The sequence below is a fragment of the Kribbella sp. NPDC031520 genome, from assembly GCF_055580825.1.
Map to the genome: position 1 here is coordinate 698983 of NZ_JBVIKS010000004.1, position 56579 is coordinate 755561.

The window sequence follows — 56579 nt, forward strand, 5'->3', positions numbered from 1 at the left end:
TGGTATCGGCGGGCTGCTCGGCGGCGGTGGGCAGCAGAAGAAGCCGGTCGACCCGAGTACGGTCCGGGTCACATTCGCGGACGTGGCCGGGATCGACGAGGTCGAGGCGGAGATCGAGGAGGTCGTCGACTACCTGAAGGATCCGGACAAGTACCGGCGGCTCGGCGCGCGGGCGCCGAAGGGCGTACTACTGGCCGGCGCACCTGGTACGGGTAAGACGCTGCTGGCGCGGGCGACCGCGGGTGAGGCCGGAGTACCGTTCTTCTCCGCCAGCGCCTCGGAGTTCATCGAGATGATCGTGGGGGTCGGCGCGAGCCGGGTGCGGGAGCTGTTCGGCGAGGCGCGGAAGGTGGCGCCGGCGATCATCTTCATCGACGAGATCGACACCATCGGCCGGCCCGCGGCGGTGCGCGTTCGGTGAGCGGGCACGACGAGGGTGAGCAGACGCTGAACCAGATCCTCACCGAGATGGACGGCTTCTCCGGCACCGAAGGCGTCGTGGTGCTGGCCGCCACGAACCGTGCCGACGTCCTCGATCCGGCCCTGCTCCGCCCGGGACGCTTCGACCGGACGATCACGGTGCACGCGCCCGACCAGCCGGGTCGCGAGGCGATCCTGAAGGTGCACGCCCGTGGAAAGCCGCTGGCACCGGACGCCGACCTGGCCGCGATGTCGCGGTCCACGCCGGGCATGACCGGCGCGGACCTCGCCAACCTGCTGAACGAGGCGGCCCTCGCGGCGGCCCGGCAGGGCGAGTCGCAGATCACCATGCGGGACCTGACCGACGCGCTCGAGAAGGTCCAGCTCGGTACGGCGCGCAACGTCGTGATGCCGCAGGAGGAGCGCCGGCGGACGGCGTACCACGAGGGCGGGCACGCCCTGCTCGGCATGATCCAGAAGGGCGCCGACCCGGTCCGGAAGGTGTCGATCATCCCGCGCGGCCGGGCGCTCGGCGTGACGCTGTCGACACCGGAGACGGACCGGTACGGGTACGACGTGGACTACCTCCGCGGCCGGATCATCGGCGCGCTCGGCGGGATGGCGGCCGAGCAGGAGATCCTCGGCGTCGTCACCACCGGGGCGGAGAGCGACCTGGAGACCGCGACCCGGATCGCCCGCTCGATGGTCGGCCGCTGGGGCATGTCCGAGGCGATCGGCCCGGTGTCGGTCCTTCCCGCCGAGGGCGACGCCCGGATGGCGGGCGTGTCGGACGAGCTGCTGAACACGGTCGACGAGGAGGTACGGCGGCTCATCGAGCAGTGCTACGCCGACGCCCGCCGCCTGCTCCGCGAGAACCGCCCGAAACTCGACTCGATCGCCGAACAACTCCTCGAACACGAAACCCTCGACGAGGCCGACGCCTACTCCGCCGCCGGCATCACCCGCGACGTGGTCAGGTGACCGGGCTCACGCTCGTCCACTGCAGGAGGAACTGGAGGCCGTCGTACGACGGGGTGCCGGGTTCGGCTGTGTAGGCGACCAGCAGTTGTTCCGGGTGGGTGTCAACGGTGAACTGCTGTACGTCGAGGGTCAGCCGGCCGGCGGCCGGGTGGTTGTAGGTCTTCGTCAGTTGCCGTGGGCCACGGACTTGATGGGTGGCCCACCAGTTCCGGAAGTCCGGGTCCTGGACGCTCAGTTCGCCGACCAGCGAGTTGATCCCGGGGTCGTTCGGGGTGCGGCCGGCCTCCATCCGGAGTACGGCGACGCATTCGCGGGCGGCCCGGGCCCAGTCGTCGTACAGCGCCCGTACGTGCTCGTCGAGGAACGTCAGCCGGATCAGGTTGCGGTGTTCGGGAGGTAGCGCGCCGAAGTCCGTGAGGAGGGCGGCGGCGCCGGGGTTCCACGCGAGGACGGCCATGCCGCGGTGCAGGACCATGGCCGGTACGTCGTGCATCCGGTCGAGGAGTTGCTGCAGCTGCGGGGCGACCTCGGGCTGGACCGGACGGCGCGTGGAGGCCGGGGCGACATCGGCGACGGTGAACAGGTACGAGCGTTCGTCGGGCGCGAGCTGCAGCGCGTCCGCCAGGGCGTCGAGGACCGGGCGCGAGACGCGGCGGGTGCGGCCCTGTTCGAGGCGGACGATGTAGTCCACGCTGACGTGTGCGAGCTGCGCGAGCTCCTCCCGGCGCAGCCCCGGCACCCGCCGCATCCGCCCGTCGTCCGGCAGTCCCGCCTGGGCGGGCTCGAGAGCCGCGCGCCGGGACCGGAGGAATTCGCCGAGCTCGTTGTTCATGGTTCCAGTGTGCTGGGTTGGCGCCGGCTGTGCCTGGTACTGGCTTGCATACGCAGGACTCTCCCTGGAACACAGCCTGCCCGGAGGCGAGCTTGGAGACATGCAAACCAACGTGAACTTCGTCAGCGGCGGTCTGAAGATCGCCGGACAGCTCTACCTTCCAGAAGCCGACGGCCCGCGGCCGGGGATCGTGGTCGGTCACCCGGGAACCGGTGTGAAGGAGCAGGCCGCGGGGCTGTATGCGCGGCTCCTGGCCGAGCAGGGATTCGTGGCGCTGGCGTTCGACGCGGCGTACCAGGGGGAGAGTGACGGGCTGCCGCGTGGGCTGGAGGATCCGGCGCAGCGGGTCGAGGACCTGAAGGCGGCGGTCTCCTACCTGACCACCCGTACCGAGATCGTCGACCCGGACCGGATCGGTGCCCTGGGCATCTGTGCGTCCGGCGGGTACGGGCTGGTCGCCACGGCCACCGATCCGCGGATCAAGGCGCTCGCGACGGTCAGCGCGGTCGACATCGCGCGCCAGTTCCGTCTCGGTGCCGATGGGACGCAGGACCCGTCCGTCTTCGCGGGTCTGCTCGCGGCCGCGGCGGCTGCTCGTACGGCGGAGGCGCGCGGGGCCGGCGTACAGGCGTTCGACCTGTTCCCCGCGACCGAGGAAGCGGCGCGGGCCGGTGGGCAGCACGTGTACGAGGGCTGGGAGTACTACTGCACGCCCCGCGGGCAGCACGAGCGCTCGACCAAGTGCCTGCCGTGGGTCAGCGTCGATCGCATCGCCGCCTTCGACGCCTTCCAGGTGGTCGACCGCCCGCTGTTGATGATCGCGGGCCGGGACGCGGTCACCTCCTGGATGAGCGTCGAGGCGTTCCAGCGGGCGAGTGGACCGAAGGAGTTCACCTGGATCGACGGCGCCAGCCACGTCGATCTCTACGACCGGAAGGAATACGTGACGCCTGCGGTCGCCAAGATCAGTGCCTTCTACACCGAATCGCTATCTGATGGTCACGGTTTGCTGTAGATCGTTGTAGCCGGTGGTCGGCTGCCAGGTTCCGTTGTTGGCCAACCTCAGTGCATAAACGGCGTTGTAGGTCTCGGCGGAGCCTGGCAGTTTTGCCTGCGACTGCAGCTTCGGATCGGCGATGTTGAGCAGCACCTTGTAGGTTCCCGGTACTGGGGGAGCTTGCACTGCCCAGTTCAAGGTTGTCAGGGCACCGGCGCTCCAGCGGCGGGGATCGGCGGGGACGTCGTACTTGAAGGTGTGCCTGCTGTTCTGGAAGATCAGCTGCACCTGCCGAGGGTTGTAAGGCGCTGCCCACCCGTCGTTCCGGAGCTGCACGTTGACCTTCACCGTGTCACGTTGTGTCGACACAGTGGATTGTGTGAGCGCGAACCGGTAGCCGAGCTTCTGCTTGGCGATCTCGATGTTCGAACCCCAACTGGCCAGCACATCCGGGTGGTACTCGATGTTCAGGAACGAGAAGTGCAGCCGCGCCATCTCGGCCGATGCCGACGGCCACTCCGACCGCGGCGGGTTCACGCCACACGTCTCGCCACCCTCCGGCACGTAATTGGTGTCCTGGGCAACGAAATCCTTGTCCAGCTCGATCGGGTCGCTCAGGTACGTCCCGTAGTCGTCCGGGCTGGCCAGGAAGCAGTCGTTGTGTTGCCCGATCCGCGCGACGGCCGACCCGTCGTACGCCTGCTCCGCGGTGAGACCACCCGCGGTCCCGGTCGGTACGCCGTACATCCGTTGCTTCATGTACGGCGTCCGTACCTGGACCATCTTGTCCTTCGGCAGCGCCTGGAGCAGCGCGTCGATCACGGCCTTGCGGTCGGCCCAGTTCTGGTCGGAGACCTGGCTCGGGTCGGCCGGGTTCGAGAAGTAGTCGGTGTAGTAGCCCTCACCCCAGAGGCCGACGAACCCGGACTGGACGACCGCGATCATGTCGGCGTTCGCTCGCAGGATCGGCGTGAGCTGCTTGATCTGCTTGACCACCCGGGAGACCGGCGCGTCCCCGTACGGCGTCGGGGGCGGCCAGCCGTCGCCGGGGAGCGCGTAGGCGAACCGGACGATCATCTTCACGCCCGCGGCGCGGGCCGTGTTGAAGTCGGCCTGCATCAGGTCGAGGTAGTGCTTGTCGATCACGTCCTGCTTGGCGAACTTCTCCAGGTAGAACAGCCGGAGGATCTGGGTGATGTGCTCCTGGGTACGGAAGTTCCGCAGGGTGGTGACGTTCAGCGGGACGTAGCCGGAGTTGTCGGCGTAGTAGTGCGTCTCGGCGTGGTGGTAGAAGCCGCGCTCCTGGTTGGCGATCACCTCGTCGTTCGTCGTGTAGGTGACGGTTGTGCCGGGTGCTGCGTCGTGGGCCATGGCTGCTTGAGCCGGTAGCAGCAGAGCGATGGCTGTGAGGGCTGTGACGAGCCGTCTCATGAGGATCTCCTAGCTGACAGCGAGCGGGTGCAGGAGCGATGAGATAATCATGGAGTCCAGGGAAATTATGTCAAGGTCTGAGCCCGTTGGTGATGGTCGCCTGCACCTCGTCCAGCGCCAACCGGACAGCGCCCAGCGCCACTCCTTCGTCCGCCAACGCCGACACCCGGATCTCCGGCGTCCGGAGGCACCACCGATCCAGCTCCCGCCGCAACGGCTCCACCAGCACGTCCGCCGACCGCGAGAACCCACCCCCGATCACCACCAACTGCGGGTCCAGCGTCAGCACCAACGCAGACGTGCCGATCGCAAGGTCCTTCACATACCGCTCCACAGCCGCCGCCGCACTCTCATCACCCGCCCGAGCAGCAACAAACACCTGCTCAAACCCACTGGCTGCCGGTGTGGGTGGGTTGTTGGTCAGCCAGGTGTGGAGGTGGGTGGGGGCATCCTGCCAGCCAACTGCCGGGAGGGCGCCGATTTCGCCGGACCAATTGGCGAAGCCGCGGTGGAGTTTGCCGTCGATGATCAAACCGGCGCCGGTGCGCAGTCCGGCGAGCAGGAAGACGACATCCTTCGCGTAGCGCGCAACTCCGCGCCACGTTTCTGCGAGCGCTGCGAGCTTGCAGTCGTTCTCGACGCGCACCGGCCCCGGCACCAGCCGTCGTACGTGAGCCGTCAGGTCCACCCCGGTCCACTCCGGCACCGAATCCGACAACATCACCTTCCCGGCCCCGTCCACGAGCCCGGTGGTAGCAACCCCCGTCGCCCAGATCTGAGCAGCCCCACCACCCGCCCCCACGGCGGCCCTACCGGTGGTTGCGCGTGGCTGGATGCCGGTGGCGGTGAGGGCTGTGATGACGCACTGGTCGAGGGCTGCCAGGCGTTCGCGGCGGCCGGCGTTGGCGGGTACGTCGACTCGAGCCTGGTGGAGGACCTCGCCGTCCAGGTCGGTGACCAGCGCGAGGATCTTGTGGCCGCCTACGTCGACGCCGAGGAGGCGGCCGGCGCCGGCGTTGAAGCGGTAGCGGCGGGCGGGCCGGCCCACCGAGCCCGACGCCGGTGCCACCTCAGCCAGCCACCCGCGGCCGAGGAGGTCGCGGGCGACGTCTTCGGTGGAAGCGCGCGACAGACCTGTGCGTTTCGACAGCTCCGTCAGCGTCAGTGGCTGATCTCCGCGCAGTTCCCGCAGTACGGAGACCGCGTTCAGCTGGCGCAGCCGCGACAGATCCCCGCCGACCGGCTGTTCGGACATCGCGGCACTCCTCTCCGTAATCCAGGACTCCTGGATAACTATAAGCACTCGGATTGCGCACGGGTCTCAGCGTGTGAACGGCCCGGGAACACCTCTGTTGCGGACTCCTGACAACGTTGTACCGTGATCTGCCGACGGTCGATCAGAAACGTTTCCGCAGGCTCCACTGAGGAGGACCAGCGTGTCCAATCCACTGAAGATCGCGACGCTCAGCTTCTGGCACGTCCATGCCGGCGACTACTCGAAACAGGCCCAGGCACACCCCGGAACGGAGTTGGTGGCCGTCTGGGACGACGACGCCGAGCGCGGCCGCGAAGGCGCCGAACGGTTCGGCGTGGAGTACGTCGACGACCTGGACGCCCTACTGGCGCGCGACGAGCTCGACGGCGTGGTGATCACGACGCCGACCGACGTACATCGTGACGTGATGGTGCAGGCGGCCCGGGCAGGCAAGCACATCTTCACCGAGAAGGTGCTCGCGCCGACGGTCGCCGAGGCCGAGGAGATCGTCGCCGCCACCGACGCGGCCGGGGTGAAGCTGATCGTCTCGCTGCCGCGGCTGTACCACGGTTACACGACCGCGATCCGCGAAGTACTCGACAAAGGCACGCTCGGCACGCTGACCTACGGCCGGGTCCGCCTCTCGCACGACGGCGCGATCGGGCGCGACGGCAAGGAGGGCTGGCTACCGCAGCGGTTCTTCGAGCCGAAGGCCGCGATCGGCGGCGCGCTCACCGACCTCGGCTGCCACCCGGTGTACCTGACCCAGCTCTTCCTCGGCGCACAACCGGAGACCGTGAGTGCGACGTACCGCTCGGTCGCCGGGCGCGGTCTGGAAGACAACGCTGTCGTGGTGGCCGGGTACGGCGACCAGCGAATCGGGGTGATCGAGGCAGGGTTCGCGAGCAACAACCCGTTCACGATCGAGCTGTTCGGGACCGACGGGACGCTGACGTACACGGATGCGGGGAACGTGCTCCTGGTGAACGGCGAGCAGGTCGACGTACCTGAAGACTCGCCGGACGCGTTCGCGCAGTGGGTCGATCACATCAACGACAACACGCGGGCCGACGACAACATCGCGCGTGCAGTCGAGTTGACCCGCCTGGTGGTGGCGGCGAATACGGCGGCCGAATCCAACCGAGTGATTTCCTACAGCTGATCGGGGAGAAGCAGATGATCAAGGTTGGGTTGATCGGGGCGGGTGGGATCGCGTCCGCGCACATCGAGGGCTACAAACAGCATGCCGACCGGATCGGTGTCACCGCGGTCGCGGATGCGGTCGAGGAGACTGCGAAGAAGCGCGGCGAGGAACTGGACGCGGCGGCGTACACCGACTACAACGAGATGCTCGCGAACGAGGAACTGGACGCGGTCGACATCTGTCTGCCGCACTACCTGCACCGCGACGCGATCGTCGCCGCAGCCGAGGCGGGCAAGCACATCCTCTGCGAGAAGCCGCTGTGCCTGTCCGCGGAGGAGGCAGCGGACGTCCGCAAGGCGGTGACCGAGAACGGCGTGACGCTGTTGTGTGCGCACAACCAGCTGTTCATGCCGGCGGTCGCCAAGGCCCGGGAGCTGTTGCAGGCCGGCACGATCGGCACCGTCTACGAAGTACGGACGACCGACAGCTTCTACAACGACTTCGACCCGGGCTCGATGGGCTGGCGGGCGAGCAGCAAGACGAGTGGTGGCGGCGAGCTCATTGACACCGGGTACCACCCCACCTATCTGATGCTGCACCTGGCCGGCGGCATGCCGGTCGAGGCGACCGCGATGCTCTCCACGCACCGGTTGAAGTTCATGGAGGGCGAGGACTCCGCGCAGGTCCTGATCAGGTTCGACAACGGAGTCGTCGGACAGCTTATGACCAGCTGGGCGTACGAGCCGGCCGCGTCCACCGAGCGGTTCTCCGCCGTCGGCGAGCTGGGCTCACTGACCAGCGACGGTACGACGCTCTCGTACCACCTGCGCTCCGGCGAGACCGAGACCTTCGAGTTCGAGCCGGTCGACACGTTCGTCGCCGAGATCGGGCACTTCGCCGACTCGCTCGACGGTCAGCAGCGGCCGCTGCACACCGAGGAGGAGGGGATCGCCGTTCTCGGCATCCTGCTCGCGGCGTACGAGGGCTCGAGGTCGAAGACGATCGCGCCGGTCCTGAAGGTCTAGACCTCCTTGAAGTAAAAGCCTTCCGCGAGGTCGGCGAGCAGGTCCGGGTGGGTGGGCTGCCAGTCGAGCAGCTCACTCGTCCGGACCGCGGACGTCGGGATGTCCATCGTCACGAACCGGCTGAGGAATCCGAGGTACTGCGGTGCCTCCTCCGCACTGACCGAACGGACCGGCAGGCCGGTGCCGCGACCGATCGCCTCGGCGATGACGCGGAGCTCGATACCCACGTCCTGAATGGCGTGCAGCCGGCTCCCCGCGGGCGCGGACTCCAACGCGAGCCGGTAGAGCCGGGCCGCGTCGAGCGTGTGCACCGCCGACCAGCGGTTCGTCCCGCCGTCGACGTACGCCGAGAAGCCGTTCGTACGGGCGAACGAGATCAGCGCGGGCGCGAAGCCGTGATGGTCGAGACGGCTGTGGGTGATCGGCGGCAGCCGGAGTACCGACGAGCGGACGCCCTTGCCGGCCAGGTCGACGACGAAGTTCTCGGCGTCGATGCGGTAGCCGCCGTTCGGGTCGAAGTCTTCCTCGGTCGCGACCCGGTCGTGGACGACGCCGGCGAGCATGCCGGTGCCCGACGTACTGACCAGAGGCTTGTCGGTGCCGGCCAGTACGTCGCCGATCGCCTGCAGGGCGGCGAGGTCCGACTCCGCGGCGGCGGCCATGTCACCGGCCATCATCGCGTCGTGCCGGAACGCGAGGTGGACGACGCCGTCCGCGGCGCCGGCCGCCGCGCGCAGCCGGTCGAGGTCGTGCAGGTCGCCGCGAACGACTTCGGCGCCCCAGTCGGTGAGCCGCCGCGCCGACTCGTCGGAGCGGGCCAGGCCGAGCACCTGGTGACCGTTGTGCAGGAGCTCCGGGACCAGCGCCGAGCCGACGTGTCCGGATGCTCCGGTGATGAAGATGCGCATCAGAGATTCCTTCCGAATGATGTCATTGACTGACATCAGCGATGCTACACCCTGATGTCACTTGATGACATCGGCTAGGATCGACCCCATGGGACGGTGGGAACCGGACGCGGCCGGACGGCTGCGGGAGGCCGCGATGGCGCTGTACGCCGAGCGCGGGTACGACGGCACGACCGTCGCCGAGATCGCCGACCGGGCCGGAGTCACCGCGCGGACGTTCTTCCGGCACTTCGCGGACAAGCGTGAAGTACTGTTCGCGGGCTCCGAGGTGCTCCAGCAGACGATGGTTGCCGCGCTCGCGGCCGCGCCGGCGGACGCGACGCCGATGGAGGCGATCACGATCGCGGTGCTCGCGTCGGCCGATTTCTTCGGCGACATCCGCCGCGACTACTCCCGCCGGCGCGCCGCGGTGATCACCTCGACCCCGGAGCTGCTGGAGCGCGAGCTGATCAAGATGGCCAAGCTGACCAGGGCACTCGGTCAGGGCCTGCTCGAGCGTGGTGTCGCGCCGGACGTCGCCGCACTGGCGGCCGAGACCGGGGTCGCGGTGTTCCGGGTCTCGTTCGAGCGCTGGATCACCGCGCCGGACGACGTACCGATCGTGGACGTCATCCGGGCGACGTTGAAGAATCTCGCCGCGCTCACCGCCTAGCCTCCCAGGCCGCGAAGCGCCGACCTCGTCACAACTTGCCGGGCTGCCCTGTCTTACCTGTGACAGCGCACATCGAGCGAAGGAGAGCTGTGATGAGGATCGTCGTGATCGGCGGCACCGGTCTGATCGGTACGAAGCTGGTGGCGAAGCTCACCGAGCACGGGCACGAGGCGGTGCCGGCGGCGCCGAGCACCGGCGTCGACACGATCACCGGCGAGGGGCTGGCGGACGTGCTGAAGGGCGCCGACGTGGTGGTCGACGTGGCCAACTCGCCGTCGTTCGAGGCCGGGCCGGTGATGGAGTTCTTCAAGACCTCGACCGCGAACGTGTTGCAGGCCGAGGACGCGGCCGGGGTGCGGCACCACGTCGGCATCTCGATCGTCGGCACCGAGCGGCTCGCCGACAACCACTACTTCGCGGCGAAGATCGCGCAGGAGGAGCTGATCAAGGCGTCCGGGATCCCGTACTCGTTGGTGCACGCGACGCAGTTCATGGAGTTCGTCGCGGCGATCGCCGACGAGGGCACCTGGGACGACGGCAAGGTGCACATCGCGCCGGTCGCGTGGGCGCCGATCGCGGCCGAGGACGTCGCGAAGAACCTTGGCCGGGTTGCCGTCGGCGAGCCGCTGAACGCGCGGATCGACATCGCCGGGCCGGACGAGTACCGGATGGACGAGTTCTTCCGGAAGGCGCTCGCGCAGCGCGGCGACACCCGCGAGGTGGTGACCGACGTACACGCGAAGTACTTCGGCTCCGAGCTCACCGAGCGCAGCCTGGTCCCGATCGGCGAGGCCACGCTGGGCGAGCTGCACTACGACGACTGGTACGCGGCGCAATGACGAACGAATCCGAGTTCCTGCGCGCGCTGGACGTCGAGGTCCAGGCCGACCTCCAGCTGGACGCCTCGGCCACCTCGCCCGAGGAGGAGTCGCCGGCCGAATGGCTCCTCGACCCGTACGAGGCCGAGGCCGAGTCTGCGGACCTGAACAGTCTGCACGGCGCGGTCGAGGCGCTGGAGTCGTATCGTCCCAGTGATGACTGACAACCTCGATGACGCGGTGGCGATCTTCCACCAGGTGCGGCCGCGCCTGATGGGGATCGCGTACCGGATGCTGGGCAGCCACGCCGAGGCCGAGGACCTGGTCCAGGAGGTGTGGCTGCGCTGGCAGGCCACCGACCGCAGTACGGTCCAGAGCCCGGTGGCGTACCTGTCGACGGCGGTGACCAGGCTCGCGATCAACGCGAGCCAGTCCGCGCGCGCTCGCCGGGAGACGTACATCGGTCCGTGGCTGCCGGAGCCGGTCGACACCAGCGCCGACCCGTACCTCGGTGCCGAGCACGGGGAGGCGCTGAGTTTCGCGGTGCTGCTCGTGCTCGAGCGGCTCACGCCGACCGAGCGAGCGGCGTACATCCTGCGCGAGGCGTTCGACTACCCGTACGGCGAGCTGGCGACCGTGCTGCAGTCGACCGAGCCCGCCGTACGGCAGCTGGTCAGCCGGGCACGGAAGCGGATCCGCGCGGAACGCCGTACCGAGGTGACCGGATCGCAGCAGCAGAAGTTGCTGACGGCATTCATCGCGGCTGCCAGGGCGGGTGACGTCGGCGCGCTCCAGGAGCTGCTGGCGACGGACGCGATCAGCTACTCCGACGGCAACGGGGCGCGGCAGGTGTCGAAGTTCCCGGTGGTCGGGTACGAGCGCGTGGCGAAGTTCTACCGGGCCTTCCACCAGCACTTCTGGGTCGGCGTCGAGGTCGAGTTCGGTACGGCGAACGGCCGCGCCGTGGCGATGCTCCGGCGCGACGGCGGCGACGTGTTCGCGGTCTGTACCGTCACCGCGTCGGCCGATGGGATCGACGAGGTGCTGTGGCAGATGAACCCGGCCAAGCTCACCGCGATCGCCTGAGCGGGGAGGTGCCTGTGTTCAGGGGTGATCATGCCGTCGTCCACCGGTTCGCCACCGCGTGCCGGGCCGGCAGCAGTGGGGCGATCCGGAGCTTGCTCGCGGCAGAGGTGACAGCGGTCAGCGACGGCGGCGGGCAGGTGGCGGCGGAGTTGGAGCCGGTCCACGGTCCGGCGCAGGTCGCCCGGTGCCTGACCGACCTGTTGCGCCCCGAGATGGCGTTGACGGTCGAGGCCGTCAACGGCCGGCCGGGCGTCGTACTGCGTTCCGTCGATCGCGTGGTCGCGGTGATGAGTCTGAAGGTCACCGGCCCGAAGGTCTCCACGGTCTGGATCGTGCTGAACCCGGACAAGCTGCGGCACTGGGAATGAACCCCGGCGGGTCTGGTGTTGACATGTCAACCTAGACTTTCGCTGTGGTGAGTGAACAGGAGCGTGCAGAGATGGCCGACGTGGCCTTTGGGCTGGATACCTTCGGCGATATTCCGGTCGACGACAGCGGTGCGCCGGTGACCGCGGCCGCGGCGATCCGGCAGGTGGTGGACGAGGCGGTGCTGGCCGACCAGATCGGTGTCGACGCGATCGCGCTCGGGGAGCACCACCGGGCCGAGTTCTCGATCTCGACGCCGGAGACGGTGCTGGCCGGGATCGCGACCAGGACGTCGAACATCAAGCTCGGCTCCGGCGTGACGGTGCTGAGCTCGGACGACCCGGTGCGGGTGTTCCAGCGGTTCTCGACCGTGGACGCGCTGTCGAACGGCCGCGCCGAGGTGATCCTCGGGCGCGGCTCGTTCACCGAGTCGTTCCCGCTGTTCGGGTACGACCTGGCCGACTACGACAAGCTGTTCGAGGAGAAGCTGCAGCTGTTCGTGCAGCTGCTCGACGAGAAGCCGGTGACCTGGGAAGGCACGGTGCGGGCCGCGCTCGACAACGCCGACGTCTACCCGAAGACCGAGTCCGGCCGGCTGACCACGTGGGTCGGCGTCGGCGGGTCGCCGCAGTCGGTCGTCCGTACGGCGTACTACGGGCTGCCGTTGATGCTCGCGATCATCGGCGGCTCGCCGGAGCGGTTCGCGCCGTACGTCGACCTGTACCAGCGGGCGGCGCAGGAGTTCGGTACGGTCGCGCACCCGGTCGGGATGCACTCGCCGGGGTTCGTCGCGGAGACCGACGAGCAGGCGAAGGAGATCTACTACGCGCCGTACAAGGTGATGCGCGACCGGATCGGCGCACTCCGCGGCTGGCCGCCGCTGAAGCGCGAGGAGTTCGAGTCCGAGGTGCTGCACGGGTCGATGTACGTCGGGTCGCCGGAGACGGTGGCGAAGCGAATCGCCGGCGCGGTGCAGGCGCTCGGCGTGAAGCGGTTCGACCTGATCTACTCCGGCGGCCCGCTGCCGGTGAGCGCCCGGATGAAGGCGGTCGAGCTGTACGGGACCAAGGTCGTCCCGCTGGTCCGCGAGATCCTGGCGGAGTCGAAGTGACGACTGTCGGGATTCTGGGGGCCGGGAAAGTCGGGACGGTACTTGCCCGGCTCGCGGTCGCGGCCGGGTACGAGGTACTGATCGCCGGGTCCGGTGACGTCTCGAAGATCGCGTTGATCGTGGAGGTCGTGACGCCCGGCGCGGTGGCGGTGACCGCGGAGGAGGCTGCTGGGGCCGACGTGGTGATCCTGGCGCTGCCGCTCGGGAAGTACCGGACGATCCCGGTGGACGCGCTGCGCGGGAAGCTGGTCGTGGACGCGATGAACTACTGGTGGGAGATCGACGGGATCCGCGACGACCTCACCGACCCGCGGACGTCGTCGTCGGAGATCGTGCAGGAGTACCTCCCGGAGTCGCGGGTCGTGAAGGCCTTCAATCACATGGGCTACCACGACCTGGACGAAGGACCCCGCCCGGCCGGCGCACCGGACCGCAAGGCGATCGCTCTCGCCGGTGCGCCTGCCGATGCGGAGCAGGTCGCGGCGTTGGTCGATGCCCTGGGGTTCGATCCGGTCGTCGCCGGTCTGCTTGCCGAGGGCAAGCGTCTCGAGCCCGGCACCGAACCGTTCGGCGCCAACGTCGACGCCTCGGAACTGCGCGCCATGCTCGCCCGCTACCCGGAGACGCTCCGCGGTCAGGAGGTCGCGCAAGCCCGGGCGTCCGTCGCTTGAGCCGGCGCCACGGGACGTACGGCCGCGCGTTCGGCGCCGGTGCCTGCGGCGACCACGCAGCCGATGCCGGCGAGCTGGAGGAGGCCGGGGGACTGGCTGAGCAGTAGCCAGCCGATCAGCAGGGCCAGCGCGGGCTCGAGGCTCATCAGCGTGCCGAAGACGCCCGCGTCCAGGCGGCGTAGCGCGAGGTACTCGAGGCTGAACGGGATCACCGGAAGCAACAGCGCGAGCCCGAACCCGATCGCGACCAGCTGCCAGGTCATGACCGGGATCGTCGCCGGTCCGGCGACGGCCGTGGCCACGACGGCGGCGACCGGGAGCGAGACACCCATACCCTGCAGACCGGTGACGCTGCTGCCCACGTGCTGAGTCAGGACGATGTACGCCGCCCAGCACGCGGCTGCACCGAGCGCGAACAACACGCCCACGCCGTTCACCGTGCCGTGCCACGGCTGCGTCAGGAGCAGTACGCCGGCGAACGCCAGCGCCGGCCAGATCAGCCGACCGCGACTCCGCAGTACGGCGACCGTCAGCGGACCGAGGAACTCCAGCGCGCTCGCTGTACCGAGCGGCAACCGCGCTGCGGCGGCCATGAACAGCAACGTGACGCCCGCGGTCGCGATGCCGAGGCCCACCGCGGCCAGGAACGAGCTCCGGTCGAACGAGCTCGGCCGCGGACGGAAGAGTACGAGCACGATCAGCCCCGCACACGCCAGTCGCAGCCAGGCGGCGCCCTCCGGCCCGATCCGATCGAACAGCCCGACCGAAGCCGCCAGCCCCAGCTGGACCATCGTCATCGACAGAACCGCGAAGGCGATCCCGGTGTCCCGTGTGCGCATGTCCTCCAGTGAAGCTCGCTCATTCGTTTGCGTCCACGTGAGAATCCTGGACGAATCGTTCATGATTGCTGAATGGACGTACGACGCCTCGAACTCCTGCTCGCGCTCTCGCGGCTCGGCTCGATGCGTGCGGTCTCGGAAACGTTCGGCGTCACCACGTCGACGGTCTCGCAACAGATCGCCGCGCTCGCCAAGGAGGCAGGCCTGCCGCTGATCGAGCCCGACGGCCGGCGCGTCCGCCTCACGCCGGCGGGCCGCCGGCTGGCCGGTCACGCCGTCCACATCCTGGCTGCGCACGAAGCGGCCCGCGCCGACCTCGACCCGTCCGCGGAGCCCGCCGGTACGGTCCGGATCGCCGCCTTCCACACGGCGATCCGCGACACGTTGCTGCCCCTCGTACCGCGATTGCCGCCGGCGGTCCGGGTGGAGATCCAGGAACAGGAACCGCCCGACGCGCTGGCGATGCTCGAGCGCGACCAGGTCGACCTCGCGCTGACGTACGACTACAACCTCGCGCCCGCCGTACTCGACCCGGCGCTCGAGTCGCGACCGTTGTGGGAGTCGACCTGGGCCCTGGCGGTGCCGTCCCATTCCCGCCGTACCCGCGGTTCGGCGGTCGACGTCGTCTCCGCGTTCGCCGACGGCGACTGGATCGTCAACTCCCGCAACGACGCCGACGAGCGGGTGCTCCGGACCATCGCCGGGCTGGCCGGGTTCGAACCCCGGGTCACGCACCGCGCGGACAGCCTGGCCCTCGTTCAGGACATGATCATCGCCGGCCTCGGCGTCGCCCTGATGCTCGCGTCCTACCCGAAGACGACCGGCGTCTCGCTGCGTGCCCTCCACGACCCGGAACCCCGCCTGAGAGCCCGCGCTGTGACCCGCCGGGCACACACCACCTGGTCACCGTTGGCGCTTGTGATCGGAATGCTCTAGGAATGTCACAGGGAGCCGCAGTCAGTTGTCTACCTCACTGAGGACGACGGACGGAGAGTCTGGTGTGCAGGATCTTGGTGGTGGGTGGCGGGTACGCAGGGTTCTACACGGCGTGGCGGCTGGAGAAGAAGTTGCGGCGCGGTGAGGCCGAGGTGGTCGTGGTCGACCCGCGGCCCTACATGACGTACCAGCCGTTCCTGCCCGAGGTGGTCGCCGGTTCGGTCGAGGCGCGGCACGCGGCCGTCTCGCTGCGGCGGAACCTGCGGCACACGAAGCTCGTGGCCGGGCGGGTGACCGGGATCTCGCACGCGGACCGGACCGTCACGATCCGTGCGTCGTCGGGCGACGAGTACCCGATGACGTACGACGTGATCGCGGTGACCGCGGGCGCGGTGACGCGGACCTTCGACGTACCGGGGGTTGCGGAGCGCGCGATCGGGATGAAGCACGTCGAGGAGGCCGTCGCGATCCGGGACCGGCTGTTCACCGCGTTCGACGAGGCGGCCGGGCTGGAGCCGGGGACGCAGCGGCGGAAGCTGCTCACGGTCACGTTCGTCGGCGGCGGGTTCTCCGGCGTGGAAGGGTTCGCGGAGCTGTTGTCGCTGGCGCGGGCGCTGCTGAAGAAGTACCCGGAGCTGTCCGAGAGCGACCTCTCGTTCCACCTGGTCGAGGCGTCCGGGCGGATCCTGCCCGAGGTGAGCGACAAACCGGGCGACTGGGTCGTGAAGCTGCTGGAGAAGCGCGGCGCGGTCGTACACCTGAACACCACGATGGAGTCCGCCGACGACGGTCACGTCGTACTGTCCGACGGGTCCGAGTACGACTCGGAGCTGATCGTCTGGACCGCCGGCAACGCGGCCACCCGGCTGCTGCGCAACCACACCGACCTCCCGCACAACGAACGTGGGATGGTCCAGGTGCGGGCCGACCTGCGGATCGGTACGGACACCGAGGTGATCCCGGACGCCTGGGCGGCCGGTGACGACGCGGCGGTGCCGGACCTCGCGACCGGTACCGGGTACACCGTGCCGAACGCGCAGAACGCCGTACGGCAGGGGAAGGTGCTGGCGAAGAACCTGCTCCGGTCGCTGCGCGGGAAGGAACCGAAGAACTACGTGCACCACAGCCTGGGTGTGATTGCGACGCTCGGCCTCGGGTCCGGGATCTTCCAGTACAAGCGCATCGTGATCAAGGGTCTGCTCGCGTGGCTGATGCACCGCGGGTACCACGTGCTCGCGGTGCCGACGTGGGACCGGAAGATGCGCGTGCTGGCGATCTGGGTCGTGTCCTTCTTCTACGGCCGCGACATCGTGTCGCTCGCTTCCGTCCAGAGCCCCCGTGAGGCGTTCCAGACCGAGGCCAAGGCCCGCACGCTCAGCGCGACCCGCCCGGAATGAGCAGGTCGGTCAGGCCGAACGCCGCACCGTCGAAGGGCAGGGTCGGCTGCCAGTCCGGCTCGAGGCTGAGCTGACTGGCCGGATCCGCCCGGAGCAGGCCGATGAGCACTTCGGCCACGATCCGCCCGCCGACCGGGCCGAGGCGGTCGCCGTCGGACTCCTTCAGAACGTAGAACCACAACGGCGTACCGCCCGGCCAGTTGCCGTCGGCAAGCGGCGGTACGCCGAGCAGCGCCGCGACCTGCTCACCACTCGGCAGCCCGGTCGTGTCGCCGCGCAGCAGATCCCGGACGGCCAGTGACTTGTACGCCGCCTCGTCGACCGCGCCGGTGACCTGCTCGGGCAGCCCGATCAGGCTCGCGGGCAGCCGCCCGTCCAGCCGCTTCGCACGTTGGGCCGGCGGATGCCCGGGTACGTCGAAGATCTGCGTCAGCTCGAGCCGCTTCCGCATCGGCCCGAAGCCGGCCAGGTCCGGGAACAGCGGGTACTCCGGTCCGCCCGCGACCAGCCGGTACGTGTGCCGGATCTGTCCGTGCCCGTACCGGTACGCCGCGTCCGCGAACTCCAGCGGGATGAACGCCCGCAACGGCTCCGGCGCGAACCACTTCCCGCCGTCCTTCAGCACCTCGTCCACCAGCGTCCGCCCGACCAGCCGAGGCAGGAAGTCGTGGACGACGACCCATTGGTAGTGCCAGGTCAGCGTGATCCGCGCCCGCTCGAACACCTCGTCCTCGGGGATACCGCTCGCGCGCAGCCAGTCGACAATCCGATTGTGTGCTGTCAACAATCCGACATGCAGCGTCAGCGAGAACAGGTGCACGTCGTTTCGCGGATCGCCGATCAGCGCGACGCCTTGCGGATTGCGCGGTACGTCGTCACCGTTCAGGAGGAACTTCGCCGGATCGTCCACGTCGTACAGGTACGGCGTACCGATCGGACCGTCGGCGTACAGCATCTCCAGGTTGAGCCGCGGCGATCTGGCGTTCCGCAGTTCGGCGGTGTGCACTCCGATCGGCGACCGGTCCGCCGTGGTGTCATGCGCGAGCAACTGCCCGAAGAACGGCCAGCCGGCGGCCTCGGTCGCGTCGCCGCTCGGCACCTCCCCGTCACAGATCCCACCGGCTGCCCCGGCCTGCATCAACACGTGCGGGTCCACGGCGAGCGGCTCGAGCCTGGAAACATCCGCCCGTACCGCGCATCGCCGATCGGATGGTCCGCGCTTCGCACCAAACTCAAACAATGATCCCGCGCCGCAGGATGCGTACTCATTGATGTCCTTCCGAAGATTCGAGTCCACAGTGAAGACAGGACAGCCCCTCAGCCTGTGACACCCGCGGCCGGCAAGGGGGGTGCGGTCGGCCGCCCCGCGGATCATCCCGCTGGTGTCGAGTATGGTCCGATCAGAGCGAAACGAGTAGAACGGTCGCGGCGGCACAGACCAGACCGACTGCCTGGCGGGCGGTCAGACGCTCGCGCAGGACCGTGAGGCCGAGCAGCACGGTGACGGCGGGGTAGAGCGAGGTCAGTACGACCGCGACCGAGAGCGCTTGGGCCCGGCTGGCGAGCATGAACGCGGCGATCGCGGACGTGCTGAGGACCCCGGATCCGATCGCGAGCAGCGCCGTACGGCCGCTCATCCGCAGCCGTTCCCGACGGACGGCGACAGGTGCGACCGTGAGCACGGCGACGAGACAGTTCATTGCCAGCGGCCACAATCCGGCGGCCGCGTCGGCGCGGGACAGAGCGACGTACTGCAAGGCGAAAGCGGCGCCGGACAGCAAGGCCCAGCCGGCGCCCGCGGTCGGCGCGGTCCGGGAGCCGCGCCCGCTGGTGATCAGCCAGATCGCGGGTACGGCGATCACGAAACCCGCCCAGGCCCACCAGCCGAGCCGGTCGTGCAGGAACGCCACGCCGATCACCACGGGGATCGCGACACCAGCGACATCACTCAGCGGTACGACGAGGCTGAACCGGCCGACCTTCATCGCCTGGATCAGGAATGCGGCGCCGAGCCCGGTACCGATCCCGGAGAGGGCGCCCCACCCGAGCGCCGCGCTGGTGAGGCCTGGAGCGGCGACGAACAGCGCGAGCACGGTGCCGAGGAGAACGCCACACAGCTGCCCGACCAGCACGACCACTACGCTGTGCAACCGACGGGCGGCGAGGCCGGCCGTGAAGTCCGACAGACCGAAACACAGCGCGGAAGCCAGCGCGAGCGCAATACCCACGCGTGCCTGGTAACCGGTCTGCGTCGACCCAAACTCAGCTGATGCGGGTGAGGCGGCCGTCTTGGGTGATGCGGATCGTGGTTTTGCGGGCGCCTACGGTCAGGTCGACGAAGTACATGCCGGCGACTGTCCGGGTCTTGTAGGTGACTGCTTCGGTGGGGGCGGTCGGGACGATGGCGGACAGGATGGTCGCGTCGGTTGCGTTGCGGTTGAACTTGACGACCGGGGCCGGCTCGCGGTGGAAGATGTCGGGGTAGTACCAGCCCTGTACCGGGTCCTGCCGGCCCTCGACGACGGTGATGCCGTCCTTGGCCGGTTGCTGTTGGTACGGGAGCTGGAGCAGGTACGTCTTCGCGCCGCGGCTCGTCGCGATCGCCGAGGTCGGTGACTGGACGGCCACTTTCTGGCCGGGTGCGAGGTGCCAGAGGGTCTCGTAGCGTTGGGTACTCGTCGCCTGTCCGCGGTCGAGCGTGACGATCAGGTCCGGGTCCTTCAGGACGAGTACGTCGCGCTTGCGGGTGATACCGGGCGCGGGGGAGTCGGCCAGCGAGTACGACTCCCAGGTCGGGGTGATCGATGCGCGGGTCAGCCGGGTCTCGACGGACGCGGTGTCTGCGGACGGGATCGTCATCACGTTGTGCGCGGCGGCGCTCTTCGACCACGCCTGCCACTTGTCGAGTTGGTAGCCGGAGTGGCCCGGGTCGATCAGGATGTCGTGGCCGTGGGACGAGTACGTGATCGACGTGTGGTCGTCATGGCCGTGCAGCGTGCGCGCGGCGCCGTACCGGATGCTGTACGTCGACTCCTGCGCGAACGGCCGCGTCTCACCCCAGCCGGTGCGGCCGAAGATGTAGCCGGCGTCGAACACCGCGACGCGCTTCCCCGGTTCCGTACCGTGCTTGCCGAGCGAGGCGACGTAGTCCAGCGCTGTCCCGGCCGCACCGGTCGGCTTCTGGCGTACGGCGTCGCCGACCTGCTGGAGCTCGCCGGTGGACTTGGTGGCGAGCGCGAGCCATTCGGACAGAGCCGCTCGTCGCTGGGCGATCACCGTGCCGGGGCTGGAGCCGCAGCGCTGCAGAGCGGTCGTCGCGCGGCCCCACAGGAGGTAGTTGAACATCGCGTACCCGACCGACTGCTCGTTGGTCGACCCCTGCGGATCGATCGCGGTCGTGATCGCCTCGGTGAGACGGTTGACGGCGAGCGTCTTCAGCTCGGGGCGCTTGAGGGTGCAGCCGACACCGAACAGCGCGATGCTCTCGTCGGTGCCGTGGTTCGATTCGCCGCTCCAGTTCACGATCATGAACTGCGCATGGTCGACGAGTGCCTTGTCGAGCCAGGCGTACTGCGTGGGCAGCTTGGTGACCTGCAGGCCGGTGAGGACGGCCTGGCGGGCGCAGAGCAGCACGTTGGTGCGGTGCATCGTCGCCTCCCACGCGCCGACGTCACCCTTCCAGCTGTACGGGTTGTCCTGGACCCAGTCGTGGATGATCGCCATCACGTGCGTGAGCGCCTTACGGTCGCCGCGTGCGCCGGCCTCGATGCCTGTACCGAGCCACCGGAGCGAGTGCAGCCACATGTACCAGCTGGGCTTCTCGTACGGGTTCGAGCGCCAGTTGACGTCGCCGTGGCCGTTGCCGACCTTGTACGGCGGGTCGTCGCCCCAGGCGAAGGTGTCGCTCATCAGCATCGGCAGCGGTACCTGGATGCCGCTGTAGCCGGGGCACTCGTAGGTACCGGTGTTGGCGACCGGAGTCGACGGCGGGGGAGTCGCCGGCGTGTCGACTCCAGGGAGCGGCTCGTCGGTGGACTCCGGGACGGTCGGGGTCGGCGTTGGTGCTTTGGGCGTCACGCTCGGCGTGGGGGAGCCGGTGGCGGCGACCGTCGTACTGCGGTCCCGGGGACCTGGCATCAGTACGCGGACCGCGCCGGCGAACGCGACGGCGCAGACGAGCACGCAGGCAAGCGTCAGCGCGACGGTCACACCCAACCGCCTCTTCCGCTGCGCCACTCGCCCCCCTCTCCACCAACAAGCCGCCGCGACCCGCCCGCCGGGTTGCGAGCGATTTCTTCAAGCCACGCCACCGGCCTGCGAGGAAAGCTACCTGCATGCCTGAAAACGCGTTCACTCCGGCCCTGGGCCGCTTCCTCCCCGCGCGCTTGTTCGACCTGGCCGCCACGATCCTCCGCGAACACCTCTGGCGCACCCAGGTAGTCCGCTTGGCCGGCGTGCGTGCGGGCGAAACCGCCGTCGACGTCGGCTGCGGCACCGGCACCCTTGCTCTCCTCCTCCATGCTTCGGCACCCGCCGCCCGAGTCATCGGCGTAGATCCCGACCCCCAGATCCTGGCACGAGCCCGGCACAAAGCTGCGGCGAGTGGAGTCGAGTGGCGGGAGGGGTTCGGGGATGAGTTGGTGACGGTGGTCGGGGCGGGGGTGGCCGATGTGGTGGTGTCGACTCTGGTGTTGCACCAGTGCCCGGTGGCGGTGAAGCGAGGGATTCTGGCGGCCATGTACGACGTACTGCGGCCTGGTGGGCGGCTGGTGATCGCGGACTACGGGTTGCAGCGGACGTGGGCGATGCGGACGGCGTTCCGGATCGTGCAGTTGGTGGACGGGCGCGAGGACACCCAGCCGAACGCGGACGGGATCCTGCCGGAGTTGATCGCGGCCGCCGGGTTCTCGGAGGTTCGCGAGGTGCACGTGGTCCCGACGGTCACCGGGTCGATCTCGGTTCTGACGGCGTACCGCGGAGAGCCGGGAGAACCTCCCGTGGGGTGAGGCCCATCATCTCGCGCATCCAGCGACTCAGGTGAGCCTGATCGGCAAACCCGGCCACCACCGCGGCCTCCGCCAACGGACACCCCGTAGCCAGTTCCTCCGCCGCCCGCCGCAGCCGCGCCCAGACCCGCCATCGGGCCAGCGGCATCCCCAACCCCTCCCGAGCCACCGCCCGCAAGCGCTGCCCCGACAACCCGACCCGAGCCGCCACCTCACCCATCGCCAATCCCGGCTCCACCACCACCAGTTCCATGGCTGTCACCAACCGGGCATCCACCACCCGCGACCCGGAGGCCTCATCCGCCGCCTCGATCTCGGGCGGTGCGTCCACGGCCGTGATGCCGGTGTAGCCCCGGAACCGGTCAGCGAACGCCGACTGGGGTTCGATGAAGTAGGTGAGTAGGTCGTCGCACGGGAGGAGGCGGTGCCGCGTCATGGCGGTACGACGAGTGCCGGACCGCGGTGTTCGACCCCGGCGTCGTCGAGCATCGTGACGCCGGCACCGATCGCGAGCTGGTACGCCGCGTGCCGGTGACGACTCGCGCCGGCGACCGGACCCCGGTAGTACGCGTAACCGTCGCGGATCAGGAAACGTGTGCGGCCGGGCGTACTCGTCATGCGGTCGAGCGTACGGGTTCCGCGCGGCGGCCGAGTGCTGTCACGGCCAAGCCGACGAGGCTCGCGGCGGCTGCGACGATCGCACACGTCACGAAGCCGGCGGCAAGGTCGTGGGCCGTGCCGAGCAGCGGACCGAAGGTGGCGACCCCGATCGCTCCGCCGATCTGGCGGGAGGTGTTGAAGGCAGCCGAGGCGGCACCGTGCAGCGCCGGCTCGACGGCGGAGATCGACTGAGCGGTCATCGTCGGTACCAGTAGGCCGGAGCTGAAGCCGATCGGGATCAGCGCCAGCACCATCGGCCACACGGCCGACGACGTGCTCGCCCACGCCAGCCCGAGCATGGCGACGGTGATCACCGCCTGACCGATGGCGAGTAGGGCGGGACGTCCCAGCCGGCGGGCGAGTGGGGCAGAGCCGATGTTGGCGATCGAGATCAGCCCGGTCAACGGCAGGAACAGCAACCCGGTCGTCAGTGCAGTCAGGTGACGGCCCTGCTGCAGCAGGAGACTCATCGAGAAAAGTACGCCGTAGAAGGCGAAATTGAGCAACGACCCCTGGATCGCCGCGGCCGCGAACCCGCGATCGGCGTACAGGCCCGGAGGCAGCAACGGCGACCGTACCGAGCGCTCCACCCAGACGAAACTCACCAGCCCGACGGCAGCCAGCGCCGCCGCCCCGAGGATCGCCGGATCGAGCCCGCCGCGTACCGGCGCCTCGATCAACGCGAACACCAGCCCACCGATGAACGCCGTCGCCGTACCCATCCCGGCAACGTCCAGCCGTCGCGAACCCCTCGAGACGGCCGGCATCGTCCGCCACGCCCAGATCGCGGCCGGGACGCCGATCACCACGTTGACCGCGAACACGGCACGCCAGTTCGCCAGCGCGACCAGCCCGCCGCCGAGCAACGGACCGGCTGCCATCCCGGCCCCACCGGCGGCGGCCCACCAGCTGACCAGGCGGTGCCGCGCGTGCTCGTCGGTCGCGGACGCCGTCGCGAGGACGAGCGCGCTCGGCAGCAGCAGCGCGGATCCCGCGCCCTGGACGAGCCGCGCGAGGTTCAGCATCAGCATCGAGGTGGCCGCCGCACACACCGCCGACGACAGTGTGAACACCAGCAACCCGGTCAGGAACGCGCGCTTCGCGCCGAGGGTGTCGGCGATCGCGCCGGCGCCGAGCATCAGCGCGGCGAACGACAGCGTGTACGCGTTCAGCGACCACTCGAGCTCGGCACGGGACGCGTTCAGATGGGTGGCGAGCTGGGCGAGCGTGACGTTCACGATCGTGCCGTCGACGAAGACCATGAACGAGGCGATCAACGCGAGTGCGACGACCGACCGGCGGGGTGACGACATGCCGTCCACCCTACGCCACTGTTTGATATCCGTCGAACAATATCTCCGGAGCCGGACCCGTTGACCTCCGTCCATGGGCTGGTTACGGTGTTCGAATCGTACCTCGGAAATCGATTTCTCCCGCGTCCACCCGCCCACTCAAGGAGAATCCGAATGACCGTTCCCGAGCTTCCGGCCGGCTGCGCGAACCGTTCCTGCGCCGGCGACTGCGCCCGCGCGCACCTGAGCCGCCGTACGTTCATCGCGCTCAGCACCGCCGCGGTCGGCGTCCTCGCCGCGCCCGCACAAGCACTCGCCCTGGCGGCTCCACCGAAGACCGATCCCAAGGTGCTGTACGACCGCGGCACGCCGACGTCGTACACGGGTGCTGCCCTGCAGAACATCGGCATGCCCGTCGGCGGCGGTACGACCGGGCAGGTGTATCTCGCCGGCGACGGGCGACTGTGGGCGTGGGACATCTTCAACCCGACATCGTTCCCGCTCGGCGGCGCGGACTTCTCCGGGCACCACTACGCGTTCCCGCTGTCCGCCGACGAACCCGGCGCATCGCATTTCGCACAGGGCTTCGCGCTACGTACGACGACCCGCGGCCGCACCACGACCCGGAGTCTCGACGCCGGCGGGTTCGAGGACGTGCGCTTCACCGGCTCGTACCCGATCGGCCGGGTCAGCTACGCGGGAGATCCGGTGACGGTCGAGCTCGAGGCGTACTCGCCGTTCGTCCCGCTCGCCACCCTCGACTCGACGTTGCCCACGACAATCATGTCGTTCACGCTGCGGAACATGTCCTCGGCCGCGGTCCGCGCGACGCTGCTCGGGTACGCCGAGAACCCGGTCTGCATCGACAGCCGCAAACATCAGCCGACCAGGTTGCAGGCGCGCGCGTTCGAGGGCGGCGTGCAGTTCGGTGCCGTCGACGATCTGGGTGCGGATCAGGGCGACATCCTGTTCGAGGACTGGGAGAAGGACACGTACGACGGGTGGACCGTGACCGGTGACGCGTTCGGGGCAGGACCGGTGCGGCCGCTCGACGTGCCGAATCTGATGAAGCGCTTCGGCGACCTGAACGTGTCCGGCACGCGGTTCGTCACGTCGTACGACTTCCGCGGTGGCAGGTACGACGGCGCCGTCGGATTGTTGACAAGCCGAGAGTTCACAATCTCGCGCCGGTACGTCGCGGTCGGAGCGAGCGGCGGCCGGCAAGCCGGGGTTGCCTGTGTGAACGTGGTCGTCGACGGGCAGGTCGTGGCGACCGCGACGGGTGACGAGAGCGAGCCGCTGGTCCCGCAGATGCTCGACGTGGGTGCGTATGTCGGCCGGATTGCACACATTGAGATTGTTGACAATAGTGCGGGTGCGTGGGGGCACATCAGCTGCGACGCGATCGTGTTCACGGATCGGGCGGACATCCTGTTCGAGAGCTGGGACAAGCCGACGTACGACGGGTGGGCCGTTACGGGTGAAGCGTTCGGCGCGGGGCCGGTCACCGCGGCGGAGACACCTGACGGGTTCCGGCGGGCGTTCGGGCTACGGACCGAGCTGAATGTGAGCGGGCGGTTCGTGACGTCGTACAACTTCCGTGGCACGGGGGATCCGGACCGGTTCACTGGGTCGTTGACGAGCCGGGAGTTCGTGATCGAGCGGCGGTTCGTGACGGCGTGGGCCGGTGGTGGCAGTCACCCGGGCGAGACGTGCCTGGACGTTGTGGTCGACGGTGAGGTGGTGGCGTCGGTCACGGGGACCGACATCGAGCCGTTGACCGCGGTGTCGATGGATGTCGGGAAGTTTGCCGGTCGGCGTGCCTACATTCGGATTGTCGACAACAACACCGGCGGCTGGGGTCACGTCAACGTCGACCGGATCCTGTTCAGCGACCGCCCGATCCGCCGCCAACCGGTGCCGGAGCGCCCCGACGGCGGCACCTTCGCCCTCGCCGCGCTACCCCCAGTCGGAGACACCGCGTCGGCTCAGGGTGGAGGCGCCGCGCTGGCCCCGGGCGGGGATGGCGCCTACGCCGCCGAGGCGAGCGGTGCGGATGCGCGGGTTGTTGTGCGGCCGTCGATTGTTGACTGGGGGACGGTTGACGCGTTGTTCGACTCGGGTGCTGGGCCGGCGGAGTCGGACGGTCCGCAGGCGGGGACTGTCGCGGTGACGGTGACGTTGCCGCCGGGGGAGTCCCGGACGATCCGGTTCGCGTACGGCTGGTTCTTCCCGAACCCGGAGCGGGAGCTGTTCGCGGAACTCGTCGGCGCGTCCACCTTCCGCCGGCACTACGCAACCCGGTTCGGCTCGGCCCGCGACGTCGTCCAGTACGTCGCCAAGAACCTGCAACGCCTCGAACGCGACACCAAGCTCTGGGTGAAGACCTGGTACGACGACTCGTCGCTACCGCACTGGTTCCTCGAGCGAACGCTGGCGACCGCGTCCACGATCGCGACCAGCACCTGCTACCGCTGGGACGACGGCCGCTTCTACGCCTGGGAAGGCACCTACTGCTGCGCCGGCACCTGCGAACACGTCTGGAACTACGCGCAGGCGATCGCCCGCCTGTTCCCCGACCTCGAACGCGACACCCGCGAGCGCGTCGACCTCGGGATCGCGTTCCGCCCGACCGGCGAGATCGGCAACCGAGGTGAGGCCGGTGACGCGTCGAGCTCGTTCGCGGACGGTCAGACCGGCACGATCCTGCGCATCTACCGCGAACACCAGATGAGCAAGGACAGTACCTTCCTGCGCCGCGTCTGGCCGCGCGTCCGGACCGCGGTCGAGTTCCTGGTCACGCACCGGGACGGCCCCGACGAGGACGGCATCTTCCGCGGCAGCCAGTGGAACACTCTCGACACCGAATGGTTCGGCGAGGTCCCGTGGATCAGCGGCCTGTACGTCGCCGCGCTCCGGGCCGCCGCCGCGATGGCGACCGACGTCGGCGACACCGCCGCCGCCACCCGCTACACGACGATCGCCGGCCGCGGGTCGGCGTACCTGGCCGGCACCCTGTGGAACGACGAGTACGGCTACTACGTCCAGAAGGTCGACCCGGCCCACCCGACGGCGGAGAACAGCAACCGCGGGTTGTTCATCGACCAGATGTACGGCCAGACGTACGCCGCGCAGCTCGGTCTCCCGCGGGTCTTTCCCAAGGACCAGGCGCGGACCGCGCTGACAAACCTGTACGAGACCAACTTCCGCAAAGCTCCGGGGACCTACCGGCCGCCGGGGATCGCGCCCGGGCGGGTCTACACGACCGACGGTGAGAGCGGCGTACTGATGGCGACCTGGCCGCACGGCGGCTCGACCGAGACGCGCGGGCTGATGTACTTCAACGAGGTGTGGACCGGGCAGGAGTATCAGTTCGCCGCGCAGCTCTTCGCCGAGGGCATGACCGACGAGGCGCTGGCGGTGACGCGGGCCATGTACGACCGGTACTCGGCCGGAAAACGCAACCCGTACAACGAGATCGAGGCCAGCGACCACTACGCCCGCGCGATGATGGGCTACGGCGTCTACCTCGCCGCGTGTGGCTACGAGTACCACGGTCCGAAAGGCCACCTCGGCTTCGCGCCACGGATCCATGCGGAGGACTTCCGCAGTGCCTTCACCGCGGCCGAGAGCTGGGGTCTCTACACCCAACGGCGCACGCAGAAGTCCCTCACCGCCACGATCGACGTACGCTACGGCCGCCTGAACGTGACGACGCTGTCCTTCGAGACGACGGCCCCGGCGCGCCAGGTCCGGGTCCACGCCGGGGCCACCCCCCTCGGCGCGACAGTAGTTGCCACCGGCAACCGAGCCGTCCTCACATTGGCCGAGCCTACCGCCATCACCGCTGGCCGCCGACTGGACGTGGTGCTGAGTTGACCCCCGCCCGCCGCCGATACGGGGGAGTCGGCGGCGGACAGGGGCCGGTCTGGGGCCGGTCAGGTGCCGATGTCGGGCTCGGCTACGTGGCAGGCGGCTTCGTGGTTCTTGCCCAGCGTGCGGAGGACGGGCGTCACCTCGTGGCACTTGTCGATGGCGAGCGGGCAGCGCCAGCGGAACCGGCAGCCCGGTGTGGGGTCGATGACCTTCGGCGGCTCGCCGGTGTCGCCCTCGATGCCCGTGTTGAGCGGCGCGCGCGGGTCGGGGACGGCACCGAGGAGGAGGTCGGTGTACGGGTGCTTGGGATTCTGCAGCACCGACTCCGACGGGCCGGTCTCGACCACGTGGCCGGCGTACATGATCATCAGCCGGTCGGCGACGTACCGGGCGCTGGCGATGTCGTGGGTGATGTAGAGGAACGAGACGCCCTGCGACTCGCGCAGTTCGGCCATCAGGTTCAGCAGGCCGATCCGGATCGACACGTCGAGCATCGACACCGGCTCGTCGGCGAGGATCAGTTTCGGCTTGTGCGCCAGCGCCTGCGCGAACCCGATCCGTTGCCGCTGGCCACCACTCAGCTCGTACGGGAACCGGTTCATGATGTCGGACGCCGGCGTCAACCCGACCGCCTCGACCACCCGTTCCGCCTCGGCGTACCGCTGCTGCCGGTCCAGTTCGGGCCGGTGCAGCTTCAACGACCGCAGCACGCCGTGCGACACCCGGAACGCCGGGTTCAGCGAGCTGAACGGATCCTGGAACACCATCGGTACGTCGCCCCGGTAGGACAACTGGTCCTTCCGGGAGCGGAACGTCGACAACGCCCGGCCCTGGTAGAAGATCTCGCCGCTCGTCGGCTTGTGCACCCCCGCGAGCAGCCGCGCGATCGTACTCTTCCCACTCCCGCTCTCGCCCGCGAGCGCGACGATCTCCTGGCGCCCGATCGTGAAGCTCACCTCGTCGACCGCGTGCAGCAGCTGCCGCGAGAACCCACGCCCGACGCGGAAGTGCCGCGTCAGATCCCTTGCCTCGAGCAACGGTGCGGCGGCCGACTCCGTTGCGGCCTGCGACGAGACGTCGACGGTAGTCATGAAACCTCCCGAGCGGGCGCGATCGACGGCGCGTGCAACAGGCACCGTGCCTCCACGCCGCCAACCTGGTACAGCTCCGGCGCGATCTTCGGGCAGTCCTCGAACGCCTTCGGGCAGCGCGGCTGGAACCGGCACCCAGGCGGCGGCGAGGCAAGGTTCGGCGGCGCCCCCGGAATCCCCGTCAACGGGACCTTCGGCCCGCGGATCGACGGGAACGCGTCCAGAAGCCCAGCGCTGTAAGGATGTTCCGGATGGTCGAACACCGCGCGCGTGTCGCCGAACTCGACCACCTGGCCCGCGTACATCACCACCAGCTTGTCCGAGAAGTGACTCACCAGCGACATGTCGTGCGTGACGAAGATGACCGCGAAGCCGAGCTTGCGCTGCAGCTCCTTGATCTGCACCATCAGCGACCGCTGCGCGACCACGTCGAGTGCGGACGTCGGCTCGTCCATGATGATCAGGTCCGGCGTGAACAGCAGCGCCATCGCGATCATCGCCCGCTGCCGCATGCCACCGCTCAGCTGGTGCGGGTAGCTCTTCAAGTGGATCGGGTCGATCCCGACCAGCCGCAGGACCTCGGCGGGCCGGCCTTCGTCGACCACCTCGTCGTGCGCCATGATCGTGTCCCGGAACTGCGCGCCGATGCTCTTCACCGGGTTCAGTGCGTTCATCGCGCTCTGCATCACGACCGAGAAGTCCCGCCAGCGCATCTCGGCCAGGTTCTTCTCGTTCATCCCGACGAGCTCGCGGCCCTGGAAGCGCACGCTGCCGCCGGTGATCGCGGCCGGCGACGACAGCAGCTGCGCGATCGCGAACAGCAGCGTCGACTTGCCGCAGCCGGACTCGCCGACCACCCCGACGAACTCACCGGCGTGTACGTCGAGATCCACGTGGTCGACCGCGACGACCGGGCGGGAGCCGGTGTCGTACTCGACAGTGAGATCACGGACCTCAAGAAGCTGATCTGGCACGTCGCCTCCGAACCGGCCGCAGCGCGGGATTGCTGATCTCGTCGAACGCATAGTTGAGCAGGGCGAACGAAACGCCGAGCAGCGCCACCGCCAGACCCGGCGACAGCGCCCACGCGGGCAGCCCGTTCACCAGGGCGCCCTGGTTCTGCGCCCAGTAGAGCATCGTGCCCCAGCTCAGCGAGTTGGGGTCGCCGAGCCCGAGGAACTGCAGGCCGGCGGCGGTGAGCACGGAGTACAGCGCGGCGCCGAGGAAGTTCGCGACGATCAGCGAGATCATCGTCGGCAGTACCTCGACCACGATGATGTACGACGACCGCTCGCCGCGGACCCGCGCCGACTCCAGGAAGTCCCGGTTCCGCAGCGACAGCGCCTGCGCCCGCATCTGCCGGGCGCCGTACGACCAGCCGGTGAGGACCAGCACGATGATGATCACCGTCAGGTTGCCCTTACCGGCGTACGTCGCCAGCACGATGATCAGCGGGAACGTCGGGAGGACGAGAAAGATGTCGGTCAGCATCGACAGACCGTCGTCGGCGAACCCGCCCAGATACGCCGCTGACACGCCGATGATGACCGACAAGACGGTGGCACCCAGCCCGGCGACCACGGCGATCACCAGGGACTCACGGGTGCTGTAGATGAGTTGCGCGTAGACGTCCTGCCCGAGGCCCGTCGTACCGAGCCAGTGGCTGCCGGACGGGTGCTGCAGCGGCAGGTCGCCGATCGCCTGTGGATCGTGATGCGCGCCAGGGACGAAGACCCCTGGGAACGCGGCGAGCAGGATGAAGAGGATCAGCAACGCGGCCCCGACGACAGCCTTCCGGTTGCCCAGGATGGCGCGGAACAGCCCACCGCGAGGACGGCGAGTGGGAGCTGCAACAGGTGCAGATGCACCAGCAACGACAGCGCTCATGAGCTATCCCTTCGTCCGGGCTCGGGGGTCGAGCAGGAAGACTGCGAAGTCGCAGAGCAGGACACAGATCAGCACCGCCAGCGTCACCAGCAGGAACAGTGCCTGCAGCAACGGATAGTCGGTGCTCACCGTGGCGTTGTAGAACATGTATCCCAGGCCCGGGTAGTTGAACACGTACTCGACCAGGATCGTCCCGGAGATCACGAAGCCGAGCGACATCGCGAACCCGGACAGGTTGGGCAGGAACGCGTTCCGCCCGGCGTACCCGAACATGATCTTGCGGCCCGGGATGCCCTTCGCCCGGGCCATCCGGACGTAGTCCTCGGCGAGCGTGGTGACCATGTTGTTCCGCATGGTCAGGATCCACCCGCCGACCGCGGTGACCAGGATCGTCGAGGCCGGCAGGATGCCATGCTTGATCACGCTCCAGATGAACTCACCGCTGAAGCCCGGCGTCAGGCCCTGGTCGTAGTTGAAGTCGTTCGGCAGGATCGGGTTGTTGCCGATCGCAAACAACGAGATCAGCAGCAGCGCCACCCAGAAGTACGGCAACGCGGAGGTGACGATGAACACCGGCGGCACGATGCCGTCGATCAACCCGCCGCGCCGCCAGCCGGCCACCGTACCGATCAAGGTGCCGATCGCGAACGCCAGTACGGTCGCGATACCGACCAGGCCGAGGGTCCACGGCAGCGCGCTGCCGATCAGCGACGTGACCGGTACGCCGAGGCTGCTGCCGATCGAGACACCCCAGTGCCCGGTGACCATCGACCTCAGGTACTCGACGTACTGCAACATGATGTTCTTGTCCGGGTCGAAGCCGAACTCGGCCAGCACCGTGCGCAACTGCTCCGGCGTCACCACCGAGCCGCCCTTGCTCAGTCGTTGCCGCAGTGCGTCCTCGGGACTGCCCGGCATCAGCCGCGGGATGGCGAAGTTCAGCGTCATCGCCGCCCACAGCGTGAGCACGAAGAACCCGAGGCGTCTGATCAGGTACCGCACAACCACCAGCTCCTCGTGCTCACGCTTCTCACGACCTCACTTCTGGGCGGACTTGGAGTACAGGTTGGTCAGCACCTGACCGACGTCGGGGATGTTGTACGGCGCCGGCTGCGCGTACGGGTTGTCCTGCGTCGGCCAGCCGTCCAGGTCCTTGGTGTTGTACTGGTACCAGTCGACCGACTCGGTGGTCGGGATCACCGGGACGTCCTTGATCATGTACGACGAGATCTGCTTGATCAGCTTGACCTGGGTGTCCGGGTCGGCGGCGGCGTACTGGTCGAACAGCTTGTCCACCTCGGGCTTCATGTACCGCGAGTAGTTGCTGTTGGCCTGCTTGCCGATCGGCGCGGAGTTCTTCGAGTACAGCAGCTGCCGCAGTTCGTAGTACGGCGTCGGGCCGCCGGACTGGCTCGCATACGCCAGGTCGTAGTCGCCGGTGTAGAGCTTCTGGTTGTACGACTGCTGCTGCAGGTCCTGGATCGTCAGCTCGATGCCGGCCTTCGCGAGCTGCTGCTTCACGACCGCCAGCGACGCGTCCCAGTCGGTGTAGCCGGTGACCGTGATGATGTTCAGCTTCAGCTTGTTCGAGTCGGAGTACCCGGCGCTCTGGAGCAGTTGCTTGGCCTTGTCCAGGTCCTGCTTGTCGTACCCGGCGGCTGCCACCGCGTCCTTGTCGTAGTACTTGTCGAACGTCGGCGAGACGACACCGGACTGGTTCGCGGCCGGCTGGTACCCGCTCTCACCGATCTTCGAGATCTGCTCGCGGTCGAGGGCGTACGCGATCGCCTGCCGGACCGCCAGCTTGCTGGTCGCCGGGCGGGACGGGTCGTTGTTCGGGACGATCGCGACGTTCGCGGTCGGCGGGAACCAGTAGTTGTTCTCCGGCGACTTCGCCTTGTAGAAGTTGTCGATGTTCGGGATGTACTGACCGCCCCACTGCGCCTTGCCGCTGGCCAGGTCGAGGTTGGCGGGGTTGTTGTCCAGGTACGCCGGGTACTGCACCTTCTGCACGTACGGCTTGCCCGGCTGCCAGTACGACGGGTTCGCGACGTACGAGATGTTGTTGCTGGTGCACGACTCGACCGTGAACGGCCCGGTGCCGACCGGCTTCGGGTCCGTCCAGGTGGCGGGCTTCGACGCGGCCTCGCCGGTGGACCAGATGTGCTTGGGCACGATGCCGATCTGGCCGGCGAAGTTGAAGAAGTACGGCTCGGCGGCGGCCTTGAACTTCAGCGTGACCTTGTTGCCCGCGGCGGTGACGCTGGTCAGGCCGGCGCCGGTCCACAGCGAGTACAGGTCGAGGGCCGGCTGCTCCTTCATCCGGGTGAAGGTGTAGACGACGTCGTCGGCGCTGAACGGCTGACCGTCGCTCCACTTCACCCCGTCGCGGATGGTGAAGACGATCGAGTCCTTCTTCGGCGACCAGGTGAAGTCGGTGGCCAGCATCGGCGTGGTGGCGCCGGCCTTCAGGACGTTCACGAACGTCAGCGGCTCGTAGACGAAGCCGTTGGCCTCCTGGTTGACCGCCGGGTTGAACGGGTTGAACTGGCACGGCCAGGTCTGCCCGCCGACGTTGGCGATGGTGACGGTGCCACCCTGCTTGTGCTCCCCGGTGCCCCCGCCTCCGCTGCTCGTCGACGAGGACGGGTTGGCCGAGCTCGCGCTCCCGATCGGCTTGTCGCCACCGCCACATCCGGCGGCCGCAAGTACGCCGACCGCCACCGCGGCGCCGGCGATGCGTTTGATGCCCCTCATCGTCTCTGCCTTTCGCTACTGGAATTCCGGGTCATGCGAATGCTTCTGCCCCGAGGACGACTCCGGCCGCCTCGACGCCAAGGGCGAGCGCTCCGATCAGCGGTGCGTCCGAAGGAAACCGGGCCACCGACAGCTCCGGTGGAAACGGGACGGCTGCGTCGAGGGCGCGGCGCAGACCGGGTTCGAGCTGGTCCCAGGAGCGGACCAGACCGCCGCCGACCACGATCCGGTCCGGATCGAGGGCGATGGCCAGGTTGGCGAGGTGCGTCGCCAGCTCCCGGACGAACTCGTCGGTGAGGACGGCGGCGTCCGGCTGGGTGCGCGCCATCGTGAAGACGTCCGCGGCTGTGACCGGCCGCCCGAGCCGGGTGGACCCGGTGGTCTCGAGCGCCTGACCGCTGACGACGTGTTCCAGGATCGTGCGCTCGTCGGCGCCGACGTACACGTCGGCGGGGGAGCGCAGGTTGTAGCCGATCTCGCCGGAGGCGCCGTGCGCCCCGGTGATCACGGTGCCTGCGGCAACGATCGCGATCGCGAGACCGGTGCCGAGATTGAGGTAGAGCCCGGGGTCGGAGCCGGCCAGCGCGCCCCAGCGCAGTTCGGCCTCGGCCGCCGCCTTGACGTCGGTCGCGAGCCTGACCGGTACGCCGGGGAACCCCTCGCGGATCAGCCGCCCGAAGGGGAGTTCACCCCAGCCCGGGAACGTCGGCGCGAGCTCGACGCGGTCGTCGTACGGGATGCCGAGGGTGGCTGCGCCGACACCGGCCAGCTCGTTGTCCGGCGCGACCTCGGCGAGCAGTTCGTGCGCCGCGGCGAGGCCGCGGGCCATGGCTTCGGCGGCACCGCCGGACTCGACCTGGCTGTCGACGGTCGTCGCGCCGAGGCGGCGACCGGACAGGTCGCCGACCGCGACGGCGATCTTCGTCCCGCCGAAATCCAGCCCGAGGACGACCGGTGTCGAAACCACGGGGTGGCACCTCCTCGCGCCGACCAATAGAATCGATAGGAAACTAACTTAACTATCACCGGCACCACAAGGGATCGGTAGAACTTGTTGGCCGAGTTGTTAGCGAACGAGGGGGACGACAGTGACGGTTACGGCCGGAGGGGCACGTCCGCAGCTGATCCGGGAGATCAACGAACAGGTACTGCTCGATCACATCCGGCGATCCGGCCCGATCTCGAGGACCGAGCTCGCCGGGCTGACCGGCTTGTCGAAGCCGACAGTCTCCGCGGCACTGGGCTCGCTGGAGCGGACTGGTCTGGTACACCTGACCGGTCAGCGCACCGGCGTACCGGGGCCGGCGGCGAACCTGTACGAAGTACGGCCGGAGGCTGGGTTCGTCCTCGGGCTGGACGTCGGGCGGGAGTATCTGCGCGGAGCGATCGCTGATCTCGCGGGGACCGTACGGTCCCGGTTGAGTGTGCGGACGAAGGCCGGCGACGCGATGGCGCGGATCCAGGAGCTCGTCGATCTGGCCAAGACGCTCGCCGACGAGGCCGGGATCGCCGCTGAGCAGCTCACCCAGACCGTACTCGGCAGTCCCGGTGTGTACGACCCTCGGCTCGACGCCCTGACGTTGACGGGGCGGCTGACCGGATGGGACTCGCCGGCGACGCTCGCCGCGTTGCGCGATCGGTTCGGGCTGACGCTGATGATCGAGAACGACATCGACGCGGCCGCGATCGCCGAACGGGTCCACGGGCACGGCCGTGACGTCGACAGCTTCGCGTTCGTCAGCGTGGGCACGGGTATCGGCATGGGGCTGGTACTGGACGGCAAGCTGCGGCACGGGTCGCACGGCGTCGCGGGCGAGATCGGGTACCTGCCGTTCACCGAGGGCAGTGGTAGTGATCCGCGGGACGCGCGCAAGCGAGGAGGTTTCGACGCGTCCGCGTCGGCGGCAGCCGTCGTCCGGGCGGCTCGCCGGGCCGGGGTCCGCGGCGCAACGACGGCGGAGAAGGTGTTCGCGGCCGCCGCTCGTGGCGATGCTCTCGCGGCGGCGGTCGTTGCCGAGGAGGCGTTGCTGGTCGCGAAGGCGGTCTGCACGGTGATCACCGTCGTCGATCCGGATCTGGTCGTGCTCGGTGGTGGTATCGGTCAGGCGCCGGGGTTCCTGGAGGCGGTCAGCAAACAGTTACGCGCGCTCGCGCCGGTGATGCCGGAGGTGAAGGCGAGCGTGCTCGGCACCGAGACCGTCGTGGCCGGCTGTATCGCGGCCGGTCTCGATCGGGCCTGGCAGACGCTCGTCGGAAATTCGGCGTAAGGATCCGGACGCAGACCGTCCGCAACCGGCACTAGGGTGCGATTCATGACTATCGCTATGTACCCCAGTTTCGTCATGGACTGTCCGGACGCCGCTCAGCTGGCGCAGTTCTACGGTGAGCTGCTCGGCTGGAAGGTCGAGACCCGTGAAGGCTGGGCGGAGATCCGCCCGGAGGACGGCAGCAACTGCATCGACTTCCAGCAGGTGGAGAACTACAAGGCGCCGACCTGGCCGACCCAGGAGACGCCGCAGCAGATGCACCTCGACGTGATGGTGCCGAACCTCGACGAGGCGGAGCAGGAGGTGCTTGCCATCGGCGCGACGAAGGCCGAGCATCAGCCCGGTACGACGTTCCGGGTCTTCCTCGACCCCGCTGGACACCCGTTCTGCCTCTGCGTCTCCTCGTCATAAAGTGAGGGAGTGACGAGCTGGCGCGAGGAACGACGGCAGGCGGCGGTCGAGCATGCCGCCGCCCTGGAACGGAAGAAGGCGGCCGAGACCGCACAGGCGCGGGCGCTGCTCACCGACTTCATCGCGACGCTGCGGGAACGCGGTGTCGAGCCGGAGCCGTTGCGTGCGCAGGTCATCGGGTCGAACGCCAGCTACCGTACGAACCTGACCGGGTGGTACCTGCGCCGCAACCGCTCGCTGGCGGTGGATGTCGACGGCAACTTCTACATCCTCGGCGTACCGGCCAGCCTCAAGGCCCGGGTCGCAGGCGTACACGTGGAGCCGTCCGACCCGCCGCTCGTGGTCGGCCAGGGCGCCCGCGACGGCGAGTCGATGCCGCTCGCCGACCTCCTACGCCTCCGGCTCGAGTCCTAGGACGCTCGCGATCAACGCCGTACCGGGAGCGGTCCTGCCACCGGGGCCGGGCGACGGTACGACGTCCTGCAGGTTGAGCGTCTCGCCGCACTCCGAGCAGCAGACCGTCGGCGTGGTGATCTTGCCGCAGGTGCTGTGCGTGAAGCGGATCGGCTGGCCGGCCGGGGGAGTGGCCCAGCGGTCGCCCCACGCCGTCAGCGCCATCAGGATCGGTACGAGTTCCCGTCCGCCCTCGGTCAGCTCGTAGCTGTAGCGGACCGGGTTCTGCTGGTACGGCGTACGTCGGACCAGGTCGCCTTCGATCAGCGTGGCGAGGCGATCGGTGAGCAGGTTGCGGGAGATGCCGAGGTCCTTCACGAACTGGTCGAAGCGGTCCATGCCCAGGTACAGGTCACGCAGGATCAGGGGCGTCCACCAGTCGCCGATCAGCTCCAGGGACTGGGCGAGCGAGCAGTGCATCGAGGCGAAGCTGGTGTTACGCATAGCCGCAGTCTACTAAGTTGCATCATTCAACTCACTAGTCCTACGGTGGGTTCATGAGCATTTACCACCGGATCGTGGCGCGGCAGGTGCGGAACGCGTTCGCACAGATCAGTGCGGGGAACTGGGAGGCGATGGTGGCCGGGATGGCGCCTTCGTTCACCTACCGCTTCTACGGAGATCACGCGCTCAGTGGCGAACGCCGTACGCACGAGGCATTGCGGCGCTGGTGGGAGCGCTGCTTCCGGCTGTTGCCCGGGACACGGTTCGAGGTGAACGACGTGATCGTGAGCGGCTGGCCGTGGGACACACACGTCGCGACGGCGGTGACCGTTCACGTGAACGTGGTGGACGGATCGACGTACGAGAACGTCGTGCACCAGTTCCTGCGGATCCGGTGGGGGAAGATCACCGAGGTCCGCACGCTGGAGGACACGGCCGTACTGGAGAGGACCCTCGACCGGTTGGCCGCCGCGGGTTACGCGGAGGCCCACGCGGCGCCGATCACCGGTTGAGTTCGGGCTTGAAGCCCCTGAAGGTCATGTAGATGCCGATCGACAGCTCCCAGAGGGCGACCGGAGCGGTGGCAATCGCCGACCATGCGGACAGCTGGGTGTTGTGGCCGAGGACGGTCAGGATGTTGGCGGTGAACAGGAGCGGCGCGCCGACGAGGCCCATGACCGGCATGAACCGCGGAACCCGGCGGGACCGGTACAGCAGGGTGCCGAGCAGGACGGCGCTGATCGCGGGCATGGTGCCGGCGCCGAAGAGGAACGTCCAGTTGCGGACCTCGACCAGTGCGCGGCCGACAGTGGCGAGCGCGGCGGAGTCCGTGCCCTGAGCGCCGGCGAGATCCTGTCGCAGGGTGACGACCGCGACGAGGCTGACGACGCCGATCATGATCACGGCGGCCTCGATCGTGCGTGAGGTGACGAAGCCCAGGGCGAGGGACTCCTTGTACCGCTTCATCACCGGGAAGAGGGCGACGGCGCTGCCGATGCCGGCCAGGGCGTTGACGAAGTCGAGCAGGCAGCCCCACAGCACCCGGGTGTCCTGCCCGGCGCCGAGGATGTAGTTGTGGTCGTGCAGTACCGGCCCGATCAGGAACAGTGCGGGGAACGAGGCGGCGAAGGTGAGCAGGTAGAAGATGCCGGAGGCGCGGATGTGGCCGCGGTCCGGATCGGTGGAGCCGGCGGTGGTGCCCGGTGCGGTTGCGGTGATGGTCATGACTGTTTCCTTTGCGGTTCGTCGGTGTTGACCCGGTCGACCGAGAGCAGTGGCAGACCGAGGTCGCGGAGTCGTTGCAGCAGTCCGTGCAGGGCTGCCTGATCGGCCACGTGGCCGTGGATGACGGTGGTGCCGTCGGCGTGGGTGCGCAGCGTCATGCCGTCGAACCACGCGGCCCAGCGGGGATCGAGACGCCCCTCGAGGCGGATTTCGTACCAGGCTGATTCGTGGTCCATGTCCGCACGTTAGGAGCGGGCGTGGTGACCGCGCATCACATCATCTGGTGATCTTCAGCCGGCGAGCAGGCCGAGCTGATGAGCCCGGCGGATCGCCGCGCGCCGGTTGTTCACGCCGAGCTTGGTGTAGATGCGCTTGGTGTGCGTGCGCACGGTGTTCAGCGACACCACGAGTTCCCGTGCGATCGAAGGACCGTCGAGTTCGCTGGTGAGCAGCCGCAGTACGTCCAGCTCGCGATCGCTGAGCGGATCCGCGAGGCGCTCCGGGGTGGCCGGCCGGTTCACGTGCGCGGGCCGGCGGGCCGCGTCCAGGAGCGTTCGCAGGTACGCCGATCCGGGCCGGCGCCGCTGCAGGGTCGCCAGCAACGACAGTATCGGTGCGCCTTCGGCGATGAAGACCCGGACGTACCCCTCGGGTTCGGCGAGCGTCAGCGCTCGTTCCAGCGGAGCCGGATCACGGGTGGCCACGGCCAGCAGGACGAGGATCTCGATCAGGCTGCCGGTCCGGCCACCCGCCTCCGCGGCGGCCCGCAGCGTCTCGAGGAGCGGCACGGCGTCGTTGCGCTGAGCAATCATGAGCCGGGCCAAGGTGACCTGCTCGTACTCGTGTAGATAGGACAGGTCTGCGGACAGGGTGCCGGCCCAGTCCTGCGCCGCGGGCAACTCTCCGCGGGCGATCAGCAGGCGCGCCCGGACGGCGGCCAGCGGACGGACATTCGGTGAGAAGTCGGCGACGTACACCTTGATGGCCGCGTCCAGCAGCTCCAGCGCACCATCGAGATCACCCTGAGCCTCGCGGACCTGGGCCATCGCAAGCCGCCGGCGGTACGGGTTCTGTGGGAGATCGGCCGCTACCCCCAGGTCCTCGGCGCGGCGCAGGTAGTCGGCGGCCGCATCGAGGTCGTTCCGTTCCCAGGCGATTCGGCTCAGTCCGACGTACATGTCGGACGTTCCGCGGATGCCGTGGTCGGCGAGGCCGAGGGCTCGTTCGAGGGTTGCCTGCGCCTCCCGGAGCCGACCTTGGGTGATGGCGAGGTCGGCCAGCGTGACCGTACAACCCAGGACGTCGGAGATGTGCCCGATCCGTTCCAGGCCTGCCGCGGCCGCGGCGTACCCGCCGTGCGCGGACTCGAGATCTCCACCGGCCCAGGAGGCAAGACCGGACAGTGCCGATGCGGCCGAGTAGGTGAGGTCGTCCCCGGGCACGGCGAGCCGGAGGGCGAGCGCGGCGTGCTGGATCGTGCCGCCCGGGTTGCCGGCCACCAGGTCGAGCGCGGCCCGGTAGGTCTCGATCGCGCTCGGCAGGCGCTCGAGCTCCTTGCGATCCACGGCGACGAGCGCGTCGACGGGGCCGGCCAGCTGCCGTTCGACGTCCTGGAGCCGTTGCTCGACCCCCGGGAACTCGTTGCTGGACATCAGCGCCCCGACGAATCCGATCGCCAGGACCGGCCGGCGCCTGACGACCTCGTCGGGGATGTCGTCCAGCCAGCGCCGGACCGTGGCCTCCTGCCGATCCCGTTGCAGGGCAGGTACGGCCGCCTCGATCAGGTCGGCGGCATGCTCGAAGTCTCCGGCCGCGACCGCGTGATGAACCGCTGCGACGGTGTCGCCCACGTCCTCGTACCACTGCCCGGCGCGGCGGTGCAGCTCCGCGACGTCGCCGCGCTCGGCGAGCAGACGCGCCCGCAGTACGTCGGCGAAGAGGTGGTGGTAGCGGTACCACTGCCGACGATCGTCCAGCGGTACGACGAACAGGTTCTTGCGTTCGAGCGACTCGAGCATCGCCGTACTGCCGGGCTGTCCGGTGACGGCGTCGCAGAGCGGTCCGGTCAACCGATCGACCACGCTGGTCTCGAGCAGGAACCGGCGTACCTCGTCCGGTTGGCGGTCGAGGACTTCGTCGACCAGGTAGTCGACGACGTACCGGTCGTCGCCGGCGAAGTCGTCGATGAAGCCGGTCGCGTCGCTGCGGCCTCTGAGCGACAGCGCCGCGAGTCCGAGAGCGGCGATCCAGCCTTCGGTGCGTTCCTCGAGCGTCGCGATCGCCTCGGCGTCGAGCCCGAGCCCCGTGAGGTAGCTGCGGGTCTCGTCGAGCGTGAAGCGCAGGTCGGCGGCGCGTACTTCGACGAGCTCGCCGCGGGTGCGCAGGCGCGACAGTGGGAGCGCCGGGTCGGCGCGGGTGCTGATCAGGATGTGCAGCTGAGGCGGAAGATGGTCGAGCAGATAGGTCATGCCCCGGCTGATTTCGAGGCCGTCGGCCAGGTGGTAGTCGTCGAGGACAAGGTCGATCTCGTCGGGCAGCACGCTCAGCTCGTTGAGAACGCCGGCGAGGGCCGTCTCGATCGGCGCGGGCCCGGACTGCAGCACCGCCAGGGCGCCTTCGGCGATGCCTGGTGCCGTGCGGTCCAGGGCGGTCAGGACGTACGTCCAGAAGGTGATCGGGTCCTGATCGCTCTCCTCCAACGAGACCCAGGCCGCGTTCTCGGACGCCCACGCCGAAACCAGCGTCGTCTTGCCGAAGCCCGCGGGAGCGGATACCAGCGTGAGCCTGGTGCCGTCCTTCCGCACCAGCCGCTCATCGAGCCGCGGCCGCTGCACCAGCCCCGCGCGGCTCCGCGGCCGGTAGAGCTTCGTCTCGACAAGAGTCCCCGCCATCACACCCCCTCCGGCACGACGTCGCTGGAACGAGGGTAATCCCCCGTCCTCCGGCGAAATCTTCCCCGGGCCGCGACCGCGGTCTACCGTGTGGGAGCTACTTTCCCTGCCAGTCTCTGGAGCGCCGATGTCGTCGAAAACCTGGACTACGAGTGTTGCCCTGACCTCGGCGGCGGTGCTGGCCCTGGCTGCCGGGGTGGCCGCCCCGGCGCAGGCGAAGCCGCCGACCGGCGCGACGACCGCGAAGGCATGGGTGTTCATCCCGAACCCGGTGCAGTCCAGCGGCGACGAGAATCTCACCGACCAGAAGGACTCGGCGGCTGCCGTGCCGCAGGGGGACTACTACGAGGTGACGCTGACCGACCTGGACGGCTCCGGCTACCTGAACGGCACGTGGGCCAACGTCCGCAGTACGACCGGTACTCCGGCGTACACCACGAACGGGACGTACTTCTACAACCGGCACGACGACCAGTTCGAGCAGGTGATGACGTACTTCTGGGGCACGCAGTCGCAGAAGTACCTGCAGTCGCTGGGCTTCGGGCGCGACCTGCCGCCGGTGAACGCGGAGAGCCAGGACTACAGGGTCGACCAGTACGGTCAGGACAACTCCTTCGAGCGGGACAACCCCGACATCATCACCCTGGGCAAGGGCGGCGTGGACGACGCGGAGGACGGCGAGGTGATCGTGCACGAGACCGGTCACGCCGTCCATGCCGCACAGGTGCCCGGGTTCGGGTCGTCGGAGGAGGCCGGTTCGATCGGCGAGGCGTTCGGCGACTACTTCGCGGTGACGGTCGGCGACTGGGTGGCCAAGCAGTACGGCGTACCCGAACGGGTGGACCTGGCCTGCGTGGCGGACTGGGACTCGACGTCGTACACCTCGACGTCACCGCACTGCCTGCGGCGGCTGGACATGAACAAGCACTACCCGCAGGACGTGGTCGGTGAGGTGCACGCGGACGGCGAGATCTGGTCGCGGGCGCTGTACCAGATCCGTACCGCGCTCGGTCCGGCAGTGGCCGACCGGCTCATCATCGACGCGCAGTTCGGCTTCGCGCCGGACACCAGCTTCGCGGCGGCGGCGCAACAGACGGTCGCGACCGCGCGGTCGCTGTACGGTCCGAGCCAGGCGGCGGTCGTGCAGAAGGCGTTCGCGGATCGCGGCATCCTCTGACCTGATTGCGGTCCTGTCCGGAAACTCGGATGCATTTTGTCGGTGGTCGGCACTACGGTCTTTGAGGTGCTGACTCTCCTGCGGTACGGCGTTCGAGTTGCACCTGGAAGCACCCTGCTGACGATGGGTCTGGCTGTCCTCGGCTCACTGCTGGGGCTGGCGGTCACGTTGCTGACCGGCCGGGTCGTCGGGGCGGTTCCAGGTGTGGTCAATGGCGGCCCGGGCGCGATGCCGTTCGGTGAGTTCAGCTGGTTGCTCGGCGCGCTGCTGGTGGTGTTCGTGGTCGACAGCCTGAAGCCGGCCGCGCAGCAGGTCGCGTCGATGGTGATGGACGCCGGCCTGGTCCGCGCGATCGGCACCGGCATCACCGAGCCGCTGCTGAAGCCACGGCGGATCGAGCACCTCGAGGACGCCGAGGTGCTGGACGTGCAGGAGCGCGCGAAGGGCAAAGGTGGATTCCATCTCGCGCAGGGTCTCAGTCAGCTGCCGTGGTTGCTCGCGAGCCGGGTCACGCTGGTCGGGTCGTCGGTGATCGTCGGCGCGATGTTCGCGTGGTGGGTGGCTGCGATGCTGCTCGCGATGACGATCCTCTCGGAGTGGTACTACGGCCGGCTGATCGAGCGTGAGATCGACACCTGGTGGGGCAACACCGAGGAGCAGCGCCGGGCGAGCTACGCGTTCGACCTGGGCATGCGCGACGCGCCGAAGGAGCTGCGGGTCTTCGGCCTGCACAACTGGATCGTCCAGCGGTACGTGCGCGAGTGGACCGACGGGTACCGTCCGGTCTGGGACCGGCGCCGGCGGAACACCAAGTGGACGCTGGTGCTCGGCGCGGTGCACCTGACGGTGAACGGCATCGCGATCCTCGCGGTCGGCAGGGCCGCGCTGCACGGCTCGCTGCCGTTGACGCAGGTCGCGACGACGCTGCCCGCGATCCTCGCGATCGGTCAGTCGGCCAACGGGTTCGCCGTGGTGCAGGTCCGTCGCGGGCTCTCGGCGTACCGCGCGATGCGGGACCTGCCAGAGGTGATCGCCTCCCGGCACCCCGAGCGGGAGCTCGCCACCGGGCACCGGATCGCGACGATGCCGGCGCGGGAGATCCGTTTCGAGAAGGTGAGCTTCCACTACCCGGGTTCGGACACCGCTGTCCTGCGGGATCTCGACCTCACGATCCACGCCCATGAGGCGCTCGCGTTGGTCGGCATCAACGGCGCCGGGAAGTCCACCCTGGTGAAGCTGCTCGGTGGGGCGTACAAGCCGACCAGCGGCCGGATCCTCGTCGACGGCGTGGACCTGGCCGAGCTCGACCTGGCCGCGTGGCAGCGGCGGGTGGCGGCGATCGTCCAGGACTTCGTCCGGTTCCCCCTGTCCGTCACGGACAACGTCGTGTTCGGCGCGGTCGAACGTGAAGGTGACGAGCTGACGTTGGCCCGGGTGGCGCGCGAGTCCGGGATCGACGCCGTCGTTCGCGGGCTGCCGAAGGGCTGGGACACCGTGCTGGACAAGACGTTCGACAGTGGGGTGGACCTGTCCGGAGGCGAGTGGCAGCGGGTCGCGCTGGCCCGGGCCTTGTTCGCCGTACATGCCGGCGCGGGTGTTCTGGTGCTGGACGAGCCGGCGGCCGCTCTCGACGTACGGGCCGAGGCGGAGCTCGTGGAGCGGTACCTCGAGCTGACCTCGGGGGTCGCGTCGTTGATCATCTCGCACCGGTTCTCCGTGGTGCGGAACGCGGACCGGATCTGCGTGCTGTCCGACGGCCGGATCGTCGAGGACGGCACGCACGAGGCACTGCTCGCGCAGGACGGTGCCTACGCCGGGATGTTCCGGCTGCAGGCCGAGCGGTACGTGACCGGGCCGGAGGCAGTCGATGCCTAGGCTGACGCAGAGCCTGCGGATCTTCCGGCTGTGGATCACCACGTCGTTCCGGGCGGCGCCCTTGCTGATGACGGCCTCTACCGTGCTCGTTGCGCTCCGGGCGATCACGGCACCGGCCCAGACGTACGGCGTGAGCCGGCTCGTCGACGGGATCGCGTCGGACCGGTCGAGCACGATCGCGCTCAGTATCGCGATCATCGTCGGCGGCCTCGCGGTGTCGTTCGTCGCGGACACCCTCGGCTGGCCGCTGCAGGACACGGCACAGGAGCGGATGGCGGGTCGCGTGCACGCGGACCTGCTGGACGTCACGACCGGGATCCCGGGGCTGTCGCACCACGAGCGGCCCGAGGTCGCCGACAAGCTCGAACTGGTTCGCGAACGGGCGTGGCGGATGGGCGTCGGCGCCGAGGTCCTGCTGTGGGCGTTCGCCACTGTGACCAACACAGTGACCGTGCTGACGCTGCTCGGGTCGGTGCACCCGGTGCTGCTCGTGCTTCCCCTGCTCGGTGGCGCGCGGATCTGGTCGGCGTACCTGAGCAGCACGCGCCAGCAGAAGGCATGGGAGGACTCGATGCCGCAGGAGCGACTGGTCGACCGGCTGATCGACGTCGCGAAGGACCCGCGGATGGGTCTCGAGGTACGCGTGTTCGGCCTCGGGAAGGTCTTGCTGGACAGGATCTTCGCGTTGCAGACCGAGCGGTTCGACCGGCGGGTGGCCGCGGCGCGGTGGGGCGGGAAGGTCGACGGCGCCGTCCGGCTGGTGTTCGGCCTCGCGTACGCGGTCGCGATCGTCTGGGTCGTCGCCCGCGCGCGGAACGGGCAGGCGACCGCGGGTGACGTCGTCCTCGTGCTGTTGCTCGCGCCGCAGGTGGACCAGATGACCGGCGGTATCGCGCAGAACGTGTACTGGGTCGGCGAGGTGATCCGGAGCTTCAGCCGCTACGACTGGCTGCGGGAGTACGCCAAGCAGAACTCGTGGCGTTCCAGCCGGACCCCGGCGCCGAGGCGGATCACCGAAGGCATCGAGCTGCGCGACGTCGGATTCTCCTATCCGGGTTCGGAATCAGCGGTGCTGAGCGGGATCAACCTGACCGTGCCGGCCGGGGCGGCGGTGGCGCTGGTGGGGGAGAACGGCGCCGGCAAGACGACGCTGGTCAAGCTGCTCGCCCGGATGTACGACCCGACCACCGGCCGGATCCTGGTCGACGGCGTGGACCTGGCGACGATCCAGCCGGATGCGTGGCGGTCGCAGCTGTCAGCAGGGTTCCAGGACTTCGTGAAGTTCGAGTTCACCGCCCGCGAGGTGGTCGCGATCGGCGACCTCACGCGCGCCGGCGACGAGGACGCCGTACTGACCGCGATCGGTCGGGGCGACGCTGAGTCGGTCGTCGCCGGGCTTCCGCACGGGCTGGACTCCCAGCTGGGCAAGAAGTTCGCCGACGGCGTCGAGCTGTCCGGCGGTCAGTGGCAGCGGCTCGCGCTGGCGCGGGCGTTCATGCGCGAACGCCCACTGCTCCTCCTCCTCGACGAGCCGACCGCCGCGCTCGACCCGGAGGCCGAACACCGCCTCTACGAGCAGTACGCCGACGCCGCCAAGATCGCCGCCACCGAGACCGGCGGCATCACCGTCCTGGTCTCGCACCGCTTCTCCACCGTCCGGATGGCCGACCTGATCGTCGTCATGCACCGAGGCCGGATCGAAGAGTTCGGCACCCACGAGGACCTCCTCGCCGCCGGCGGCCGCTACGCCGAACTCTTCGAACTCCAGGCCCGCGCCTACCGCTGAAGCCGCGCCAGCTCGTCCTCGGGCACCAGCGTGAACATCTCCTGACCGGGAGCACACAGCATCGTCACGACGAACTTCAGCGGTACGTCGGAACGGTTGTTGCCGTCCTGGAAGTGGATGAGGTCGCCACCCGGCTCCCAGAACGCCTCGCCCGCCTTGATCACCCGCGGCGCCTCGCCCTGCAACTCGAACAGCATCTCGCCCTCGACGACATACCCGAACGCCGGGCCCGAGTGCCGATGCGGCGGCGCCCCGGGATCGCCGGCCGGGTAGTCGATCGTCACGGTCATCGCGTGGAATCCCTCGGGGACGAACGGCGGTTCGATCTCCAGCAGCATCGTCAGCGCGGTCTGCCAGGCGGTCGACCGCCGGCTGGTGTCACTCATCAGCTTTCACCTTCCGTAGCTTGCGTCTGCTGGTGAAGACAAAGCAGGCCGACGTTCTGTGACGGTCACAAACGCTCGGCCTGCGCTGTCTCAACAGGTATGAATCAGCGGATCGACACCGTCGACAGTCTTCGTCAGCATCTGCAGTGGGCGATCGAGCTCGAGCACTCGACGCTTCCGCCGTACCTTTGCGCGTTGTACTCGCTCGACCCGGCGCGGAACCCGGACGCCGTCGAGCTGGTGAGCAGCGTCTTCGTCGAGGAGATGATCCATCTCTCGCTGGCGTGCAACCTGCTGAACGCCGTCGGTGGCGAGCCGCGGCTGGACACGCCGGACAACCTGCCGGGGTACCCTCGGCAGCTACCGCACGGCGACATCAAGCTGTCGCTGCTGCCGTTCGGGCCGGACGCGCTGGAGATGTTCCTGCGGCTCGAGAAGCCCGAGGCGCCCGGTGCGCCGGGGGAGAGCGACCACTACGAGACGATCGGTCAGTTCTACGACGCGATCGAAGACGGCCTGCGGAACCTGTGCGAGACGCTCGGTGAGGACAAAGTCTTCTCCGGCGACCCGGCTCGCCAGGTGACTGCCGGCCCGTTCCACCACACCGACGGCGTGGTGCGGCCCGTCACCGGCTTCGACTCGGCGCTGGCCGCGCTCGAGGAGATCGTCGAGCAGGGCGAAGGTACGGCGCGCGGCGAGGTCTGGGACGGCGACCACGACATCTTCCACCCGGACCGCGACGAGGTCGCGCACTACTACCGCTTCCAGGAACTGAAGCTCGGCCGCCGCTACCAGCGCGGCGACACCCCGCAGTCCGGCCCGACCGGCGAACCCGTGACGGTCGACCTCGCGGGCGTCTCCCCGATGCAGCCGAACCCGCACCGCTCCGGCAACCCGCAGATCCGCGCCGCCCAGGAAGAGTTCGACAACACCTACTGCACGCTGCTGTTCCTGCTCGAACGGACCTTCACCGGCGAGCCGGAGATCATCCGCGACGCCACCCGCGCCATGTTCGGCTTGAAGGCCGAGGTGCTCAAGCTCATGCAGCTCAGCGAGGACGAGCAGACCACCGCCGGACCCACCTTCTTGTATGTTGCCCCCGACGACCGGACCTGAGCAGCGACGAGAATTGAGACACAACTGAGAAGTCGCTGAGACATCAACTGCAATCAGTTGCTGCTCGTTCGCCAATAGTTAACCTTCGGTCTTCACGTGACCGTACATCCCTTTCTAATGTATTCACCATGGACACACCGCCCGCTGTCCGTGCCCGCGGCATCACGAAGTACTTCGGTGAGGTCGTAGCGCTCGATGGCGTCGACCTCGACGTCGCACCGGGTCAGCTCCACGGCCTGGTGGGACCGAACGGAGCCGGCAAGACCACGTTGCTCGGTCTGTTGCTCGGACTCGCTGTTGCCGACAAGGGCACGCTGGAGGTCCTCGGTACGCCGGTCGGCCGCGCTCTGGCCGTACCCGAAGGGGTGGCCGGTTTCGTCGACGGCCCCGGCCTGTACCCGTCGATGACCGCCCGCCAGAACCTGTCCGCGCTCGCCGCCCTGCGCGGCGACGGCACGATGAAGATCGACGAGGCGATCGAGCAGGTCGGCCTCACCGACGTCGCCGACGACCGGGTCCGCGGGTTCTCGCTCGGCATGCGCCAGCGCCTCGGTCTCGCGGCCGCGCTGCTCACCAGGCCGCGGCTGCTGATCCTGGACGAGCCGTCGAACGGCCTCGACCCGGCGGGCAAGAAGCACGTGTACGGCGTACTGACCAAGCTGGCCGCCGACGGTACCGCCGTAATGCTGTCGAGCCACCGGATGGACGACGTCGAGGCGCTCTGCTCCGAGGTGACGATCCTGGCCACCGGGCGGGTCGCGTTCACCGGCCCGATCAGCAAGCTGGCGTCCGAGGACAGCGAGCTCGACTACCGCGTCCTCACCTCGAACCCGGTGATCGCCCGGCGGCTGGCCCGCGAGACGCCGGGCGTCCGCCTGCACGTGACCGACGACGACGCGGATCTGCTGGTCGTCTCGGCGCCGGTGCCCTCGCTGGACGAGTACGTGAAGCGGCTCGTCCAGGACAACGTCGCCGTCCGCGAACTCGCGCCGGTCGTGTCGCCGCTCGAAGCTGCCTTCCTCGCCCTGACCGAACAGGCCGCCCTCACCGAGCAGCAGGAGACGAACTGATGACAGCCGCCACGGCTGCCCCCGACACCCCTGTCGTACGGCGAGTCCCGATCACCCGCGGGTACCGTTTCGAGCTCGTCAAACTGCTCTCGCAGTGGCGCGTCCGCGTCCTGCTCGTCGCGTGCTGGCTGGCGCCGGCCGCGTTCGTCACCGTGGTCAGCCAGCAGGCGTCGCTCCCGGTCGACACGTTGTTCGGCCGGATGATGCACGCGACCGGCTGGGCCGGACCCCTTGTACTACTGGGCTTTTCCGGATCCTGGGCGCTGCCGCTGCTGACCTCGCTGGTCGCCGGCGACGTGTTCGCGTCCGAGGACCGGCTCGGTACCTGGCGGCATCTGCTGGTCGCGGTCCGCTCGCCGCGCCGGATCTTCGTCTCGAAGGCGCTGTCCAGTCTGACCGTGATCGTCGTACTGGTGATCGGCCTGGTCGTGTCGAGCACGGTCAGCGGATTGCTTGTCGTCGGCAACCGTCAGCTGATCGGCCTCGACGGGCACCTGCTCTCGCCGGGCAACGCGTTCGGCACGGTCATGCTCGCCTGGCTGTGCGCGCTCGCGCCGACGCTCGCGCTGGCCGCGATCGGTCTGCTCGGTTCGGTCGCAATGGGCCGTTCGCCGATGGGCCTGCTGCTTCCCGCGGTGGTCGCGCTTGCGATGCAGATCGTGCAACAGCTCCCTGTACCGGTTGCCGTACGGCTGGCGTTGCCGGGCTACGCGTTCATCAGCTGGAACGGGCTGTTCACCAGCCCCGCACAGCGCGGCCCGCTGCTGATCGGCGTCATCGTCAGTCTGGTCTGGGCGATCGTCGCGACCGGCCTTGCGTACTTCTTGTTCGTACGCCGTGACTTCACCAATCCGACGCATGACGGCTCCGGCCACCGGGCGTTGACGGCCGGCCTGGTGCCGCTCGTCGTACTGCTCGGTCTCAGCACCGCCGCGCTCGCTCCGGTGGCCGGCTTCGGCTCGGGCATCGACCAGAACAAGGTGCAGCGCTCGGTCGCGATCGAGTTCGCGCATCTCTACCGCCTGCAGACCAAGCAGCTGAACCGGGCCGATGTCACCGAGTCCCAGCTGCAGACCGCTGCCGAGTGCACGAAGGGCGGCGACCAGGTCGCCGCGCGCGGGCCCGGCAACGACTGGCGATGCGTGGTCAGCTGGCACATCCCGGGCGTGGAAGTCGCCGGTTCGGCGATCTACCAGCTCGACATCAACCCACTCGGTCGGTACGTCGCCGACGGGGACGGACCGAAAGAAGTGAACGGCTTCTTCCTGGTCCGCACCCCGTCCGGGGACGAACCGAACCCACTGTGGCAGTTCGACGGCAACATCGAACTGCTACCCGTCAAGTAGTGCCAACCCGAAGGGATTACCCCCATGCAGGTAACACGCCGACGCAGGCGTGACGAAGCGGGCCCGTCCAGCCCCCTCCGGCGCAGGGTACCACTGGTCACGGCGGGTACCACGGCTGTCGCCGTGGCCCTCGCCGGCACCGCCGTCGCCTCGACGACGGGCTTCGGACAGGACCAGGTCGGGCAGGTCACCGACAAGGGCCAGGTCATCTCGTCCGACCAGTACATCAAGCCGATCGGCGACCGTCTCGTCCTCCAGAAGGGCAAGATCATGTCGTCAACGGTCAGCCCGGACGGCAGCCACCTGGCCGCCGCGGTGGCCGACGGCGGGATGGCGCTGGCCGTCGTCGACCTGAAGAACTGGAAGGTCCAGCAGTACATCGGCAACAACGCCGCAGCGGATCTGAAGATCCCGGGCAACGACGTCGGACAGGAAGGCCCGGCGTACTCGCCGGACGGCAAGCAGGTCTGGCTGGGGCAGACCGACGGCTACCGGAAGTTCGACGTGAACGCGGACGGAACGTTGGCGAACCCGACGTTCGTCCCGATCGCGGCCGATGGCACCAAGCACTCGCTGGCCGCCGCCGCGGTCTTCTCCGCGGACAGCTCGACCGTGTACTCCGCGGTGAACGGGCAGAACCGGGTGGTCGCCATCGACACCGCGACCGGCGCCATCAAGCAGAGCTGGGCGACCGGCAACGCCCCGCGTGACCTGGTCATGGTCGACGGCAAGCTGTACGTGAGCAACGAGGGTGGCCGCACCGCGAAGGACGGCGACACCACGATCAACTCGTACGGCACGAACGTCGTCGCGAACCAGAACGCGATCACCACGACCGGTACGGTCAGCGTGATCGACACGACGAACCCGTCCGCCGCGGTGGCGAGCATCCCGGTCGGCCTGCACCCGACCGCGATCTACGCCAAGAACGGCGCCGTGTTCGTCGCGAACACCTCCAGCAACACGATCTCGGTGATCAACACCAAGTGGGGCAAGGTCACCCAGACGATCGCCACCCAGCCGTGGGCCGAGGCCTCGGTCGGGTACGAGCCCGACGGCATCACGCTCACCGACGACGGTCACCTGCTGGTGTCGCTCGGACGGGCGAACGCGGTCGCGGTCTACAAGTACAACAACCCGCTGGAGCCGGTCAGCTACGTGGGTCTGCTGCCGACCGACTACTTCCCGGCCGAGCTCGCCCAGATCGGCAAGGACATCGTCGTCTCGAACACCCGCGGCATCGACGCCCGCCGCGACACCACGGCCGCCGGTCACGGCACGCACGACACCACGTCGAGCCTGACCAAGTTCCAGCTGCCGGACGACCAGACGATCAAGCAGTACACCAAGACCGTCTTCGACCAGAACGGCTGGACGAACGGCTCGGCGCAGGTCGCCACGGACCAGGGTCACCGCTACCCGGTGCCGGTCCCGGCGAAGCTCGGTGACCCGTCGACGATCAAGCACGTGTTCCTGCTCGTCAAGGAGAACCGCACCTACGACCAGGTGTACGGCGACATCCCGGCGGGCAACGGCAACCCGGCGCTGACGCAGTACGGCGAGAACGTGACGCCGAACCAGCACGCGCTGGCCAAGCAGTTCGGGCTGTACGACAACACCTACGACATCGGCACGAACTCCGCCGAGGGTCACAACTGGCTGATGCAGGCCGACAACCCGGAGTACACCGAGTCCTCGGCCGGTGAGTACCTGCGCAGCTACGACACCGAGGACGACGCCCTCGGCCACCAGAAGAGCGGCTTCATCTGGACCGGTGCGCAGGCGGCCGGTAAGTCCGTCAAGGACTACGGCGAGTTCCTCTCGATCGAGAAGAAGCCGGCCGGTGCCACCTGGCAGAACCTGTACTGCGACACCAAGCAGATGCAGGCCGGCGCCGACACCCAGTACCCGATCCAGGTCGGCTCGGCGATCCCGTCGCTGAACAAGATCGCCGTGCAGGGCTTCCCGCAGTTCGACACCACGGTGCCGGACATCTACAAGGAACAGGTCTGGGAGAAGGACTTCAAGAAGAACGGTCCGGCGAACCTGAACATGTTCTGGTACTCCAACGACCACACCGGCGGGACCGCGAACGGCCCGGCGCAGGTGGCCGACAACGACCTGGCCGTCGGCCGGACCGTGGACGCGATCACGCACAGCAAGTACTGGAAGGACTCGGCGATCTTCGTCGTCGAGGACGATTCGCAGGCCGGGCTCGACCACGTCGACGGGCACCGCGCGCCGATCCAGATCATCAGCCCGTACGCGCAGCACGGCGTGACGGACAGCCACTACTACACGCAGATCACGATGATCCGGACGATCGAGCAGATCCTCGGGATGAAGCCGATGAACCAGAAGGACACCGCGGCCACCCCGATGTTCGGTGCCTTCACCAGCAAGCCGGACTTCACCCCGTTCACGGCGCTCGCCAACCGGACCTCGCTGACCGGCGGCGTGAACCCGCTGCCGACCTGTGGCGCGGACACCCCCGCGGCGCAGAACCCGAACGTCGCAGCGGCTCCGACGGCGGCCGTCCCGGCCGGCATGGAGTCGACGGCGGCGCAGTGGTCGGCGTGGAAGGACCAGCAGCACACCACCGGCCCGAACGCCAAGGCCGACTTCGCGAACCCGGCCCAGATGAACCACTACGACTGGTACGAGGCGCACAACTGGTCGACGCCGTACCCCGGTGAGAGCCAGATCTTCGCGCCGCAGAACGTTCCGGGCGCGGTCATCCCGGGTGCGGAGAACGACGGCTGATCGCTACCACTTGTTAAGACAGGGCCTGTATAAAACACTGCATGCCTGAACAACCGGCGCGGGCGTCGGACCGGATCGAGAAACCTGCTGATCCGGCCGACGTCCGCGTTGTCGGTTACGGGCCGGACGACGTACCTGTCGTACCGGACAGGTACGCCGAACTCCCGGTGCACAAGGAGAAGTCCGGTCGGGTCGACCACTGGAACCCGCGGCTGATGGCCCCGGAACCGTCGGCGGTGTACCTCGTCGACGACCGCTACCTGTACGTCACCGACGACCGCGCCCGGGTGACGCATGCCGAGGGCTGGCTCGGGTGGGTACCGGTGGCCAAGGACGAGGACCGGCGCAACGCCGAGGCGCAGCTCGAGGCCGGCGAGCCGGACCGGCAGCCGAACGACGACGGCGGGCACCTGTTCGCGACCAAGTTCGAAGGGCCGGGGGAGTCGCTCAACCTGACCGCCCAGTCCCGGGAACAGAACCGGATGATCAAGGGCGTGCCCGACAACTGGCGGCGGCTCGAGGACGCCTGGCAGGCGATGCGTGCCTCCGGCATCCAGGTGCACGCCGCGATCGACGTCAAACATCCGAACCGCAACAGCCGGCGCCCGTCCAGCCGGACCGTGACGGACCACCATGAAGGTGTCCGTTCGCCGCGGCGTATCTTCAGGGAGACCAAACCCCTCGGCAAGGGAGCCGGATGAGCGAGCGAAGCGAGCGAACAATAAGCAGAGCCGAGATTCTCGCTCAGGCCGGAGCCGAGCGGAGCGAGGTGGAGGCTTGAGCGAGATCGGTGTCATCGACACGATCGCCCGTGCGCTGGTCGCGGAGTTGCCGGCCGGCTGGCGTTCGGTGACCGCGGTCTACCGGGCCACCTCGTCGTACGCCGAACTCGACGCGACCGTCGACGGGGCGCAGGTCGACCCGTTGCCGGAAGGCCTCGAGGACCACTTCGAGGAACTCCGCCGCGAGATGTACCAGCCGTCCAAAGGCACCTGGCTGACAGCTCAGCTGACCATCACGTCCGACGGCCACTTCAGCACCGACTTCGACTACGACAACAAGCCGGCGTGGTCGATCCAGGTCGACGAACGCATCTACCAGGACGACCTCGCCGTCTTTCCTCGGGACCCACAGCATGTCCCGGAGTGGATGCGTTAAATAGGTCGCGTGCGGCGGGCGGGCGCTGGTAACGTCGCCGGTCTGTCTTTTCGGGATCGAATCGAACCGGATGGATCTGCTCCGGGGCGGGACCCAGCTTACGATTCGAGGCTCTTCTCCGATGGTCGAACCTGAGTTGGCGGCCGAACGCGCCTACCTTTCCACCGCTCGCACCGCGCTCCGCTCCATGTACGCCGAGGTCGTCGACCGTGACGTCCAGATCATCGGCGGCGAGGACAACGACGAACGCTTCACCAACGAGGCCAACCAGCGGGCCAAGGAGATGCGCACGCACGCGCTCCTCGACCTGCCCGACGTACCGCTGTTCTTCGGCCGGCTCGACTACGAGCCCGGCACGATCGAGGGACACGACCAGATCTACATCGGCCGCCGGCACGTCCACGACGGCACCGGCGTACCGCTGGTGATCGACTGGCGCGCACCGGTGTCCGTACCGTTCTACCGCGCCACCCAGACCGACCGGCAGCGCGTGCTGATGCGCCGCCGGTACGGGTTCTCTGATCACGCCGACCTGACCGGTTTCGAGGACGAGTCGCTGACCGCCGTCGTCGAGACCGACCAGGCGGACGCCTTCCTCCGCGCCGAGATCGAACGCCCGCGGACCGGTCCGATGCGCGACATCGTCGCCACGATCCAGCCCGAGCAGGACGACCTCGTCCGTGCCGCGCTGCATCCGAGCGTCTGCGTGCAGGGCGCGCCCGGCACCGGGAAGACCGCGGTCGGCCTGCACCGCGTCGCGTATCTGCTGTACACCGAGCGCGAACGCCTCGGCCGCAGCGGCGTCGTGATCGTCGGGCCGAACAAGTCGTTCCTGTCCTACATCCGCAAGGTCCTCCCCGCGCTGGGCGAGGTCGACGTACGCCAGATCACCATCGACGAGCTGTTGATGCGCCCGGCCACGACGACCGACGAGCCGGCGGCCGAGGCCCTCAAGGGCGACGCGCGGATGGCCGGCGTACTGCGCCGCGCACTCTGGTCGTACGTCGGTACGCCGACCGCGGGAGTCCTGTACAGCAAGGGATCCCGGCGTTACCGGGTGCACGACTACGAGGTCGTGGACATCGTGTCGGACCTGCGTGAGTCGACCCGGTACGCCCCCGGCCGCAACGCGCTCGCGCAACGGATCGCGCACGTCGTGCTGGTCCGGATGGAGGAGCGCGCCGAGTCTCCGGACGACCGTGTCCAGAACGCCGTCGCCCGCTCGAAGCCGGTGAAGGAGGTCCTCGACGCGGTCTGGCCGCGCGTCGTACCCGAGCAGATCCTGCACCGCCTCTTCTCCGACGCCGAGTTCCTCGCCGCGGCCGCCGCGGACCTGACGGACGAGGAACGTGCGGCGCTGTTGTGGACCAAGCCGGCTCGCTCGTGGAAGTCCGCGAAGTGGTCGTTCGCGGACACGGTCCTGCTCGACGAACTCGAGGACCTGATCGAACGCCGGACCGGTTCGCTCGGCCACCTCGTGCTGGACGAGGCGCAGGACCTGTCCGCGATGCAGCTGCGGGCGCTCGGCCGGCGCTGCCGGAGCGGGTCCGCGACCGTGCTCGGCGACCTCGCGCAGGCGACCACCGCGTGGGCGGCCGGCCCGTGGGACCAGGTGCTCGGCCATCTCGGCAAGAGCGACGGCGTGATCGCCGAGCTCGACCGCGGGTTCCGCGTGCCGGAGCAGATCATCAACTTCGCGGCGAAGCTGCTGCCCGTCATCGCGCCGACGCTCAGCACCCCGACCGGCGTCCGGACGGTCGCGAACGCGTTGAGCATCGTGGCCACCGACGGTGCGTCGTACACGGACCGGATCGTTGCCGAGTGCCGTACGGCGCTGGCCGGCGAAGGCTCGGTGGCGCTGATCGCCGCGGACGACCAGGTCGGCGAGCTGCGGGACGCTCTGGTCGCCGACGGCCTCGAGGTTGCGCTGCTGGGGGAGACCGAGGACGAGGTCGACACCGTCCGGCTCGTCTGCGTACCGGCCACGCTGGCGAAGGGCCTCGAGTTCGACGCGGTCGTGGTCGCCGAGCCAGCGCACATCGTCGCCGCCGAGCCCCGCGGCCTGCACCGCCTGTACGTCGTCCTCACCCGCGCGGTCAGCCGCCTGCAGATCGTCCACGCCGAGCCGCTCCCGGTTGCACTCTCCTAAAGCTAAGGTCCTGGGGGTGAGCTTCCTGGTCGTCCTCCTGGTGATCGCGATCGTTCTCGTTGTCTGCGGGATCACGTGGGGGATCATCGCGCTGGTCCGGCGGCAGGCGTACATCAGCTCGATCCGGCAACGCGGCTGGACGTTCGTGAACAGCCCGACCTGGGAGTCCGTCGCACGGTTGGGCAACCCGCCGTTCGGCCTCGGCTTCGCGCGCCATCCGGACGACCAGATCACCGGTACGACGAGTGCCGGCCGGGCGTTCCAGGTGATCGAGTACAAGTCGTCGTACTGGTCGGGCTGGGTCGGCATGGTCACGCTGTCCCGCCGCCTGCCCGAGCTGTGGATCACCGGCGGCGACACGAAGCCGCGGTACGGCGTACTCGCACACGCCGTGGCCGCTCCGCCGCAGCTCGGCCCGGGCTGGCAGGTCGGTGCGCTGGATCCGGCGTACGCACAGGACGTCCTGACGTCCGGGTTGTGTCAGCAGCTGACCGCGCTCGCGTCGGCGCAGCCGGGCGTCAACCTCAGCGTCGACGGGGATCAGCTCGTCGTACTCGATCCGCCGCGGAAGGACCTCGATCGGCTCGGTCCCTGGCTGGAGCAGCTCGGCGCGATCGCGTCGGCG

Annotated in this window: 53 protein-coding genes (2 of these 53 only partly in view); 31 read left to right on the plus strand and 22 right to left on the minus strand. The window is 68.8% G+C overall.

Annotated elements, in window-relative coordinates:
- Positions 1-421: the final stretch of an ATP-dependent metallopeptidase FtsH/Yme1/Tma family protein gene (locus tag ACZ5BU_RS24055; RefSeq protein ID WP_465702290.1), read on the plus strand. Its footprint begins 596 nt before the window's first position; 421 of the gene's 1017 nt are visible here — the last part of the coding sequence; the start codon falls outside the window, past its left edge; the stop codon is at positions 419-421.
- On the plus strand, positions 418-1401 hold the full coding sequence (locus ACZ5BU_RS24060) for an AAA family ATPase (RefSeq protein ID WP_465702292.1): 984 nt from the start codon (positions 418-420) through the stop codon (positions 1399-1401). Before ACZ5BU_RS24055 ends, ACZ5BU_RS24060 begins: the two co-directional genes overlap by 4 nt.
- Here the strand turns inward: ACZ5BU_RS24060 and ACZ5BU_RS24065 are convergent.
- A complete protein-coding gene (locus tag ACZ5BU_RS24065; RefSeq protein WP_465702293.1) occupies positions 1394-2233 on the minus strand; it encodes a helix-turn-helix transcriptional regulator in 840 nt (279 codons plus the stop codon). The genes ACZ5BU_RS24060 and ACZ5BU_RS24065 overlap by 8 nt on opposite strands.
- Before the next feature lie 100 nt (positions 2234-2333).
- On the opposite strand from ACZ5BU_RS24065, the gene ACZ5BU_RS24070 reads away from it, so the two are divergent.
- Complete coding sequence (locus ACZ5BU_RS24070) at positions 2334-3248, plus strand: alpha/beta hydrolase (protein ID WP_465702294.1); 915 nt, start codon at positions 2334-2336, stop codon at positions 3246-3248.
- Here ACZ5BU_RS24070 and ACZ5BU_RS24075 read toward each other — a convergent pair.
- Entirely contained in the window at positions 3222-4661 is a 1440-nt protein-coding gene (locus tag ACZ5BU_RS24075) for a DUF4832 domain-containing protein (protein WP_465702296.1), read from the minus strand. The genes ACZ5BU_RS24070 and ACZ5BU_RS24075 overlap by 27 nt on opposite strands.
- 70 nt (positions 4662-4731) lie before the next feature.
- On the minus strand, positions 4732-5916 hold the full coding sequence (locus tag ACZ5BU_RS24080) for an ROK family protein (protein WP_465702297.1): 1185 nt from the start codon (positions 5914-5916) through the stop codon (positions 4732-4734).
- 181 nt (positions 5917-6097) lie between these two features.
- Between ACZ5BU_RS24080 and ACZ5BU_RS24085 the strand changes: the two genes are divergently transcribed.
- Entirely contained in the window at positions 6098-7078 is a 981-nt protein-coding gene (locus tag ACZ5BU_RS24085; protein WP_465702298.1) for a Gfo/Idh/MocA family protein, read from the plus strand.
- A gap of 14 nt (positions 7079-7092) precedes the next feature.
- Positions 7093-8085, plus strand: a complete 993-nt coding sequence (locus ACZ5BU_RS24090; protein WP_465702300.1) for a Gfo/Idh/MocA family protein — start codon at positions 7093-7095, stop codon at positions 8083-8085.
- Here ACZ5BU_RS24090 and ACZ5BU_RS24095 read toward each other — a convergent pair.
- Complete coding sequence (locus tag ACZ5BU_RS24095; protein ID WP_465702302.1) at positions 8082-8993, minus strand: SDR family oxidoreductase; 912 nt, start codon at positions 8991-8993, stop codon at positions 8082-8084. The two genes, ACZ5BU_RS24090 and ACZ5BU_RS24095, sit on opposite strands and share 4 nt — an antisense overlap.
- Before the next feature lie 88 nt (positions 8994-9081).
- Here ACZ5BU_RS24095 and ACZ5BU_RS24100 point away from each other — a divergent pair, with 88 nt between their 5' ends.
- From ACZ5BU_RS24100 to ACZ5BU_RS24130, 7 genes are all read left to right on the plus strand, one after another.
- Positions 9082-9645 (plus strand): TetR/AcrR family transcriptional regulator, encoded by a 564-nt coding sequence (locus tag ACZ5BU_RS24100; protein WP_465702303.1) that lies wholly within the window; start codon positions 9082-9084, stop codon positions 9643-9645.
- 92 nt (positions 9646-9737) lie between these two features.
- Positions 9738-10484: an SDR family oxidoreductase gene (locus tag ACZ5BU_RS24105; protein ID WP_465702304.1), complete on the plus strand. Its 747-nt coding sequence runs from the start codon at positions 9738-9740 to the stop codon at positions 10482-10484.
- A complete protein-coding gene (locus ACZ5BU_RS24110; RefSeq protein ID WP_465702305.1) occupies positions 10481-10687 on the plus strand; it encodes a hypothetical protein in 207 nt (68 codons plus the stop codon). The genes ACZ5BU_RS24105 and ACZ5BU_RS24110 overlap by 4 nt, the downstream gene beginning before the upstream one ends.
- A complete protein-coding gene (sigJ, locus tag ACZ5BU_RS24115; RefSeq protein WP_465702307.1) occupies positions 10680-11549 on the plus strand; it encodes an RNA polymerase sigma factor SigJ in 870 nt (289 codons plus the stop codon). The genes ACZ5BU_RS24110 and sigJ overlap by 8 nt, the downstream gene beginning before the upstream one ends.
- Before the next feature lie 14 nt (positions 11550-11563).
- The gene (locus ACZ5BU_RS24120) at positions 11564-11917 is read left to right on the plus strand and encodes a sigma-70 family RNA polymerase sigma factor family protein (protein WP_465702308.1); all 354 of its coding nucleotides are present in this window, start codon (positions 11564-11566) and stop codon (positions 11915-11917) included.
- 44 nt (positions 11918-11961) lie between these two features.
- The gene (locus ACZ5BU_RS24125) at positions 11962-13026 is read left to right on the plus strand and encodes an LLM class flavin-dependent oxidoreductase (RefSeq protein ID WP_465702309.1); all 1065 of its coding nucleotides are present in this window, start codon (positions 11962-11964) and stop codon (positions 13024-13026) included.
- Positions 13023-13697, plus strand: coding sequence for an NADPH-dependent F420 reductase (locus tag ACZ5BU_RS24130; protein WP_465702310.1), 675 nt, complete (start codon positions 13023-13025; stop codon positions 13695-13697). The genes ACZ5BU_RS24125 and ACZ5BU_RS24130 overlap by 4 nt, the downstream gene beginning before the upstream one ends.
- Here the strand turns inward: ACZ5BU_RS24130 and ACZ5BU_RS24135 are convergent.
- Complete coding sequence (locus ACZ5BU_RS24135) at positions 13661-14536, minus strand: EamA family transporter (protein ID WP_465702312.1); 876 nt, start codon at positions 14534-14536, stop codon at positions 13661-13663. The two genes, ACZ5BU_RS24130 and ACZ5BU_RS24135, sit on opposite strands and share 37 nt — an antisense overlap.
- Positions 14537-14608: 72 nt before the next feature.
- Between ACZ5BU_RS24135 and ACZ5BU_RS24140 the strand changes: the two genes are divergently transcribed.
- Together ACZ5BU_RS24140 and ACZ5BU_RS24145 are read left to right on the plus strand one after the other, a co-directional pair.
- A complete protein-coding gene (locus ACZ5BU_RS24140; RefSeq protein ID WP_465702313.1) occupies positions 14609-15472 on the plus strand; it encodes a LysR family transcriptional regulator in 864 nt (287 codons plus the stop codon).
- A gap of 62 nt (positions 15473-15534) precedes the next feature.
- Positions 15535-16869 carry an NAD(P)/FAD-dependent oxidoreductase gene (locus ACZ5BU_RS24145; protein ID WP_465702314.1) on the plus strand — a complete coding sequence of 445 codons (1335 nt, stop codon included), beginning with the start codon at positions 15535-15537 and terminating at the stop codon, positions 16867-16869.
- Here ACZ5BU_RS24145 and ACZ5BU_RS24150 read toward each other — a convergent pair.
- The 3 genes from ACZ5BU_RS24150 to ACZ5BU_RS24160 form a co-directional block, all read right to left on the minus strand.
- On the minus strand, positions 16847-18025 hold the full coding sequence (locus tag ACZ5BU_RS24150) for a peroxidase family protein (RefSeq protein ID WP_465702315.1): 1179 nt from the start codon (positions 18023-18025) through the stop codon (positions 16847-16849). The genes ACZ5BU_RS24145 and ACZ5BU_RS24150 overlap by 23 nt on opposite strands.
- Positions 18026-18269: 244 nt before the next feature.
- Positions 18270-19097 carry an EamA family transporter gene (locus ACZ5BU_RS24155; protein ID WP_465702317.1) on the minus strand — a complete coding sequence of 276 codons (828 nt, stop codon included), beginning with the start codon at positions 19095-19097 and terminating at the stop codon, positions 18270-18272.
- Positions 19098-19131: 34 nt separating this feature from the next.
- Positions 19132-21078, minus strand: coding sequence for a heparinase II/III domain-containing protein (locus ACZ5BU_RS24160; protein ID WP_465702318.1), 1947 nt, complete (start codon positions 21076-21078; stop codon positions 19132-19134).
- Between the two features lie 125 nt (positions 21079-21203).
- Here ACZ5BU_RS24160 and ACZ5BU_RS24165 point away from each other — a divergent pair, with 125 nt between their 5' ends.
- A complete protein-coding gene (locus tag ACZ5BU_RS24165; protein ID WP_465702319.1) occupies positions 21204-21875 on the plus strand; it encodes a class I SAM-dependent methyltransferase in 672 nt (223 codons plus the stop codon).
- Here the strand turns inward: ACZ5BU_RS24165 and ACZ5BU_RS24170 are convergent.
- From ACZ5BU_RS24170 to ACZ5BU_RS24180, 3 genes are read right to left on the minus strand one after another with little or no spacing between them, the layout of a single operon-like run.
- The gene (locus tag ACZ5BU_RS24170; RefSeq protein ID WP_465702321.1) at positions 21811-22311 is read right to left on the minus strand and encodes a helix-turn-helix domain-containing protein; all 501 of its coding nucleotides are present in this window, start codon (positions 22309-22311) and stop codon (positions 21811-21813) included. The two genes, ACZ5BU_RS24165 and ACZ5BU_RS24170, sit on opposite strands and share 65 nt — an antisense overlap.
- Entirely contained in the window at positions 22308-22493 is a 186-nt protein-coding gene (locus ACZ5BU_RS24175) for a hypothetical protein (RefSeq protein ID WP_465702322.1), read from the minus strand. Before ACZ5BU_RS24175 ends, ACZ5BU_RS24170 begins: the two co-directional genes overlap by 4 nt.
- Entirely contained in the window at positions 22490-23848 is a 1359-nt protein-coding gene (locus ACZ5BU_RS24180) for an MFS transporter (RefSeq protein WP_465702324.1), read from the minus strand. Before ACZ5BU_RS24180 ends, ACZ5BU_RS24175 begins: the two co-directional genes overlap by 4 nt.
- 153 nt (positions 23849-24001) lie before the next feature.
- On the opposite strand from ACZ5BU_RS24180, the gene ACZ5BU_RS24185 reads away from it, so the two are divergent.
- Entirely contained in the window at positions 24002-27706 is a 3705-nt protein-coding gene (locus ACZ5BU_RS24185) for a GH116 family glycosyl hydrolase (RefSeq protein WP_465702325.1), read from the plus strand.
- Positions 27707-27765: 59 nt separating this feature from the next.
- On the opposite strand, the gene ACZ5BU_RS24190 is transcribed toward ACZ5BU_RS24185, so the two are convergent.
- The 6 genes from ACZ5BU_RS24190 to ACZ5BU_RS24215 are packed head-to-tail and all read right to left on the minus strand — an operon-like array spanning position 27766 to position 34405.
- Positions 27766-28794: an ABC transporter ATP-binding protein gene (locus ACZ5BU_RS24190; protein WP_465702327.1), complete on the minus strand. Its 1029-nt coding sequence runs from the start codon at positions 28792-28794 to the stop codon at positions 27766-27768.
- Positions 28791-29768 carry an ABC transporter ATP-binding protein gene (locus tag ACZ5BU_RS24195; RefSeq protein WP_465702329.1) on the minus strand — a complete coding sequence of 326 codons (978 nt, stop codon included), beginning with the start codon at positions 29766-29768 and terminating at the stop codon, positions 28791-28793. The genes ACZ5BU_RS24190 and ACZ5BU_RS24195 overlap by 4 nt, the downstream gene beginning before the upstream one ends.
- A complete protein-coding gene (locus ACZ5BU_RS24200; RefSeq protein WP_465702331.1) occupies positions 29749-30681 on the minus strand; it encodes an ABC transporter permease in 933 nt (310 codons plus the stop codon). The genes ACZ5BU_RS24195 and ACZ5BU_RS24200 overlap by 20 nt, the downstream gene beginning before the upstream one ends.
- 3 nt (positions 30682-30684) lie before the next feature.
- Positions 30685-31683 (minus strand): ABC transporter permease, encoded by a 999-nt coding sequence (locus ACZ5BU_RS24205; protein ID WP_465702333.1) that lies wholly within the window; start codon positions 31681-31683, stop codon positions 30685-30687.
- Between the two features lie 36 nt (positions 31684-31719).
- Positions 31720-33438, minus strand: a complete 1719-nt coding sequence (locus tag ACZ5BU_RS24210; RefSeq protein WP_465702335.1) for an ABC transporter substrate-binding protein — start codon at positions 33436-33438, stop codon at positions 31720-31722.
- Between the two features lie 31 nt (positions 33439-33469).
- Positions 33470-34405, minus strand: coding sequence for an ROK family protein (locus tag ACZ5BU_RS24215; protein WP_465702337.1), 936 nt, complete (start codon positions 34403-34405; stop codon positions 33470-33472).
- A gap of 121 nt (positions 34406-34526) precedes the next feature.
- On the opposite strand from ACZ5BU_RS24215, the gene ACZ5BU_RS24220 reads away from it, so the two are divergent.
- From ACZ5BU_RS24220 to ACZ5BU_RS24230, 3 genes are read left to right on the plus strand one after another with little or no spacing between them, the layout of a single operon-like run.
- Entirely contained in the window at positions 34527-35705 is a 1179-nt protein-coding gene (locus ACZ5BU_RS24220) for an ROK family transcriptional regulator (protein ID WP_465702339.1), read from the plus strand.
- Positions 35706-35750: 45 nt separating this feature from the next.
- Entirely contained in the window at positions 35751-36116 is a 366-nt protein-coding gene (locus ACZ5BU_RS24225; RefSeq protein ID WP_465702341.1) for a VOC family protein, read from the plus strand.
- Between the two features lie 9 nt (positions 36117-36125).
- On the plus strand, positions 36126-36530 hold the full coding sequence (locus ACZ5BU_RS24230; RefSeq protein WP_465702343.1) for a hypothetical protein: 405 nt from the start codon (positions 36126-36128) through the stop codon (positions 36528-36530).
- On the opposite strand, the gene ACZ5BU_RS24235 is transcribed toward ACZ5BU_RS24230, so the two are convergent.
- Positions 36507-37013 carry a winged helix-turn-helix transcriptional regulator gene (locus tag ACZ5BU_RS24235; RefSeq protein ID WP_465702345.1) on the minus strand — a complete coding sequence of 169 codons (507 nt, stop codon included), beginning with the start codon at positions 37011-37013 and terminating at the stop codon, positions 36507-36509. The two genes, ACZ5BU_RS24230 and ACZ5BU_RS24235, sit on opposite strands and share 24 nt — an antisense overlap.
- 53 nt (positions 37014-37066) lie before the next feature.
- On the opposite strand from ACZ5BU_RS24235, the gene ACZ5BU_RS24240 reads away from it, so the two are divergent.
- Positions 37067-37525, plus strand: coding sequence for a nuclear transport factor 2 family protein (locus ACZ5BU_RS24240; RefSeq protein WP_465702347.1), 459 nt, complete (start codon positions 37067-37069; stop codon positions 37523-37525).
- On the opposite strand, the gene ACZ5BU_RS24245 is transcribed toward ACZ5BU_RS24240, so the two are convergent.
- The 3 genes from ACZ5BU_RS24245 to ACZ5BU_RS24255 are packed head-to-tail and all read right to left on the minus strand — an operon-like array spanning position 37515 to position 41128.
- Positions 37515-38237, minus strand: a complete 723-nt coding sequence (locus ACZ5BU_RS24245; RefSeq protein ID WP_465702349.1) for a DUF4386 domain-containing protein — start codon at positions 38235-38237, stop codon at positions 37515-37517. The genes ACZ5BU_RS24240 and ACZ5BU_RS24245 overlap by 11 nt on opposite strands.
- The gene (locus ACZ5BU_RS24250) at positions 38234-38473 is read right to left on the minus strand and encodes a hypothetical protein (RefSeq protein WP_465702351.1); all 240 of its coding nucleotides are present in this window, start codon (positions 38471-38473) and stop codon (positions 38234-38236) included. The genes ACZ5BU_RS24245 and ACZ5BU_RS24250 overlap by 4 nt, the downstream gene beginning before the upstream one ends.
- Positions 38474-38527: 54 nt before the next feature.
- A complete protein-coding gene (locus ACZ5BU_RS24255; protein ID WP_465702353.1) occupies positions 38528-41128 on the minus strand; it encodes a winged helix-turn-helix domain-containing protein in 2601 nt (866 codons plus the stop codon).
- 127 nt (positions 41129-41255) lie between these two features.
- On the opposite strand from ACZ5BU_RS24255, the gene ACZ5BU_RS24260 reads away from it, so the two are divergent.
- The 3 genes from ACZ5BU_RS24260 to ACZ5BU_RS24270 all read left to right on the plus strand — a co-directional run bounded on the left by ACZ5BU_RS24260 (position 41256) and on the right by ACZ5BU_RS24270 (position 45966).
- The gene (locus ACZ5BU_RS24260) at positions 41256-42305 is read left to right on the plus strand and encodes a M4 family metallopeptidase (RefSeq protein WP_465702355.1); all 1050 of its coding nucleotides are present in this window, start codon (positions 41256-41258) and stop codon (positions 42303-42305) included.
- 123 nt (positions 42306-42428) lie between these two features.
- Positions 42429-44180, plus strand: coding sequence for an ABC transporter ATP-binding protein (locus ACZ5BU_RS24265; RefSeq protein WP_465702357.1), 1752 nt, complete (start codon positions 42429-42431; stop codon positions 44178-44180).
- Complete coding sequence (locus ACZ5BU_RS24270) at positions 44173-45966, plus strand: ABC transporter ATP-binding protein (RefSeq protein WP_465702359.1); 1794 nt, start codon at positions 44173-44175, stop codon at positions 45964-45966. The genes ACZ5BU_RS24265 and ACZ5BU_RS24270 overlap by 8 nt, the downstream gene beginning before the upstream one ends.
- Here the strand turns inward: ACZ5BU_RS24270 and ACZ5BU_RS24275 are convergent.
- Positions 45957-46352 (minus strand): cupin domain-containing protein, encoded by a 396-nt coding sequence (locus tag ACZ5BU_RS24275; protein WP_465702361.1) that lies wholly within the window; start codon positions 46350-46352, stop codon positions 45957-45959. The genes ACZ5BU_RS24270 and ACZ5BU_RS24275 overlap by 10 nt on opposite strands.
- Positions 46353-46451: 99 nt before the next feature.
- Between ACZ5BU_RS24275 and ACZ5BU_RS24280 the strand changes: the two genes are divergently transcribed.
- The 8 genes from ACZ5BU_RS24280 to ACZ5BU_RS24315 form a co-directional block, all read left to right on the plus strand.
- Positions 46452-47468 (plus strand): ferritin-like domain-containing protein, encoded by a 1017-nt coding sequence (locus ACZ5BU_RS24280; protein WP_465702363.1) that lies wholly within the window; start codon positions 46452-46454, stop codon positions 47466-47468.
- A gap of 128 nt (positions 47469-47596) precedes the next feature.
- Positions 47597-48538, plus strand: a complete 942-nt coding sequence (locus tag ACZ5BU_RS24285) for an ABC transporter ATP-binding protein (RefSeq protein ID WP_465702365.1) — start codon at positions 47597-47599, stop codon at positions 48536-48538.
- A complete protein-coding gene (locus tag ACZ5BU_RS24290; RefSeq protein ID WP_465702367.1) occupies positions 48538-49884 on the plus strand; it encodes an ABC transporter permease in 1347 nt (448 codons plus the stop codon). Before ACZ5BU_RS24285 ends, ACZ5BU_RS24290 begins: the two co-directional genes overlap by 1 nt.
- Positions 49885-50007: 123 nt before the next feature.
- A complete protein-coding gene (locus tag ACZ5BU_RS24295; RefSeq protein ID WP_465702369.1) occupies positions 50008-52647 on the plus strand; it encodes an alkaline phosphatase family protein in 2640 nt (879 codons plus the stop codon).
- A gap of 41 nt (positions 52648-52688) precedes the next feature.
- Positions 52689-53348, plus strand: a complete 660-nt coding sequence (locus ACZ5BU_RS24300; protein WP_465702371.1) for a DNA/RNA non-specific endonuclease — start codon at positions 52689-52691, stop codon at positions 53346-53348.
- A 76-nt stretch (positions 53349-53424) separates the two neighbouring features.
- Positions 53425-53805 carry an immunity protein YezG family protein gene (locus ACZ5BU_RS24305; protein ID WP_465702373.1) on the plus strand — a complete coding sequence of 127 codons (381 nt, stop codon included), beginning with the start codon at positions 53425-53427 and terminating at the stop codon, positions 53803-53805.
- 121 nt (positions 53806-53926) lie between these two features.
- On the plus strand, positions 53927-55954 hold the full coding sequence (locus tag ACZ5BU_RS24310; protein ID WP_465702375.1) for a HelD family protein: 2028 nt from the start codon (positions 53927-53929) through the stop codon (positions 55952-55954).
- Between the two features lie 16 nt (positions 55955-55970).
- A protein-coding gene (locus ACZ5BU_RS24315) for a hypothetical protein (protein ID WP_465702377.1) crosses the window boundary here: on the plus strand, positions 55971-56579 show its 5' portion. The gene runs 651 nt beyond the window's last position; 609 of the gene's 1260 nt are visible here — the first part of the coding sequence; the start codon lies at positions 55971-55973; its stop codon lies off the right edge, out of view.

Excerpts from the sequence above, each read along its gene's own strand:
- ACZ5BU_RS24235 (WP_465702345.1), bottom strand. The coding sequence starts at position 37,013 with ATGCGTAACACCAGCTTCGCCTCGATGCACTGCTCGCTCGCCCAGTCC.
- ACZ5BU_RS24190 (WP_465702327.1), bottom strand. The coding sequence starts at position 28,794 with ATGACTACCGTCGACGTCTCGTCGCAGGCCGCAACGGAGTCGGCCGCC.
- ACZ5BU_RS24075 (WP_465702296.1), bottom strand. The coding sequence starts at position 4,661 with ATGAGACGGCTCGTCACAGCCCTCACAGCCATCGCTCTGCTGCTACCG.
- ACZ5BU_RS24300 (WP_465702371.1), top strand. The coding sequence starts at position 52,689 with ATGCCTGAACAACCGGCGCGGGCGTCGGACCGGATCGAGAAACCTGCT.
- sigJ (WP_465702307.1), top strand. The coding sequence starts at position 10,680 with ATGACTGACAACCTCGATGACGCGGTGGCGATCTTCCACCAGGTGCGG.
- ACZ5BU_RS24310 (WP_465702375.1), top strand. The coding sequence starts at position 53,927 with ATGGTCGAACCTGAGTTGGCGGCCGAACGCGCCTACCTTTCCACCGCT.
- ACZ5BU_RS24210 (WP_465702335.1), bottom strand. The coding sequence starts at position 33,438 with ATGAGGGGCATCAAACGCATCGCCGGCGCCGCGGTGGCGGTCGGCGTA.
- ACZ5BU_RS24280 (WP_465702363.1), top strand. The coding sequence starts at position 46,452 with ATGAATCAGCGGATCGACACCGTCGACAGTCTTCGTCAGCATCTGCAG.
- ACZ5BU_RS24180 (WP_465702324.1), bottom strand. The coding sequence starts at position 23,848 with ATGTCGTCACCCCGCCGGTCGGTCGTCGCACTCGCGTTGATCGCCTCG.
- ACZ5BU_RS24105 (WP_465702304.1), top strand. The coding sequence starts at position 9,738 with ATGAGGATCGTCGTGATCGGCGGCACCGGTCTGATCGGTACGAAGCTG.
- ACZ5BU_RS24290 (WP_465702367.1), top strand. The coding sequence starts at position 48,538 with ATGACAGCCGCCACGGCTGCCCCCGACACCCCTGTCGTACGGCGAGTC.
- ACZ5BU_RS24225 (WP_465702341.1), top strand. The coding sequence starts at position 35,751 with ATGACTATCGCTATGTACCCCAGTTTCGTCATGGACTGTCCGGACGCC.
- ACZ5BU_RS24065 (WP_465702293.1), bottom strand. The coding sequence starts at position 2,233 with ATGAACAACGAGCTCGGCGAATTCCTCCGGTCCCGGCGCGCGGCTCTC.
- ACZ5BU_RS24185 (WP_465702325.1), top strand. The coding sequence starts at position 24,002 with ATGACCGTTCCCGAGCTTCCGGCCGGCTGCGCGAACCGTTCCTGCGCC.
- ACZ5BU_RS24275 (WP_465702361.1), bottom strand. The coding sequence starts at position 46,352 with ATGAGTGACACCAGCCGGCGGTCGACCGCCTGGCAGACCGCGCTGACG.
- ACZ5BU_RS24135 (WP_465702312.1), bottom strand. The coding sequence starts at position 14,536 with ATGCGCACACGGGACACCGGGATCGCCTTCGCGGTTCTGTCGATGACG.
- ACZ5BU_RS24240 (WP_465702347.1), top strand. The coding sequence starts at position 37,067 with ATGAGCATTTACCACCGGATCGTGGCGCGGCAGGTGCGGAACGCGTTC.
- ACZ5BU_RS24175 (WP_465702322.1), bottom strand. The coding sequence starts at position 22,493 with ATGACGAGTACGCCCGGCCGCACACGTTTCCTGATCCGCGACGGTTAC.
- ACZ5BU_RS24285 (WP_465702365.1), top strand. The coding sequence starts at position 47,597 with ATGGACACACCGCCCGCTGTCCGTGCCCGCGGCATCACGAAGTACTTC.
- ACZ5BU_RS24095 (WP_465702302.1), bottom strand. The coding sequence starts at position 8,993 with ATGCGCATCTTCATCACCGGAGCATCCGGACACGTCGGCTCGGCGCTG.
- ACZ5BU_RS24140 (WP_465702313.1), top strand. The coding sequence starts at position 14,609 with ATGGACGTACGACGCCTCGAACTCCTGCTCGCGCTCTCGCGGCTCGGC.
- ACZ5BU_RS24255 (WP_465702353.1), bottom strand. The coding sequence starts at position 41,128 with ATGGCGGGGACTCTTGTCGAGACGAAGCTCTACCGGCCGCGGAGCCGC.
- ACZ5BU_RS24090 (WP_465702300.1), top strand. The coding sequence starts at position 7,093 with ATGATCAAGGTTGGGTTGATCGGGGCGGGTGGGATCGCGTCCGCGCAC.
- ACZ5BU_RS24110 (WP_465702305.1), top strand. The coding sequence starts at position 10,481 with ATGACGAACGAATCCGAGTTCCTGCGCGCGCTGGACGTCGAGGTCCAG.
- ACZ5BU_RS24245 (WP_465702349.1), bottom strand. The coding sequence starts at position 38,237 with ATGACCATCACCGCAACCGCACCGGGCACCACCGCCGGCTCCACCGAT.
- ACZ5BU_RS24270 (WP_465702359.1), top strand. The coding sequence starts at position 44,173 with ATGCCTAGGCTGACGCAGAGCCTGCGGATCTTCCGGCTGTGGATCACC.
- ACZ5BU_RS24200 (WP_465702331.1), bottom strand. The coding sequence starts at position 30,681 with ATGAGCGCTGTCGTTGCTGGTGCATCTGCACCTGTTGCAGCTCCCACT.
- ACZ5BU_RS24080 (WP_465702297.1), bottom strand. The coding sequence starts at position 5,916 with ATGTCCGAACAGCCGGTCGGCGGGGATCTGTCGCGGCTGCGCCAGCTG.
- ACZ5BU_RS24165 (WP_465702319.1), top strand. The coding sequence starts at position 21,204 with ATGCCTGAAAACGCGTTCACTCCGGCCCTGGGCCGCTTCCTCCCCGCG.
- ACZ5BU_RS24070 (WP_465702294.1), top strand. The coding sequence starts at position 2,334 with ATGCAAACCAACGTGAACTTCGTCAGCGGCGGTCTGAAGATCGCCGGA.
- ACZ5BU_RS24260 (WP_465702355.1), top strand. The coding sequence starts at position 41,256 with ATGTCGTCGAAAACCTGGACTACGAGTGTTGCCCTGACCTCGGCGGCG.
- ACZ5BU_RS24265 (WP_465702357.1), top strand. The coding sequence starts at position 42,429 with ATGGGTCTGGCTGTCCTCGGCTCACTGCTGGGGCTGGCGGTCACGTTG.
- ACZ5BU_RS24100 (WP_465702303.1), top strand. The coding sequence starts at position 9,082 with ATGGGACGGTGGGAACCGGACGCGGCCGGACGGCTGCGGGAGGCCGCG.
- ACZ5BU_RS24250 (WP_465702351.1), bottom strand. The coding sequence starts at position 38,473 with ATGGACCACGAATCAGCCTGGTACGAAATCCGCCTCGAGGGGCGTCTC.
- ACZ5BU_RS24170 (WP_465702321.1), bottom strand. The coding sequence starts at position 22,311 with ATGACGCGGCACCGCCTCCTCCCGTGCGACGACCTACTCACCTACTTC.